Annotated in this window: 40 protein-coding genes and 1 other RNA gene (1 of these 41 cut by a window edge); 15 read left to right on the top strand and 26 right to left on the bottom strand. The window is 65.9% G+C overall.

Features of this window, described 5'->3' with window-relative positions; genetic code table 11:
• The 10 genes from rsmH to dapF all read right to left on the bottom strand — a co-directional run.
• On the bottom strand, window positions 1–211 hold the 5' end (the start) of the coding sequence (rsmH, locus tag DA1_RS18570) for a 16S rRNA (cytosine(1402)-N(4))-methyltransferase RsmH (protein WP_012203392.1). 719 nt of this gene lie to the left of the window's left edge; only the first 211 of its 930 coding nucleotides appear in the window; the start codon lies at window positions 209–211; its stop codon lies beyond the left edge, outside the window.
• Between the two features lie 15 nt (window positions 212–226).
• Entirely contained in the window at window positions 227–655 is a 429-nt protein-coding gene (gene mraZ, locus DA1_RS18565) for a division/cell wall cluster transcriptional repressor MraZ (protein WP_012203391.1), read from the bottom strand.
• A gap of 368 nt (window positions 656–1,023) precedes the next feature.
• Window positions 1,024–2,343, bottom strand: coding sequence for an ATP-dependent protease ATPase subunit HslU (gene hslU / locus DA1_RS18560; RefSeq protein WP_174549404.1), 1,320 nt, complete (start codon window positions 2,341–2,343; stop codon window positions 1,024–1,026).
• A gap of 117 nt (window positions 2,344–2,460) precedes the next feature.
• A complete protein-coding gene (gene hslV, locus DA1_RS18555; RefSeq protein WP_012203389.1) occupies window positions 2,461–3,006 on the bottom strand; it encodes an ATP-dependent protease subunit HslV in 546 nt (181 codons plus the stop codon).
• A gap of 124 nt (window positions 3,007–3,130) precedes the next feature.
• Window positions 3,131–4,912: an STAS domain-containing protein gene (locus DA1_RS18550; RefSeq protein WP_051940535.1), complete on the bottom strand. Its 1,782-nt coding sequence runs from the start codon at window positions 4,910–4,912 to the stop codon at window positions 3,131–3,133.
• 45 nt (window positions 4,913–4,957) lie between these two features.
• Window positions 4,958–5,452: an RNA polymerase-binding protein DksA gene (gene dksA, locus DA1_RS18545; RefSeq protein WP_012203387.1), complete on the bottom strand. Its 495-nt coding sequence runs from the start codon at window positions 5,450–5,452 to the stop codon at window positions 4,958–4,960.
• Window positions 5,453–5,983: 531 nt separating this feature from the next.
• A complete protein-coding gene (locus DA1_RS18540) occupies window positions 5,984–7,099 on the bottom strand; it encodes a CobW family GTP-binding protein (protein ID WP_013804115.1) in 1,116 nt (371 codons plus the stop codon).
• Window positions 7,100–7,233: 134 nt separating this feature from the next.
• Window positions 7,234–8,340, bottom strand: a complete 1,107-nt coding sequence (locus DA1_RS18535) for a tyrosine recombinase XerC (protein WP_051940530.1) — start codon at window positions 8,338–8,340, stop codon at window positions 7,234–7,236.
• A 14-nt stretch (window positions 8,341–8,354) separates the two neighbouring features.
• The gene (locus DA1_RS18530) at window positions 8,355–9,068 is read right to left on the bottom strand and encodes a DUF484 family protein (RefSeq protein WP_012203384.1); all 714 of its coding nucleotides are present in this window, start codon (window positions 9,066–9,068) and stop codon (window positions 8,355–8,357) included.
• On the bottom strand, window positions 9,065–9,925 hold the full coding sequence (dapF, locus tag DA1_RS18525) for a diaminopimelate epimerase (protein WP_013804117.1): 861 nt from the start codon (window positions 9,923–9,925) through the stop codon (window positions 9,065–9,067). Before dapF ends, DA1_RS18530 begins: the two co-directional genes overlap by 4 nt.
• 115 nt (window positions 9,926–10,040) lie before the next feature.
• Between dapF and DA1_RS18520 the strand changes: the two genes are divergently transcribed.
• The 4 genes from DA1_RS18520 to DA1_RS18505 all read left to right on the top strand — a co-directional run bounded on the left by DA1_RS18520 (window position 10,041) and on the right by DA1_RS18505 (window position 16,543).
• Window positions 10,041–11,711 (top strand): MBL fold metallo-hydrolase, encoded by a 1,671-nt coding sequence (locus DA1_RS18520; protein ID WP_034390474.1) that lies wholly within the window; start codon window positions 10,041–10,043, stop codon window positions 11,709–11,711.
• A gap of 53 nt (window positions 11,712–11,764) precedes the next feature.
• On the top strand, window positions 11,765–12,508 hold the full coding sequence (locus DA1_RS18515; RefSeq protein ID WP_034390472.1) for a pseudouridine synthase: 744 nt from the start codon (window positions 11,765–11,767) through the stop codon (window positions 12,506–12,508).
• 95 nt (window positions 12,509–12,603) lie between these two features.
• Window positions 12,604–13,914 carry a sigma-70 family RNA polymerase sigma factor gene (locus DA1_RS18510; RefSeq protein ID WP_034390469.1) on the top strand — a complete coding sequence of 437 codons (1,311 nt, stop codon included), beginning with the start codon at window positions 12,604–12,606 and terminating at the stop codon, window positions 13,912–13,914.
• A 154-nt stretch (window positions 13,915–14,068) separates the two neighbouring features.
• The gene (locus DA1_RS18505; protein ID WP_034390467.1) at window positions 14,069–16,543 is read left to right on the top strand and encodes a TonB-dependent siderophore receptor; all 2,475 of its coding nucleotides are present in this window, start codon (window positions 14,069–14,071) and stop codon (window positions 16,541–16,543) included.
• A 44-nt stretch (window positions 16,544–16,587) separates the two neighbouring features.
• Here DA1_RS18505 and rnpB read toward each other — a convergent pair.
• Both rnpB and DA1_RS18495 read right to left on the bottom strand, forming a co-directional pair.
• Window positions 16,588–17,013, bottom strand: an RNA gene (rnpB, locus tag DA1_RS18500) — RNase P RNA component class A.
• A 56-nt stretch (window positions 17,014–17,069) separates the two neighbouring features.
• The gene (locus DA1_RS18495; RefSeq protein ID WP_013804121.1) at window positions 17,070–17,864 is read right to left on the bottom strand and encodes an AraC family transcriptional regulator; all 795 of its coding nucleotides are present in this window, start codon (window positions 17,862–17,864) and stop codon (window positions 17,070–17,072) included.
• 96 nt (window positions 17,865–17,960) lie between these two features.
• Between DA1_RS18495 and DA1_RS18490 the strand changes: the two genes are divergently transcribed.
• From DA1_RS18490 to DA1_RS18475, 4 genes are all read left to right on the top strand, one after another.
• The gene (locus DA1_RS18490; protein WP_012203377.1) at window positions 17,961–18,860 is read left to right on the top strand and encodes a DMT family transporter; all 900 of its coding nucleotides are present in this window, start codon (window positions 17,961–17,963) and stop codon (window positions 18,858–18,860) included.
• 274 nt (window positions 18,861–19,134) lie between these two features.
• On the top strand, window positions 19,135–20,454 hold the full coding sequence (locus DA1_RS18485; protein ID WP_034390465.1) for an MFS transporter: 1,320 nt from the start codon (window positions 19,135–19,137) through the stop codon (window positions 20,452–20,454).
• Window positions 20,455–20,541: 87 nt separating this feature from the next.
• On the top strand, window positions 20,542–21,219 hold the full coding sequence (locus DA1_RS18480) for a DUF2848 domain-containing protein (RefSeq protein WP_013804123.1): 678 nt from the start codon (window positions 20,542–20,544) through the stop codon (window positions 21,217–21,219).
• 50 nt (window positions 21,220–21,269) lie between these two features.
• Complete coding sequence (locus tag DA1_RS18475) at window positions 21,270–22,640, top strand: amidase (RefSeq protein ID WP_034390464.1); 1,371 nt, start codon at window positions 21,270–21,272, stop codon at window positions 22,638–22,640.
• A gap of 20 nt (window positions 22,641–22,660) precedes the next feature.
• Here DA1_RS18475 and DA1_RS18470 read toward each other — a convergent pair whose 3' ends face one another.
• The gene (locus DA1_RS18470; protein WP_034390463.1) at window positions 22,661–23,596 is read right to left on the bottom strand and encodes a LysR family transcriptional regulator; all 936 of its coding nucleotides are present in this window, start codon (window positions 23,594–23,596) and stop codon (window positions 22,661–22,663) included.
• 140 nt (window positions 23,597–23,736) lie between these two features.
• Between DA1_RS18470 and cysK the strand changes: the two genes are divergently transcribed.
• Both cysK and DA1_RS18460 read left to right on the top strand, forming a co-directional pair.
• The gene (gene cysK / locus DA1_RS18465; protein WP_013804126.1) at window positions 23,737–24,654 is read left to right on the top strand and encodes a cysteine synthase A; all 918 of its coding nucleotides are present in this window, start codon (window positions 23,737–23,739) and stop codon (window positions 24,652–24,654) included.
• A 313-nt stretch (window positions 24,655–24,967) separates the two neighbouring features.
• Window positions 24,968–26,824 (top strand): ABC transporter ATP-binding protein, encoded by a 1,857-nt coding sequence (locus tag DA1_RS18460; RefSeq protein ID WP_013804128.1) that lies wholly within the window; start codon window positions 24,968–24,970, stop codon window positions 26,822–26,824.
• On the opposite strand, the gene DA1_RS18455 is transcribed toward DA1_RS18460, so the two are convergent.
• Window positions 26,821–27,567 (bottom strand): GntR family transcriptional regulator, encoded by a 747-nt coding sequence (locus DA1_RS18455; RefSeq protein WP_034390462.1) that lies wholly within the window; start codon window positions 27,565–27,567, stop codon window positions 26,821–26,823. The two genes, DA1_RS18460 and DA1_RS18455, sit on opposite strands and share 4 nt — an antisense overlap.
• A 97-nt stretch (window positions 27,568–27,664) precedes the next feature.
• Between DA1_RS18455 and pcaB the strand changes: the two genes are divergently transcribed.
• From pcaB to DA1_RS18440, 3 genes are read left to right on the top strand one after another with little or no spacing between them, the layout of a single operon-like run.
• The gene (pcaB, locus tag DA1_RS18450) at window positions 27,665–29,047 is read left to right on the top strand and encodes a 3-carboxy-cis,cis-muconate cycloisomerase (protein ID WP_034390459.1); all 1,383 of its coding nucleotides are present in this window, start codon (window positions 27,665–27,667) and stop codon (window positions 29,045–29,047) included.
• 44 nt (window positions 29,048–29,091) lie between these two features.
• Window positions 29,092–30,084 (top strand): tripartite tricarboxylate transporter substrate-binding protein, encoded by a 993-nt coding sequence (locus tag DA1_RS18445; protein ID WP_012203368.1) that lies wholly within the window; start codon window positions 29,092–29,094, stop codon window positions 30,082–30,084.
• A gap of 4 nt (window positions 30,085–30,088) precedes the next feature.
• Window positions 30,089–31,522, top strand: coding sequence for a class II fumarate hydratase (locus DA1_RS18440; protein WP_034390457.1), 1,434 nt, complete (start codon window positions 30,089–30,091; stop codon window positions 31,520–31,522).
• A gap of 5 nt (window positions 31,523–31,527) precedes the next feature.
• Here DA1_RS18440 and DA1_RS18435 read toward each other — a convergent pair whose 3' ends face one another.
• From DA1_RS18435 to DA1_RS18415, 11 genes are all read right to left on the bottom strand, one after another.
• Window positions 31,528–32,484, bottom strand: coding sequence for a tripartite tricarboxylate transporter substrate binding protein (locus DA1_RS18435; RefSeq protein ID WP_034398167.1), 957 nt, complete (start codon window positions 32,482–32,484; stop codon window positions 31,528–31,530).
• Between the two features lie 894 nt (window positions 32,485–33,378).
• On the bottom strand, window positions 33,379–35,370 hold the full coding sequence (gene ggt, locus DA1_RS18430) for a gamma-glutamyltransferase (protein WP_034390454.1): 1,992 nt from the start codon (window positions 35,368–35,370) through the stop codon (window positions 33,379–33,381).
• Window positions 35,371–35,888: 518 nt separating this feature from the next.
• Complete coding sequence (locus DA1_RS30535) at window positions 35,889–36,194, bottom strand: hypothetical protein (RefSeq protein ID WP_155294176.1); 306 nt, start codon at window positions 36,192–36,194, stop codon at window positions 35,889–35,891.
• Between the two features lie 28 nt (window positions 36,195–36,222).
• Entirely contained in the window at window positions 36,223–36,705 is a 483-nt protein-coding gene (locus DA1_RS30530; protein WP_155294175.1) for a hypothetical protein, read from the bottom strand.
• 257 nt (window positions 36,706–36,962) lie between these two features.
• Window positions 36,963–37,328 carry a hypothetical protein gene (locus tag DA1_RS30525; RefSeq protein WP_155294174.1) on the bottom strand — a complete coding sequence of 122 codons (366 nt, stop codon included), beginning with the start codon at window positions 37,326–37,328 and terminating at the stop codon, window positions 36,963–36,965.
• 224 nt (window positions 37,329–37,552) lie between these two features.
• Window positions 37,553–38,083 (bottom strand): hypothetical protein, encoded by a 531-nt coding sequence (locus DA1_RS30520; RefSeq protein ID WP_155294173.1) that lies wholly within the window; start codon window positions 38,081–38,083, stop codon window positions 37,553–37,555.
• Between the two features lie 34 nt (window positions 38,084–38,117).
• Window positions 38,118–38,507 carry a hypothetical protein gene (locus tag DA1_RS30515; RefSeq protein WP_155737657.1) on the bottom strand — a complete coding sequence of 130 codons (390 nt, stop codon included), beginning with the start codon at window positions 38,505–38,507 and terminating at the stop codon, window positions 38,118–38,120.
• Window positions 38,508–38,689: 182 nt separating this feature from the next.
• Entirely contained in the window at window positions 38,690–38,980 is a 291-nt protein-coding gene (locus DA1_RS30510) for a hypothetical protein (protein WP_155294171.1), read from the bottom strand.
• Window positions 38,980–49,290, bottom strand: coding sequence for a hemagglutinin repeat-containing protein (locus tag DA1_RS18425; RefSeq protein WP_162269884.1), 10,311 nt, complete (start codon window positions 49,288–49,290; stop codon window positions 38,980–38,982). Before DA1_RS18425 ends, DA1_RS30510 begins: the two co-directional genes overlap by 1 nt.
• Window positions 49,291–49,524: 234 nt before the next feature.
• On the bottom strand, window positions 49,525–51,222 hold the full coding sequence (locus tag DA1_RS18420) for a ShlB/FhaC/HecB family hemolysin secretion/activation protein (protein ID WP_034390448.1): 1,698 nt from the start codon (window positions 51,220–51,222) through the stop codon (window positions 49,525–49,527).
• Window positions 51,223–51,227: 5 nt separating this feature from the next.
• A complete protein-coding gene (locus DA1_RS18415) occupies window positions 51,228–53,054 on the bottom strand; it encodes a filamentous hemagglutinin N-terminal domain-containing protein (RefSeq protein ID WP_034398164.1) in 1,827 nt (608 codons plus the stop codon).
• 696 nt (window positions 53,055–53,750) lie between these two features.
• Here DA1_RS18415 and DA1_RS18410 point away from each other — a divergent pair.
• Both DA1_RS18410 and DA1_RS18405 read left to right on the top strand, forming a co-directional pair.
• A complete protein-coding gene (locus DA1_RS18410; protein ID WP_013804133.1) occupies window positions 53,751–55,535 on the top strand; it encodes an NAD(P)/FAD-dependent oxidoreductase in 1,785 nt (594 codons plus the stop codon).
• On the top strand, window positions 55,532–56,101 hold the full coding sequence (locus tag DA1_RS18405) for a VUT family protein (protein ID WP_034390445.1): 570 nt from the start codon (window positions 55,532–55,534) through the stop codon (window positions 56,099–56,101). The genes DA1_RS18410 and DA1_RS18405 overlap by 4 nt, the downstream gene beginning before the upstream one ends.
• Window positions 56,102–56,267: 166 nt before the next feature.
• Here the strand turns inward: DA1_RS18405 and DA1_RS18400 are convergent, their stop codons facing one another.
• Window positions 56,268–57,644 (bottom strand): amidohydrolase, encoded by a 1,377-nt coding sequence (locus DA1_RS18400; RefSeq protein ID WP_034390442.1) that lies wholly within the window; start codon window positions 57,642–57,644, stop codon window positions 56,268–56,270.
• Window positions 57,645–57,671: the final 27 nt, after the last annotated feature.

Here is a 57,671-nt window from a genome sequence, read left to right as displayed (position 1 = left end):
TGCGCGCTGCCTCTTCGATCGCGTCCGGGTCCTTGTCGAACGCCAGCAAGGCCCCATCCGGCCCCAGCCGCTGCAGGATGCGCCGGGAATGCCCGCCTCGCCCGAAGGTCGCGTCCACCCATTGCCCGGCAACGGGCTGTGCGGCGCCGTCCAGCAGCGCATCGACGGCCTCGTCGAGCAAAACGGTGATGTGTTGCAACGGCTGATTCAAGAAAACGCCTCTTTCCTAGAAAGCAAAATCCTGGAAGGCCGCAGGCATTTCTTCCTGCATGGCCTTCGCTTCATGTGCCTCATAAGTGGCCTTGTCCCACAGCTCGAAATGGTTACCCATGCCCAGCAGCACGACCTCCTTGGTCAGACCCACGGCTTCACGCAGCTCGGGCGACACCAGCACGCGGCCGGTGGCATCCATGTCCACGTCCATGGCGTTACCCAGGAAGATGCGCTTCCACCACTGCGCCGACATGGGCAGCTGCGCGATCCGCTCGCGAAACTGCAGCCACTCCGTGCGCGGGAACAGCATCAGGCAACCGTGGGGATGTTTGGTGAGGGTGACCTGGCCCTGGGCCATGGCCACAAGGGCGTCACGATGCCGGGTCGGCACAGACAGCCGCCCCTTTCCATCGAGATTCAGCGAGGACGCCCCTTGAAACACGGTCAGTCACCCCGGTCGGTTGGAGCCATCGCGTCCCGGAAATCGGGGCACAAAGGCAACTTTCACCACTTAATTGCACTTTTTTGCACTGTAGCAGCAATTTGGTGTTTCACAACCCGGGAATGGACAATTATTTGCAATGAAATCAACAACTTAGAAGCCGAATGCAATGTGAGTGGTGACAAAAATCCCTGGCTTTACAAGTACTTAGAGGACTGACTGCAAGTGATCTCTCAAAGCCTGCACGCAATTGCAACGATTCAATTCGCCGGCGACCGGTTGCAACTCGGGCAACCCTCCTACAAAAAGTGACTGCCCGGCAATGCGGGCAGTCACTTCGGTGGCGGCTGCGCGGCAGCCGGCCCGTTTCAGAGGATGAAGCGCGAGAGGTCTTCGTCCTGGCTCAGGGACTGCAGACGCTGGTCCACGTAGACCGCGTCGATGGAGATGGTCTGGCCCGACAGATTGGCCGCGTCGAAGCTGACCTCGTCCAGCAGGCGCTCGAGCACGGTGGACAGGCGGCGCGCGCCGATGTTCTCGGTGCGCTCGTTGACATCGAAGGCGATGCCGGCGAGCCGGGTGATGCCTTCGGGCGTGAATTCCAGCGTGACGCCTTCGGTGGCCAGCAGCGCCTGGTACTGCTTGACCAGGGAGGCATGGGTCTGGGTGAGAATGGCCTCGAAGTCCTGGACCGACAGCGAGTCCAGCTCCACGCGGATCGGGAAGCGCCCTTGCAGCTCGGGGATGAGGTCGCTGGGCTTGGACAGGTGGAAGGCGCCCGAGGCGATGAACAGGATGTGGTCGGTCTTGACCACGCCGTACTTGGTGGAGACGCTGGTGCCTTCGACCAGGGGCAGCAGGTCGCGCTGCACGCCCTGGCGCGAGATGTCGGAGCCGCTGGTTTCCTGGCGCGTGGCCACCTTGTCGATCTCGTCGATGAAGACGATGCCGTTCTGCTCGGCATTGGCGATGGCGCGGGTGCGCACGTCTTCCTCGTTGACCAGTTTTGCCGCTTCCTCGTCGGTCAGCAGCTTCATGGCCTCGGCAATGCGCAGCTTGCGCGTCTTGCGCTTTTCCTGGCCCATGTGGCTGAACATGCCGCGCAGCTGCTCGGCCATCTCTTCCATGCCCTGGGGACCCATGATCTGCACCTGGGGCGGCGCGTCGGCGACATCGATCTCGATTTCCTTGTCGTCGAGCTGGCCCTCGCGCAGCTTCTTGCGGAAAACCTGGCGTGCCGTGTTGTCGGCGGCCACCTCGCCGCTGCGGGCCTGGGGCACGAGCACGTCGAGGATGCGGTCCTCGGCCGCGTCTTCGGCGCGCAGGCGCAGCTTCTTCATGTCGGCCTCGCGCGTCTGCTTGACGGCCACCTCTGCCAGGTCGCGGATGATGGCATCCACGTCCTTGCCCACGTAGCCCACTTCGGTGAACTTGGTGGCCTCGACCTTGATGAAGGGCGCATCGGCCAGCCGCGCCAGGCGGCGCGCGATCTCGGTCTTGCCCACGCCTGTGGGACCGATCATGAGGATGTTCTTGGGCGTGATCTCCTGGCGCAGGCCGTCGGCCACGTTCTGGCGGCGCCAGCGGTTGCGCAGCGCGATGGCCACGGCGCGCTTGGCGCCAGCCTGGCCGACGATGTGGCGGTCCAGTTCGGAGACGATCTCCTGGGGGGTCATGGCAGAGGACATGGTGTGTATTCGATGCATTGCGCCGCCAGCCCCGTTGCCTGGCCGCTGGCGACTGTGAGTTTCAATGCCGTGCGTTTCGATCGCCGGCCTGCTGGGCAAGCCGGCGCCGCGCGGGTGTCAGAGCGTCTCGACCGTGTGGTGCATGTTGGTGTAGATGCACAGCTCGCCGGCGATGGCCAGCGACTTGCGCACGATCTCCTCGGCCGACAGCTCGGTATTGGTCAGCAGCGCCTTGGCCGCCGAGTGCGCATAGGCGCCGCCCGAGCCGATGGACACGATGCCCTGCTCGGGCTCCAGCACGTCGCCGTTGCCGGTGATGATCAGCGAGGCCGATGCGTCGGCCACGGCCAGCATGGCCTCCAGACGGCGCAGCACGCGGTCGGTGCGCCAGTCCTTGGTCAGCTCGATGGCTGCCCGCGTCAGGTGTCCCTGGTGCTTTTCCAGCTTGGCCTCGAAGCGCTCGAACAGCGTGAAGGCGTCTGCCGTGGCGCCGGCAAAGCCGGCAAGCACCTTGCCGTGGTAGAGCTTGCGCACCTTGCGTGCCGTGCCCTTGACGACGATGTTGCCCAATGTGACCTGGCCATCGCCACCGATGGCGACCTGCACGCCTTCGGGGGTCTGCCGGCGCACGCTGATGATGGTGGTGCCGTGATACTGTTCCATAGCGGTGCCAGATGAGGGCGAAGGCGGCCTTCTCAAGGGTCCGCTCAAAGAATGCCCACGCGCTCTTCGCGGCGAGCGCGCCATCCTGCCGGAAGGGGTGTGGCGCAGCCGCTGCGCGGCAGGATCAGTCGCGCCGTGGAGTGACCTGCGCGTGCTCGTGGATGCCGATCACGTTGAAGAACACCGCCACCAGTTGGTGCAGCTGGCCGAACTGCAGCACATGGCCCAGCGACTGCATGTGGGCAGCCCAGTTGAGCACGGAGCCGGCCGCCGCAAAGTCCATGCGCACCAGTTGGGTACAGTCGATGAACACGGGCTCGCCCAGGCTGGCCCCCTCCTGCACCGGGTCCAGCCAGGTGGAGGCATCGCCTTCAATGGTGCCGGCCAGCGCAAATCGCACGGCGTCCGCCGTGGCAGCAATGCCTGCCTGCAGGGGCGCATCCGCGCCCTCGGTTTCGATGGCTTGCGTCAGGCACTGGCAGACCGGGTCCACCCACGAGGGAGGCGATACCTCATAGGTGACGCAGTAGTCCAGCGCCACCAGCTCGAAATCATCCTGCCGGTTCATCAAACGCAGCACCGCCATGCGCAACCGCCACCACAGCGTCTCCACGCTGGAATCGCCCGAGGGAGCCAGCGTGCCCAGCAGCGCCAGCAGCCGGTCCGCATTGAGCAGCACGAACACACCCTGTGAGCCCGCCCATTGCTGCAGCAGCGCCTCCAGGGGCGTGGCCGCCGCATCGTCGATGCCGGCCACGGCAGCCCAGTCCAGGCTCCAGGGGCTGGAAGCCTTGGCCTGGGAGGCCTTCAGCGCCGTCACGGCACTCGGCGTGATCTGCGCAGGTGCGCTCCAGCGCCAGCCACGCCCGGCCGCTGCGCCCGGCATGGACACCACGGGGGCGGTGCGCTGTTGCGGCATCGCAAACCATTGGGGAGCGGAGCGGCCGAAGCGCGCCGCGAATTCGATGCCCGCCTTGTCGAACTGCAGCGGGCGGTCGGCCGCACGGTACAGGTCCAGCAAGGCCAGCCAGACCGGCAGCTGTGCGGGAACATCGCGCCGGTCGATCAGCTCCAGCATGCCCTGCTCGGCACCATCCACATCGCCATTGGCAAAGAGGATGGCCGGCTCTTCCAGGTCGGGATCGTGCTCGAACACCACGAAGCAGGGCGGCACCATGTCCATGGGCTGCGGCGGAGAGACCTCGGTGGCCGCGAAGGCGGGCAGGAAATCGGTCGCCCCCTCCAATGGCCGCAGGGGGCGGGCCATGGGCATGGGGTCAATGATGGGAGCCGTCGAGACGGAGGGCACCTGCGGCGCAGGTGCCAGGCTCATGGGCAAGGTGGTGGCAAAGGCTGCCACGTCGCCGGCCGAGGCAATGGCCGGCGGCACCACGTCGCTGAGCATGGGAATCTGCCCAGACGGCGGCGGCTGCTTGCGAAACGAGGCCGGGGCCGGATTGCCGCCCGCAGGCAGCGCCATGGGAATGGTGGTTGCATCGGCCGCCTGCTTGCCCCGCCACCATTGCTGGGACATCTGGGCCTCGATCTCGTCGATCTTCTTGAGCGTGACGGCGCGTTCACCGGAGGATTTGGAGCTCAGCAGGCTGCTGAGAAATTGCGAGCCCTGCGCGGCGGGGCCAGGCACACCGACCGGTGCGCTCCCCGGCCTGGAGGCCTGTTGCAGCTCGGCCTGGCGCAGGCGGCGCAGCTGGTCGAACTCGCGCTTGCGCACGAAATCGTTGCGTCGCTTGCGCTCGATCATTTCCTTGAGCGCCTGCTTGCTGTACTGGCTTTCCTGCTCCCCGTCCAGGCCGTCGAGGTCGGACCAATTGACCGTAGGGTGGCGCACAAAGCGCACCACCTTGGACAACAACCCCCCCGATTTGCTGCTCTCTTCTTTTGCCATGGCGAGTCAGATTAGCACCGACGGCCTGCAGGCCGTTGCTGCAACTCAATCCCCATACATCTTCTGCTTGAGCTCACGGCGCTGCTGGGCTTCCAGCGACAGCGTGGCCGTGGGGCGGGCCAGCAGGCGGCCCACGCCGATGGGCTCGCCGGTCTCGTCGCAGTAGCCGTAGTCGCCTGCGTCGATGCGTGCAATGGATTGCTCGATCTTCTTGAGCAGCTTGCGTTCGCGGTCGCGCGTGCGCAGTTCCAGCGCATGCTCTTCCTCGATGGTGGCGCGGTCGGCCGGATCGGGAACCACCACGGTGTCCTCGCGCAGGTTTTCTGCCGTCTCACCCGCGTTGGTGTGCATGTCGTGCTTGAGAGTGAGCAGCTTGAGGCGGAAGAACGCCATCTGCTTCTCATTCATGTATTCGTCATCCGACATGGCCAGCACTTCGGCATCCGTCAGTTCTTCCACCGACTTGGTCTTCCAGGCATTGGCCAGCTTGGGGTCTCGTTTCGTCGATCCCGACGAAGGCGTTTGCGTAGTGGTAGGCATAGTGTTGGTTTCGCTAACTTAGTCCGCGCCGAGGGCTTCGGACGGGGCCATGGATGGTACTGTCAATCGGGGCGCCCGGGTCGAATGCCGTGTAGGACAGCCGATCGCCGCAGTTGCGGAACCTGCCGGCTTTCCCGTACGGCGGGGTGCGGCAATCCAGGCCGTGCGGCGGCCGTGCGTGCAAAGAGCCCTTTTGCGGTCAGCAAGGGACACCAGGTCGGCAACGCCGACCGCAGTGCGGACCGCGGCCTTCTGGCTTGCAGCCGGGGCCGGTGCGGCCACTGACGGCTTCTTGCTGGATTCGGCGCTCACTTGCTGTCTCCTCACGGTATGGGCGACCCCTGCGGGGCAGTCCATTGGGCTTGGGGGCTCTCTTCAGGGGCGCGATTGTATCGATGCTCTACAGGAGCGCAAGCCGTTGCACATACCCCACAGGAATGCAAAGGGGCCACCCACGCATGCGGGCGGCCCCTGTGTCATTCAGATGTCAGCAAGAAGCCATCCGATTGCCCACAAAGGTTCACAAAAAACTCAGACCAGGCACTGCTCCAGGCCCTGCAGGAAGATGTCCTGGGGCAGGTCGATGCCAATGAAGACCATCTTGCTCTGGCGCTTTTCGCCCTCGGCCCACTGCGGTCCCAGGTCGCTGCCCATGAGCTGGTGCACGCCCTGGAAAATGACCTTGCGCTCCGTGCCCTGCATGTTCAGCACGCCCTTGTAGCGCAGCATGCGCGGGCCGTAGATGTTGACGATGGCGCCCAGGAAGTCCTCCAGGCGGGCAGGGTCAAAGGCACGGTCGGCACGGTAGACGAAGCTCTTGACGTCGTCATCGTGGTGATGGTGGTGCGGATGCTTGCAGTGCTCGCCATGCTCGTGGTCATGGGCGTGGTCGTGCCCGCAGTTCTCGTCGTGCTCATGGCCATGGTCGTGGCCGCAGTGCTCGTCATGCTCATGCTTGTGGCCATGGTCATGTCCGTGGTCGTGGTCGTCTTCCTTGAGGAAGTCGGGATCGATGTCCAGCTTGGCATTGAGGTTGAAGCCGCGCAGGTCGAAGACTTCGTTCAGGGGCACTTCGCCGAAATGCACGGCGCGGATGGGCGCGCGCGGGTTCATGTGCTTGAGGCGGTGGATGAGCGCGTTCTTCTCGTCCTCGCTGACCAGGTCGGTCTTGGACAGGAACAGCTGGTCGGCAAAGCCGACCTGGCGGCGCGCCTCCTGGCGGTCGTCCAGCTGCTGGTTGGCGTGCTTGGCATCGACCAGGGTGAGGATGGAGTCGATCAGATAGGTCTCGGCGATCTCGTCGTCCATGAAGAAGGTCTGGGCGACGGGGCCGGGATCGGCAAGGCCCGTGGTCTCGATCACGATGCGGTCGAACTCCACCAGGCCCTTGCGGCGCTTGGCGGCCAGCAGCTGCAGGGTTTCGCGCAGGTCTTCGCGGATGGTGCAGCAGATGCAGCCGTTGCTCATCTGCAGGATCTGCTCCTTGGACTCCGTCCTGAGGATGTCGGTGTCGATGTTCTCTTCTCCGAACTCGTTCTCGATCACGGCGATCTTCATGCCGTGGGACTCGCTGAGCACGCGCTTGAGCAGCGTGGTCTTGCCCGAGCCCAGGAAGCCGGTGAGGATGGTGACGGGAATCAGTGCCATGGGATTGCTTTCAGAAAATTCAGCAAAGGGAAGCGGCAAGGCCCGTCCACCATGGACGGGCCTTGTCGAAAAGACGTTCCGAATAAGTTTAGCGAGCCTGTCAAGTGCTGTTTTGCCAGAGGGCTTGGCCTTTTTTATCGGAGGCTGCCCTTTTCATCGCTATCTCCATTGCCATCGCCACTGTCGCTGCCGCCCCCACTCTGGCGCCGCGCGCGCGGATGGGCGCTCTCGTAGGCCTGGGCCAGATGCTGGAAATCCAGGCGCGTGTAGATCTGCGTGGTCGAGATGCTGGCGTGGCCCAGCAATTCCTGCACGGCGCGCAGGTCCCCGCTGGACTGCAGCATGTGGCTGGCAAACGAATGCCGCAGCACATGGGGATGGACACCGGCCGTCAGCCCGGCCTGCTGGCCGCGCTGGCGCAGCCGGGCCCAGACCGACTGCGCGCCCAGGCGTTCGCCGCGCCGGCCGATGAAAAGTGCGGGTTCGTGATGCGCAGCCTGCGCGGCCGCGCCAGCCAGGCCCGTCTCCCGCAAGGCCAGCCAGCGCTGCAGCGCCTGCAGCGCGGCGGCGCCCACGGGCACGGTGCGCCGCTTGCCGCCCTTGCCCTGCACATGGGCATCGGCGGCCTGCAAATCTATCCAGCCACGGCCCTGGCGCTGCGTGTCCTGGCCGGGCGCCACGTCCAGGCCCACCAGCTCGCCCACGCGCAGGCCGCAGCTGTAGAGCAGTTCGGTGATGGCGGCGTCACGTGCCTCGATCCAGGGGTCGGCGTCGGCGTTGCTGAAGGCGGCCAGCTGCACGGCGTCATCCACGCCCAATGCCTTGGGCAGGGGTTTGGGGGCCTTGGGACCGCGCACGCCCTCGACGGGATTGAAGGGCACCAGCGATTGCTGGGCTGCCCAGCGGAAGAAGCTGCGCCAGCCAGACAGGATGAGCGCAATGCCGCGCGGGCTGCGGCCCCGGGAATGCATCTGGGCCACGAAGCGGCGGATGTGGGCGGGCTGCAGCGCCAGCAGCTCCTGGCCGGCGTCGCGGGCCATGGTGCAAAGCCGGGCCATGTCCAGCGCATAGAGTGCGCAGGTGCGGTCGGCCAGGCGCTTTTGCACGCGCACATGCTCCAGATAGGCATGGACGGCGGCGGGGAGCATCGCCAGGTTTTCTGCCGCCAGGTTCTCTGCCACCAGATCCTCTGCCGGAAGGTCGCCTTCCGGGAGCCCGTCCCTGTCCGATGCTCCCGGCATGGGCTTTCAGCCGGTCAGCCGCGCGCCAGGGTCAGCGGCACGGGCCGCATGCGCGACAGGGCAGCGCTGGCCAGCGCCGAGATGCGCGAGAGGAATTCCGTGCCCATGGTGGCCTCGAAGCGCAGCGGATCGGGAGACCCCAGCACCAGCATGCCGAAGGCATTGGCGGGGTTGATGCTGTCGCCGTCATGCAGCGTGAGCAGGGCCAGGGACTGGGCCGCATCGGGATCGACCAGCCAGCCGCCGGGCTCGAAGCCCATGTTGGGGCCGCAAAACGGCATGGTCAGCGACGCCGCGAAGGACTTGGCGTCCTCGCTGACGCCCATGGTGTAGATGCTGCTGGTCTGGGCGCCGGAGACGTTCCACAGGCGCAGGGCCACCTGGGGCACCTCGAAGACATGCTGCAGGCTGGCCGTGAGCGCGTGGGGCAGCTCGCGCAGGTCCTGGACCTTGGCCAGGGCGCAGCTCCAGGCATGCAGCTTGTCGCCGATGGAGGCGTTCTCGCTGCTGTGGCGCATCATGTCCATGATGCGGTGCTCCAGGCCCTTGATCTTCTCGCGCAGCATCTCGGCCTGGCGTTCCTGCAGGCTGACGGTACGCGGGCTGTGGCTGCTGACCAGCTGCACACGCGCGAGCATCTCGGCGTGGCGCTCGAAGAATTCCGGATGGTTCAGCAGGTAGTCGGCAATCGTCTCTTCGGTGACGGCGATATCGGTAGTGCTGTTCATGGCTGGTCGGGAACCTCGATCTGTCCTTCAAAAACAAACTCTGCGGGGCCGGTCATGCGCACTGCGCCGCCGTCCCACTCGATGGTCAGCCGGCCGCCGCGGGTGTGCACATCGACGCGCGCGTCGAGCAGCCCCCAGCGAATGCCGGCCACCACGGCCGCGCAGGCGCCCGTGCCGCAGGCCAGCGTCTCGCCGGCACCGCGCTCGTAAACACGCAGCCGGATCTGGCCGCGATCGACGATCTGCATGAATCCCGCATTGACGCGCTGGGGAAAGCGCGCATGGCGCTCGATCAGCGGGCCCCAGGTGGCCACGGGGGCATGGTCCACATCGTCCACCAGTTGCACCGCATGCGGGTTGCCCATGGAAACGGGGGCGATCCAGACCGTGGCCTCGTCGCCTAGCTGCAGGGGCCATTGCTGCGCCGCACCCAGCGGGCGGGGCACAAGGTCTGCACTATTGAAGGGCACCAGGGAGGGCTCCAGCACGGGCTGGCCCATGTCCACGGTGACGCGGCCATCGGCATGCAGCTCGGGAGCAATGAGGCCGGCCAGCGTCTGCACGCGGATGACGGACTTGCCGGTCAGGCCCTTGTCGTGCACATAGCGCGCAAAGCAGCGCGCGCCGTTGCCGCACTGCTCGACCTCTCCGCCGTCGGCGTTGTGGATCACATATTCGAAATCGATGCCTTCGGCGGGCGAGGGCCGCACCGTGAGGATCTGGTCGGCGCCCACGCCGAATTGGCGATGGGCCAGGAAGCGGTACTGGGCTGCGCTCAGGCCCAGCGGGCCGGCGGTTTCGTCGAGAACCACGAAATCGTTGCCAGCGCCCTGCATCTTGGTAAAGCGGATCTGCATCCGGCGATTATCCCCTGCACGGCAGCCTCATGGCGCAATCCGGGGCCATGCCCCGCAGCAGTACTTGCGTCTCTTGCGCAACAGCGGCGGGCGGGCCAATCCGCATAATGCCCCCATGACCCGCCCCAGCCAGCTCCTGCACCCCCAGCGCCAGCCCGTAGACACGCTCAAGGCCTCCACCGTCCTGCTGCTGCGCGACCGCGCCGATGGCCAGGGGCTGGAGGTGCTGATGACTCGGCGCTCGCCCAAGGCCAGCTTCGTGCCCAGCGCCTATGTCTTCCCGGGCGGCGGCATCGAGGCCCAGGACGCGGCCGAGGCCGCCCATGCCCGCGCCAGCACCCGCCCGGCCCAGGCCGGCGACGGACTGCGCATCACCCAGGCCATCGCCGGCCTGCGCGAGACCTTCGAGGAACTGGGCATTTTGCTGGCCCACGACGCCCAGGGCCGACCGGTATCTGCCGCCGAACTGGCCACGCTGGACCGCAAGGCGCCGCTGGTGCCCCAGTGCGAGGCACGCGGCCTGCGCCTGGCCGTGGATGCGCTGTGGTACCTGGCCCACTGGACGGCCGACCGCGACCAGCCCCGGCGCTTCGATGTGCCCTTCTTCGTGGCGCGCATGCCCGAAGACCAGGAACCCGACGCCGACGGGTCGGAACAGTTCGAGCCCATCTGGGTGCGCCCACAGGAAGCGCTGGAGCGCCACCGCGCGGGCAGCTTTCCCATGATCTTCCCCACCATCCGCACGCTGGACCGGCTCAGCCGCTTCACGGGCACCGAAGCCGTGTTCGCCGCCCTGCAAGGCGAGCAGCCGCTGTGGCAGTGCTGCCCGCGCACCGGCTTTCTCAATGGCAAGGAAGCCCGCCACATGGAGGACGAGGCCCCCTTCGGCGAGCTGGAAATGGTCTGCCCGGACGGCCAGATCCTGCACACGCTGGACTGGCAGAGCGAGCGCGCCGTGCCACTGCGCAAGAACCTGCTGCGCCTGACGGCACCCAACCCCGGCGTGATGACCGGCCCCGGCACCAACAGCTATCTGGTGGGCGATGCCGCCACGGGCTACGCCGCCATCGACCCCGGCCCGGCCGACGCCGCCCATGTGCAGCGCCTGTTCGATGCGGCGGGCGGCGACATACGCCACATCCTGTGCACGCATTCCCATGCCGACCACTCGCCGGGCGCCGCGCTGCTGCAGGCGCTGGCGGTGCAGGCCGGCAGGCCCAGGCCCGCCATTGGCGGCCTGCCCTCGGCGCCCACGGCCCGGCCGGCCAGCCGCTTCACGCCCGACTACGCACTGACCGACGGCCAGCGCATCGTGCTGCAGGATGCGCAAAGTGGCACCACCCACACCCTGCAGGCCGTGTTCACGCCCGGCCATGCGGCCAACCATGTGTGCTTTGTGCTGGAGGAAGACGCCCTGCTGTTCAGCGGCGACCACATCCTCAATGGCAGCACCACCATCATCGATCCGCCTGACGGCAACATGCGCGACTACATCGATTCGCTGGACAGGCTCGACGCGCTGTGCGCCGCGCACGATGCGCGCTTCATCCTGCCGGCCCATGGCTATGTGCTGGGCTTTGCGCGCCAGGCGATCGCCAAGCTCAAGGCCCACCGGCTGGCGCGCGAGGCCAAGGTGCTGGCCGCCATGCAAAAACAGCCCGACGGCAGCGTGCAGGACTGGGTGCGGCTGGCCTATGACGACGCCCCGCCGCAGCTGTGGCCGATTGCCGAGCGCTCGCTGCTGGCGCATGTGGAGCGCATCCGTGCGCTGTGCGGGCGGCAATGACCGGCAATGACCGACGACGCGCGCGGGGCCTGGTATCTGGTTAAGCTGCGCGCATGTCTGAATCTGAAAGCGTTCGCCTGGCCAAGCGCCTGGCCGAACAGGAACAATGCTCGCGCCGCGAGGCCGAACTGCATATCACCGCCGGCAACGTCCAGGTGGACGGCAAGGTCGTGCAACTGCCCGAGACGCGCGTGCGCCCCGAGCAGCAGGTCACGCTGCGCAGCGGCGCCCAGCCCGAGGCCGTGCCGCCCGTCACCCTGCTGATGAACAAGCCTGCGGGCTACACCCAGGGCCGGCCCTATGGCCGGGTGCGCAGCGCGCACTCCCTGCTGGGCGAAGCCAGCATGGCCAAGGTGGACACGCCCATGCCGCTGCTGGTGCTGGCCCAGCACTTCAAGAACCTCGAGTCCTTTTTGCCCCTGCCGCTGCCTGCCAGCGGCCTCATCGTCTACACCCAGGACAAGCGCGTGGCGCGCAAGCTGGGGGAGGAAGGCATGTGGCTGGAGCAGGAATGCATCGTCGGCGTCGAGGGCCAGATCCACGAGGACGGCCTGGAGCTGATGAAGGCCGGCCTGCCGATCGGCAAGCGCCAGCTGCCGCCCTGCCGCGTGAGCTGGCAGAACGAGAACCACCTGCGCTTTGCGCTCAAGGGCATCGCGCCCGACGAGATCGACGCCATGTGCACCGAAGTGGGCCTGCGCGTGGTCAGCCTGCGCCGCCTGCGCATTGGCCGCCTCTCTCTGGCCAAGGTGCCCGAAGGCCAGTGGCGCTACCTGATGCCCTGGGAGCGGTTCTAGGCCGGCATTGCCCGGTGCGCGGCGGGCAGCACATTCGGCAAATGAGAATCATTTCATAGAATGCGGGATTCCCGTGCTGCCTTCGGGCCTCCCGCATGCCTGCGCCCGCCTCTTCCTCTTCTTCCCTGCTGAGCACCTTCCAGGACAGCTACCACGAGCTGGTGCGCTTCGTGGCGCGCCGCGCCGGCCCGCAGGCCGCGCGTGACCTGGTGCATGACGCCTGGATACGCCTGGCCGAACGCCAGCGCGGCGAAAGCGATGCGCCCGCCGCGCCGGACAGTCCGCCAGGCGCCAGCCGCGCCTATCTCTACGCGGTGATGGAGAACATCGCCATCGACCACCTGCGCCATGGCCAGCGCACGGCCGAGCGCTTTGACACCAGCGCGAGGGAAGGCGAGCCGCCCTCCCCCCTCAGCCCCGATGTGGCCGACACCCATTCCTACCGCCAGGCCCTGGCCGGGGTCGAAGGCGCCCTGGCGCAGTTGCCCGCGCGCTGCCGCGACATCTTCCTGGCCGACCGGATCGAGGGCGCCTCGCATGCCGAGCTGGCCAAGCGCCACGGCGTCTCGGTCAAAACCGTGGAACGCGAGGTCATGCGCGCCATGGACAGCTTGGAAGCCTCGCTGCGCCGCTGGCGCGGAGACACCGCCGCACCCGCACCACGCACGGGCCGCCGCCGCGCCCTGTCCACCCTGCTGGGGATGGCGGGCCTGGGTGTCGGCAGCCCGGCGATGTGGCTGGCCTGGCGCCAGTGGATGCCGCAGTACCAGGTGCGACTGGCCACGGCCACCGGCCGCCTGCTGAACCAGCCCCTGCCCGACGGCAGCAGCTTGACGCTGGACGCCGCCAGCCGTGCCGAGGTGGACTTCTACGCCACGCGCCGCCAGGTGCGGCTGCTGGCCGGCAGCGCCTTCTTCGCCGTGGCGCGCGACACGGAACGGCCCTTCGTGGTCCAGGCGGCGGACGTACAGGTCACCGTGCTGGGCACGCGCTTCGAGGTGGCGCTGGAGGACGATGCGGTGCTGGTCGCCGTCGATGCGGGCCGCGTGCAGGTGCGCGACGGCAGCGGCGCCCGGCATGAACTGGGTGCAGGCCAGATGCTGCGCCTGGCGCCAGGCCAGACGGCCGCCGTGCAAACGGTTGCGGCTGTGGCCGCCTGGCGCGAAGGCTGGCTGGACTTCCAGAACACGCCGCTGGCCGAGGTAGCCCGGCGCCTGGAGCGCTACAGCCTGCAGCCACTGCGCGTGGAGCCCGACGCCGCCGCCCTGCCCGTGCTGGGGCGCGTGCGCATTGCGGCGGCCCAGGGCTGGCTGCGCATGCTCCCGCGCACCCTGCCGGTCAGCGTGCAGGAAGAGGAACAGGGCCCGGGAACCGGGCGCACCCTGGTCATCCGCCGCCGCAGCTGATGCGCTGATGCGCCCATGGCCCCGGAATGCACGGCGCATGCGCACCAGGCGTGAGGGAATGTCTGCGCCCGTTCGTATAGGCATGAGGACCCGGGAACGCGACGCATTCGCAGCCCGGGAATCGCCATTGCCCAGATCCGCCACGGGACCTTCCATGCCTTCATTCCCCTCCAAGCCTTCCCGCCTTGCCCGCCACCATGCCGTTGCCGCGGGCATCGCGCTGCTGGCCCTGCAGCTGTCTCCAGCCGCTCTGGCCCAGGCGGCACCGGCCACAGCCACGGCCGCCAGCACCGACTTCCACATTCCCGCCCAGCCGCTGGACCAGGCGCTGGCCCAACTGGCCCGCCAGGCTGGCCTGCAGCTGCTGGCCGCGCCTGAACTGGTACAGGGCCGCCGTGCGCCCGCCGTGGAAGGGCGCCTGAGCACCGCCGCCGCCGTGGCCCGGCTGCTGCGCGGCAGCGGGCTGGAAGGCCATGTGAGCCAGGGCACGCTGGTGGTGGAAAAGCCCGCCGGCACCGTGGCCCTGCCCGAAGTCACGGTCTCCGCCGTGGGCGAGACCACGACCACCGAGGGCTCGGGCTCCTACACCACGGGGCTGATGAGCACCTCGACCAAGCTGCCGCTGTCCATCCGCGAGACGCCCCAGTCCCTCACCGTGGTCACGCGCCAGAAGATGGACGACCAGGGCATGCTGTCCATCGACGACGTGGCCAACAGCGCCACCGGCATCACCATCAACCGCTGGAGCGACGACCGGGCGCGCTATTTCTCGCGCGGGTTCGTGATCGGCTCCTTCCTGCAGGACGGCGTGCCCGTCTCGTATGAAACCGACACCTCCACCTACGACACCATGGCCATGTACGACCACGTGGAAGTGGTGCGCGGCCCCACGGGGCTGATGACGGGCGTGGGCGACCCTTCGGGCACCATCAACTTCGTGCGCAAGCGCGCGCCGCGCACCACCCAGCGCTCGGTCACCCTGCGCGGCGGCAGCTGGAACCAGGCCGTGGGCGAGGTCGATGTGGGCGGCGCCCTCAACGAGGACGGCTCGGCGCGCGGGCGTATGGTGGCCTCGGCCCAGTCGCGCGACCACTTCATTGATGGCTATAGCAGCCGCCGCCAGCTGCTGTACGGCACCGCCGAGTTCGACCTGGGGCGCGACACCACGCTGAGCGTGGGCGGCTCCTATGTGAACGAAGACAACCCCGGCTCGCAATGGATGGGCGTGCCCATGGGCTTCGATGGCTCCTTCCTCGACATTGCGCGATCCAGGCGTTTCTCGCCCTCCTGGAGCAAATGGGACAAGAAGGAGGTCAGCCTGTTCGCCGACCTGGAGCACCGCTTCGACAACGGCTGGAAGGCCAGGCTGGCCGCGCGCGCCCTGCAGGCCAAGTCCGCGCTGGACGGCGCCTACCTGGTCTCGGGCGGCCTGGACGACCAGGGCCGCACGCGCTACGACGTGGCCGGCGGCCTGTACGACTACGACAAGCGCCAGCTCAGCCTCGATGCCTCGGCCCAGGGCCCCGTGCGCCTGTTCGGCCGCGAGCATGACCTGGCCTTCGGCGTCAGCCGCCGCACCATCCGCTGGAGCGACCAGGGCTACAGCTACCTGTCGCCCACGGGGGAATGGCTGATCGCCAATGGCGTCGATCCCTATACCTGGAACCCCGACTCGCTGGACCGCTCCGGCCTGCTGGCCGAAGACCTGTGGACGCGCCGCCAGAAGACCACGCTGACCTCGGCCTACGCCACGGGCCGCTTCCTGCTGGCCGAGCCACTGAACCTGATCGCCGGCGCGCGCCTGGACTGGTACGACTTCACCAACGTCCAGCGCCAGGGCAGCTGGAGCCGGGAGCGCGAATTCAGCGAGAAAGCCCATGCCACGCCCTATGCCGCGCTGACCTATGACATCAGCAAGACCTACTCAGCCTATGCCAGCTACACCAGCATCTTCCGGCCGCAGGATTTTCTGGATGTCTCGGGCAGCATGCTGGCGCCGGTGGAGGGCCGCAACTTCGAACTGGGCCTCAAGGGCAGCTACCTGGACGAGCGCGTGAACCTGGCCGTTGCCGTGTTCAACACCACGCAGGACAACCTGCCCCAGGCCATCGCGGACATCAACTCCTGCACGGTGAAGACCAATTGCTACCGCTCGGTGGGCAAGGTCAAGAGCAAGGGGCTGGACGTGGACATCAGCGGCGAGATCCTGCCGCGCCTGAACGCCGGCCTTGGCTATACCTTCACCCAGGCCAAGATCGCCAGCGACAGCACCGAAGGCGCCAAGGGCGCGCCCTATGCCAGCTACACGCCGCGCCACCAGCTCAAGCTGTCGGCCATGTACCACCTGGGCGGCGAGCTGGGCGCATGGCGCGTGGGCGGCGGCCTGCGCTACCAGAGCCGCACCACCTCCGAGTCGCTGACCAGCGCCGAAGGCTATGCAATCCGCCAGTCCGCCTATGCCGTGGCCGACCTGGTCATCGGCTATCGGGTGAACCGGCAGCTGGACCTGCAGATGAACATCAGCAACCTGTTCGACCGCCGCTACTTCGAGACCCTGGGCACGAACAACGGCGGCAACTATTTCGGCGTGCCGCGCAGGCTGCTGCTGACGGCCAAATACCAGTTCTGAACCGCCCATGAAAATGCCCCGCCAGTGGCGGGGCATGAAAGAAAGTGTGAAGCGCGCCGATAAGCCGGATTCTGTGCACGCGGTTGCCCGCATGTGACCGCCATTAATCTGGGCCGGGCGTCGCCGCCCGGCTCGGTGCTACCTACCCGCACACTCCGGGGGCCCCGTCAACGTGTGCCTACTTGGTATTGCTGCGCGTAGAGATTGCCCGTTTCACCTTGGACGGTTCCCGTCCAAGGTGGCTGTGGGTTCCATGCTTGCGCATGGACCGTATGGCTTGCGCCATCCGGTTCGGCTTTCGCCGACCCACAGAACACCCGGGGGGAATTGTTCCGTCCAAACTCGTCTCTGTTGCTCTGATCCTCACCTCACGGTGGACAGCCGTTAGCTGCTACGCTGCCCTGTGCAGTCCGGACGTTCCTCCAGTGCCGTGTTTCCACGATTGCACCAGCGGCGGTCTGGCGTGCTTCACGGGCGGCATTATCTCGCGGCTTGGGCCGGGCTGCAGGCAGATGGCGCAACAGCCTCACGGCGGCATGCAGAACTCGCGGCGGAATTGTTCGGGTGAGGTGCCGGCCTCGCGCTGGAACATGGCGATGAAGGCCGAGGGCGTGCTGTAGCCCAGGTCATAGGCGATCTGCTGCACGCTCAGGCCGGCCTCCAGCGCATCGATGGCCAGCAGGTAGCGCATGCGCTGGCGCCATTCGCCCAGGCCCATGCCCAGCTCGCGCTGGCAGTGGCGCGCCAGGGTGCGCTCGGTCATGTGCACGCTGGCGGCCCATTGGGCCAGGCTGCGGTGGTCCTCGGGCGCAGCGCGCATGCGGGTCAGCACTTCGACCAGGGCCGGGTGTTCGGCGGCCGGCAGATATCCAGGCTCCACGGGAACGGCCCGCAACTGGTCGTAGAGCACACGGGCCAGGCGCAGGTCAGCATCCGTGGCGGGAATGTGCACGTCGCGCACGGCAAAGTCGGCCAGGATGGCCTTGACGATGGCGCCGATGCGCATGGAGCACGGCTGCGCCGGCAGCTCCCTGCACAGCGCAGGCGCCAGGTAGACCGAGCGGTAGACCACGGCGTGCGCCACGTGGCAGCTGTGCACCACGCCGGGCGGCACCCAGACGCCGTACTGCGGCGGCGAGACCCAGCGCTGGCCTGCCGTGTCCATGCACATGCTGCCGTGGGGGGTGTAGTTCAGGTGTCCCCAGCTGTGGCTGTGCGGCGGCACCTCGGTGTCGGCGCCGAATTCGTCGTAGCGGAAGTAGTACTCGCCCGGCACATCCTCGACGTTCTGGATGTGCATGGGCTTGCTGGGACGGGGCATGGCGGATGGTCCGGGTTGCGCTATCGATTGTCCGAAACCAGGGATGCACTCCAAGTCGGACAGAAAGATCATAGGACCAGTCTTAGGAGTCTTCCAATGGGGTCTTACCTTTTCCCTTTGATCGCCGTGCTCATCTGGTCGGTCAATACCGTGGTCAGCAAGATGGCGGCCGACAGCATCGGCGCGGCCGAGATCGGTTTCTACCGCTGGCTGGTGGCGGCCGTGCTGTTCACGCCTTTCCTTTTGCCGTCCATCTGGCGCCAGCGCGCCGACATCCGGCCGCTGCTGCCGCGCCTCATCGTGCTGGGGATGCTGGGCATGGTGATCTACCAGAGCCTGGCCTATTACGCGGCCCATATGACATCGGCCACGCACATGGGCCTGATCGGCTCGCTCACGCCCATGATGGTGCTGGGCCTGTCCACCGCCATGCTGGGCCAGGCGCTGAGCCGGGGCGCCGTGCTGGGCTGCGTGCTGGCGATTGCGGGCGTGGCCCTGGTGGTGTCTTCGGGGCAGCCTGCCACCTTGCTCACCCAGGGCCTCAATGGCGGCGATGCGCTGATGTTCGTGGCCATGCTGGCTTATGCGGTCTACAACATCCTGCTCAAGCGCTGGCCCATGCCGCGCCTGGCCACGGTGCAACTGCTGTACCTGCAGATCCTGGTGGCCGTGATCGCGCAGTTGCCGCTGTTCCTGATGGCGCCGCGCACGGGGCTGAACGCGACCAACCTGCCGCTGGTGGGCTTTGCGGGCATCATGGCCTCCATCGCCGCGCCGCTGCTGTGGATGATGTCGGTGGCGCGCATCGGCCCGGGCCGCTCCAGCATGTTCTTCAACCTGGTACCCATCTTCACGGCCGTGATCGCCTTCATGGCATTGGGTGAGCCCCTGGCGGCCTACCACGCCGTGGGCGGCGTGCTGACCATTGGCGGCCTGCTGCTGGCCGAGCTGTGGAAGCAGCCTTTGCGCGCACCGCGTGCCGCCGCCACCGCCTGAAAAAATCAGGGTTTTCCCGAGCGCAAATGGTGCACGCATGCTGCATGCCGGTGCGGCGCCCGCACCAGCTCTGCCCATAAGAATTTGCATTCAGGCCTGCTCATAATTTCTTGTTGGACAGCCCTGTCCCGCCTTTCGATACTGCCGCCACAGGAACAGCTCCAGACGCCCGGCCGGTCTCACTGCAGACCCGCCAGCGCCTGAAGCCCCTAAGACACACGGGCCCCGCCCCGGTCCGTGTGCCCGCTGCACCGTCGAAGACAGGAGACACCCCATGAGCAGTCCGGCATCCGCCGCACATTCCCCCGCCCACGGCGCCGGCCAGGCATCGCCGCCCGACATGGACGCCACCTACCGCAAGATCGCCTGGCGCCTGATTCCCTTTCTGGTGCTGCTCTTCATCCTGGCGTGGATAGACCGCGTCAACGTCGGCTTCGCCAAGCTGCAGATGCTGGACGACCTGCAGTTCAGCGAGGCCATCTACGGCCTGGGTGCCGGCATCTTCTTCATCGGCTACTTTCTGTTCGAAGTGCCCAGCAACCTGCTGCTGGAGAAGATCGGCGCACGCAAGACGCTGGCGCGCATCACCATCCTGTGGGGCGCGGCCTCCATGGCCATGGCCTATGTGACCACGCCCACCATGTTCTACGTGCTGCGCTTCATCTTGGGCGTGGTGGAGGCCGGCTTCTTCCCCGGCGTGGTGCTGTACCTGACCTACTGGTTCCCGGCCCGCCACCGGGCGCGCGTCAACGGCCTGTTCATGACCTCGTTCGCCATTGCGGGCGCCGTGGGCGGCCCCATTGCGGGCGCCATCATGAATGGCATGCAGGGCGTGGGCCATCTGTCCAACTGGCAGTGGCTGTTCATCCTGGAAGGCATTCCTTCGGTGATCGCCGGCTTCTTCGTGCTGCTGTACCTGCCCGAGAAGCCCGCCAACGCCAAGTGGCTGAGCGCGTCCGAGCAGCGCGCCGTGACCGCCGCCGTGGAGGCAGAGAACCAGGGCGGCCACAAGCATGTGTCCTTCCTGGACGCCTGCCGCAACTACCGCGTGTGGCTGTGCGCTGCCGTGTACTTCTGCATCGTCAGCGGCAACGCCACCATTGCCTTCTGGTCGCCGTCCATCATCAAGGAGATCGGCATCCAGAACACGCTGCAGATCGGCCTGATCTCGGCCATTCCCTTCCTGGCCGGCACGCTGGCCATGGTCTGGAACGGCATGCATTCGGACAAGACCGGCGAGCGCCGCATGCACTGCGCCCTGTCCGCGCTGATCGCGGCGGCGGGCCTGATCCTGACGGGCCTGTTCCTGCACAACGCCGTGCTCGCCCTGTGCGCGCTGACGCTGGCCTCCATCGGCATCCTCGCGGCCTTTCCCGTGTTCTGGTCGATTCCTGCCGCCTTCCTGGCCGGCACGGCGGCGGCCGGCGGCATTGCGCTGATCAACTCCATCGGCAACCTGGCCGGCTTCGTGGCGCCCTACATGATCGGCGCGCTCAAGACCAGCACGGGGTCGCTGTCCTCAGGCCTGTACTTCGTGGCCGCGCTGGAATTCATGGCCGCCTTCCTGGTCGTGCTCTTCGTCAAGAAGCAGTGATGCCTGCGCGCCGCACCGCGCGCGCCACTGCCCCCTCCTCTTTCCCACCGGGGCCTGCGGCCCCGCCTTTTCCCTGGATCGCCTGCCATGCAACTGCAGTTCACCACCCCCGAGGGCCAGACCTTCGCCCCTGAATTCGACACCCTGATCGTCGCCGGCTGGGCCGGCCGCGACCGCGAGGCCATCGAGCACCACATCGAGGAGCTCGCCGCCATCGGCATCCCGCGCCCCAGCGCCGTGCCGCTGTACTACCGCATCTCCAGCAACCAGCTGAGCCAGCGCAGCGCGCTGCAGGTGCTGGGCCCGGACTCCTCGGGCGAGGTGGAGGTCTTCGTGTTCACGCACGAAGGCGAGATGTTCGTGAGCCTGGCCTCCGACCACACGGACCGCAAGCTCGAGGCCTACAGCGTGGCCTTTTCCAAGCAGGCCTGCGTCAAGCCCGTGGCCACCCAGGCCTGGCGCTTTGCCGACGTGGCCGGCCACTGGGATGAGCTGGTCGTGCGCTCGTGGATCGTGGAAGACGGCCGCGAGGTGCTCTATCAGGAAGGCACGCTGGCCAGCCTGCGCACGCCCCAGGACCTGATCGCAGGCTTCACGGGCGGCAAGGATCTGCTGCCCGCAGGCTGCGGCATGACCTGCGGCACGGTGGGCGCCATCGGCGGCATCCGCCCCTCGACGCAGTTCTCCATGGAGCTGTACGATCCCCGCAGCCAGCGTTCCATCCGCCACAGCTACCGCAGCGAACTGCTGGACGTCGTGGCCTGAGCCGCGACTCCGATCCGCCCACGCCCGCCTTCACCCACAGGACTTCCCACATGACCCAAGCCCTCCCCCTGCCCAGCCTGGAACTGGCATCACAGCGCCTGCATGGCGGCGAAACCACCTCGGTGCAGCTGACCGAGCAGGCCCTGGCCCGCACCATGTCGGGGGAAGGCCCCAAGGTGTTCACGCGCGTGTTCCAGGGCGCGGCCCTGGCCGAGGCCCGTGCCAGCGACGTGCTGCGTGCGGCCGGCCTGGCGCGCTCGCCCATCGAGGGCCTGCCGGTCTCGGTCAAGGACCTGTTCGACATCGCCGGCTTTCCCACGCTGGGCGGCTCGCGCCTGCTGGCCGATGCGCCGCCCGCGCAGCGCACGGCCGAGGTGGTGCAGCGCCTGCGCCAGGCCGGCGCCGTCATCGTGGGCACGACCAACATGACCGAGTTCGCCTACTCGGGCCTGGGCATCAACCCGCACTACGGCACGCCGCGCAATCCCTGGCAGCGTGACGAGGACGGCGGCCGCATCCCGGGCGGCTCGTCCTCGGGCGCGGCCATATCGGTCACCGACGGCATGGCCATGGCGGCCATCGGCTCGGACACGGGCGGCTCGGTGCGCATTCCTTCGGCGCTGTGCGGGCTCACGGGCTTCAAGCCCACGGCGCGCCGCGTGAGCATGGAGGGCGTGCTGCCGCTGTCGGCCAACCTGGACTCCATCGGCCCGCTGGCCCCCAGCGTGCGCTGCTGCGCCACGCTGGACGCCATCCTCAGCGGCGAGCCGCTGGGCGAGCTGCATGCCGCGCCGCTGCAGGGCCTGCGCCTGCTGGCTCCCACCAACGTGGTGCTGGACGGCATGGACGCCACCGTGGCCGCCGCCTGGGAGCGCGCCCTGTCCCTGCTGTCGCAGGCGGGCGCCCACATCACCCATGCCGTGGTCGCGCCCTTCGGCGAGCTGGCCGACATCAATTCCAAGGGCGGCTTCACGGCCGCCGAGGCCTGGGCCTGGCACCGCCACCACATCGCCACGCGCCTGTCCGAGTACGACCCGCGCGTGGGCACGCGCATCCTGCGCGGCAAGGACATCAGCGCGGCCGACTACATCGACCTGCTGGCACGCCGCAGGCAGTGGATTGCCGCCGTGAGCGCCCAGATGGCCGACCATGACCTGATCGTCATGCCCACCGTGCCCGTGGTCGCCCCGAAGATCGCCGACCTCACGCAGAGCGACGAAGCCTACTTCGGCGCCAACGGCCTGATCCTGCGCAACCCCACGCTGATCAACTTCCTCGACGGCTGCGCCATCTCCCTGCCCTGCCACCGCGCAGGCGAGGCGCCCGTGGGCCTGAGCCTGGCCGGCCTCGGCGGGCAGGACCGGCGACTGCTGTCCGTGGCCCTGGCCGTGGAGCAGCTGCTGGCTTCGGCGCAGGGCTGATCGACCAGGCGGCCTCGGGCCTAGCCGCCCAGGCCGCTGCCCGGCAGCCGCGCCACGGCCTGGCCGTGGTTCAGCGCAAAGGCGGCGGCGGTCTCCTCGGCCGCGCGCGCCACCACTTCGGTCAGCGGGTTCTGGTGGTCATTGCGAAAGCAGGCCACCAGCGGCAGCGAGGGGAACTCACGGTCCACGCGCAGCAGGCGCAGGCGCTGCTCGGCCAGCTCGCGCTGGATGATGGCCGGCGGCACGGCGGCCACGCCCAGGCCGTCGCAGACCACGCGGATCATGGTCGCCACCGAGGCGATGCAGTTCAGGTGCACCGAGGCGCTGCTTTCGGTGGAGAACAACTGCTCGATCACCGCATACGGCTCGGAGCCGCGCGCAAAGCACATGATGGGAAAGGCCGCCAGCTCGGCCAGGCTCAGGGTCTCGTCGCCAATGCCCAGCTTGGGGCTGCCTACCCAGGCCATGGGAAATTCACCCAGCGACAGATGGCCCACGCCGGCCGCCGTCACGGGCTTGGCCTGCAGCGACAGGTCCAGCTGGCCCTTCACCAATTGATCGGACATGTGCAGCGTGGTGTCGCAGGCGATCTCCACCTGCAGGCGCGGATAGCGCTGCTGCAGCAGCGCCAGAAAGTCGGGAAACCAGCTGTGCACGATGGACTCGATGGCGCCGATGCGGATCACGCCCGCATAGGCCTGCTTGTCCAGCATGTCTTCGCGCATCTCGCGCATGAGGCGCAGCATGCGCTCGGCATGGACCAGGGCCTTGGCGCCGTCGGCCGTCAGCGTGACCTCGCGCACGCCACGGTCGAACAGGCGCACGCCGAACTCCTGCTCCAGCGTGGCGATGCGGCTGGAGACGGCGGCCTGCGTGGTGTACAGCCGCTCGGCCGTCATGCGGAAATTGCGCAGCTCGGCCAGCAAGACAAAGGTTTCCAGGAACCGTAGATTCATGCGGCGATGTTAGCCGTCCAGGCCATATCGATATAGCCCATGCATAGAACAGCTGCGTGCACAATGAATGCCTGGTTTTCGCGCAGCGTCTGCGCGCCACCCCCGACTGTCCAACCACCACCCCAACTCGCGGAGGTCCGATGAGAGCTGACAACATCCTGCAAACGATTGGCAACACGCCCCATGTGCGCATCAACCGCCTGTTCGGCGCCGGTGCCAATGTGTGGATCAAGTCCGAGCGTGGCAACCCCGGCGGCTCCATCAAGGACCGCATCGCCCTGGCCATGGTCGAGGACGCCGAGAAGTCCGGCGCCCTGCAGCCCGGCGGCACCATCATCGAGCCCACCAGCGGCAACACTGGCGTGGGCCTGGCCCTGGTGGCCGCCGTCAAGGGCTACAAGCTGGTGCTGGTCATGCCCGAGAGCATGAGCATCGAGCGCCGCCGCCTGATGCTGGCCTACGGCGCCAGCTTCGACCTCACGCCCAAGGAAAAGGGCATGAAGGGCGCCATCGCCCGCGCCCAGGAACTGGCCAGCCAGACGCCCGGCGCCTGGATTCCCCAGCAGTTCGAGAACCCCGCCAACATCGACGTGCATGTGCGCACCACGGCCCAGGAAATCCTGGCCGACTTCCCCGAAGGCCTGGATGTGCTGATCACCGGCGTGGGCACGGGCGGCCACCTGACCGGCGTGGCCAAGGTGCTCAAGGCCAGGTTCCCCCAGCTCAAGGTCTTTGCCGTGGAGCCTGCCGCATCGCCCGTGATCTCGGGCGGCCAGCCCTCGCCCCACCCCATCCAGGGCATTGGCGCAGGCTTCGTGCCCAAGAACCTGGACACCAGCCTGCTGGACGGCGTGATCCAGGTCGAGGCCGAACCCGCGCGCGAGTACGCACGCCGCTCGGCCCGCGAGGAAGGCATCCTGGTCGGCATCTCCTCGGGCGCCACGCTGGCCGCCATTGCGCAAAAGCTGCCCGAGCTGCCCGCAGGCGCCAAGGTGCTGGGCTTCAACTACGACACGGGCGAGCGCTACCTGTCGGTGGAAGGCTTCCTGCCGGCCTGACCGGCGGCAAGCCCCGTCCGCTGCAGTGCACTGCACTGCGGCATGAAACACAAGGCCTCGCAAGAGGCCTTTTTTGTTGCCGCCAGCGGCATGCTGCATTCCCCATTCGCGCACAACGAAGCGGCACCGGACGCGGACAATCTTCCCCACGGCGCCGTGTTCCCCCTGCACTGAAATCCGGGCGCGAACCCACGCGTAGGACAGTTGTGTGGAGATTTCTTACAAAACATGTTGCGGCCCAAGGTCATGCTGAACGCGCATCGGGCAAACCCGACTCTGGCCTACGATGGCCTGACCAAGGAGTAAAAAAATCTTGTTCGGTTTCTTTGAAAAACGCGTTCCGCCCTATCCCAGCGTCGAGCCCACGGTCCCTCCCAAGGGCTTTTTTGCCTTCATCTGGGCCTGCACGCAAGGCATGCGCGGCTGGATCGCGCTGCTGACCTGCACCTCGGCGCTGCTGGCCGTCTACGAGGCGGCGCTGTTCGCCCTCATGGGCCATGTGGTGGACTGGTTGTCCACGGTGTCGCCGGCCGGTTTCTGGGCAGAGCAGCGCGGCACGGTGTGGGGCATTGCCGCCGTCCTGCTGTCCAGCGTGCTGTTGCTGGCCTTTCACACGGCGGTGATGCACCAGGTGCTGGCCATCAACTTCCCGATGCGGCTGCGCTGGGTGTTCCACCGGCTGATGCTGGGCCAGAGCATGTCGTTCTATGCGGACGAGTTCGCGGGCCGCATCACCACCAAGATCATGCAGACCGCGCTGTCGGTGCGCGAAGTGGTGTTCATGGTGGTCGATGTGCTGGTGGGCGTGAGCGTCTACATGATCGGCATCCTGATCCTGGCGGCCAGCTTCGAGTGGCGGCTGATGATTCCGTTTGCGCTGTGGCTGGCCGCCTACATCGGCGCCTGCTGCTACTTCGTTCCACGCCTGGGCAAGATCGGCAAGGAGCAGGCCGATGCACGCTCCATGATGACGGGCCGCGTGACCGATGCCTACACCAACATCGCCACCGTCAAGCTGTTCGCCCACACGCGCCGCGAGGCCGAATACGCGCGCAATGCCATGGAGGCCTTCAAGTCCACGGGCTATGCGCAGATGCGGCTGGTCAGCCAGTTCGAGATCGTCAACCACCTGATGATCACGATGCTGCTGGTGGGCTCGGCGGGCACGGCGCTGTACCTGTGGTCGGCCGGACAGGCCAGCGCAGGCGTGGTGGCGGCCATCATCGCCATGGCGCTGCGCCTGATGGGCTATTCGCACTGGGTGATGTGGCAGATGACGGGCCTGTTCGAGAACGTGGGCACCATCCAGGACGGCATCCTCACGCTGACCAAGCCGCGCACCATCGTGGATGCGCCCGACGCCAGGCCGCTGCAGGTCACGCACGGCGCCATCGCCTTCGAGGACCTGAGCTTTGCCTACAAGGACGGCGGCAAGCAGGTGATCGACCACCTGAACCTGCACATCCGCGCCGGCGAGCGCATCGGCCTGATCGGCCGCTCGGGCGCGGGCAAGTCCACGCTGGTGAACCTGCTGCTGCGCTTCCATGAAGCCCAGGGCGGGCGCATCACCATCGACGGCCAGGACATCCGCACCGTCACGCAAGACAGCCTGCGTGGCGCGGTGGGCATGGTCACGCAGGACACCTCGCTGCTGCACCGCTCCATGCGCGACAACATCCTCTACGGCCGCCCCGACGCGACCGAGCAGGAAATGCTGGCCGCCGCGCAGAAGGCCGAGGCCTCGGACTTCATCGCCACGCTGACCGACCTCAAGGGCCGTGGCGGCTATGACGCCCAGGTGGGCGAGCGCGGCGTCAAGCTGTCGGGCGGCCAGCGCCAGCGCGTGGCGATTGCGCGCGTCATGCTCAAGGACGCGCCCATCCTGCTGCTGGACGAAGCCACCAGCGCGCTGGACAGCGAGGTCGAGGCGGCCATCCAGCAAAGCCTGGACAGCCTCATGCACGGCAAGACCGTGATCGCCATCGCCCACCGCCTGTCGACCATCGCGGCCATGGACCGGCTCATCGTCATGGACCAGGGCCACATCGTCGAGCAGGGCACGCACCAGCAACTGCTGGAGCTGGGCGGCATCTACGCCAAGCTGTGGTCGCACCAGAGCGGCGGCTTCCTCGCAGAGCAGGGCTCGGAAGCTGCCAACGCCAACGGCTAGACGCTCGCCAGATCCCGGTCCAGCTGCGTGTGCAAGGTGTAGCGGCTGGCCGGGTGCAAGGTCACGCTGAGGTCCATCAACTCCCCATCGGTATCCAGATAGCGGCGCACGATCTTCAGCGCCGCTGACCCGGCCGGGGCCTGCAATTCCTCCGACAGCGCATCCGGAATGAGCGCTCCCACCACGGCCTGCCGCACCCGCGCGATGCGCAGGCCGTATTGCTGCTCCAGCAGGCTGCTGACCAGCAACTCGGGCGCGGCGCGCACGCGCTGGGCCAGTTCCTGCGTGTCAAAGCGCTGCGCATCCACATAGACCACGGTCCAGGCAATGGGCAGGTGCGGCGCGGCGCCGTCGCGGCGCAGGCTGCAGATGGCCAGCCAGCGGCTGCCGGCCGGGCAGTCCAGCTCGGCGGCCAGGTCCTGGTCCAGCACCACCTCCTCGATGCGCCGCACCTCGCGCACATGGGTGGCGCCGAACTGCACCAGGTCCTCCAGCGAGGTCAGCGCCTGGCGGTAGTGCGCATGGGGCTGCGCCGCCTCCACGCGCGTGCCCACCTTCTTGCGCCGCGATACCAGCCCTGACTGCTGCAGCTCGGCAATCGCCGCGCGCACGGTGTGGCGGCTCACGCCATAGCGGTCGCACAGCTCCAGCTCGGTGGGCAGCAGGGCGCCCACGGCGTATTCACCCGAGGCAATGCGCTCGGACAGGTCGCGCGCCACCTGGGCATAGCGTGTCTCAGCCATGGGCGCAGGCCCTCACCCCAGGCAAACCCGGATGTTCGTAATGTACGTACATAAATAAAAATATCGATATGTCCGAACTTAATTGCAATTGCGCACCATGACCCTTCCGTCCTTCACCTCCAGCACCGCCATCGACTCGCTGCTGTTCCGCGACGCCTTCGGCACCCCCGCCATGCGCGCCATCTTCGCCGACAGCGCGCTGGTGTCGCGCTACATCGAGGTCGAGGTCGCGCTGGCGCGCGCCCAGGGCCGCTGCGGCGTGATTCCGGCCGAGGCCGCACACGAGATCGCGCAGCGCTGCAGCCTCGAAGCGCTGGACTTCGAGCTGCTGCGCAAGGAAACCGACATTGTCGGCTACCCCATCCTGCCGCTGGTGCACCAGCTGGTGAAACAGTGCGGCGACGCAGGCCGCTACATCCACTGGGGCGCCACCACCCAGGACATCATGGACACGGCCACCGTGCTGCAGGTGCGCGATGCGCTGGACCTGGTCGATGCCGACATCGCCGCGCTGCGCACCATCCTGGCCGACCTGGCAGAACGCCACCGCGACACGCCCATGGCCGGCCGCACGCACCTGCAGCACGCCCTGCCCATCACCTTCGGCTACAAGGCCGCCATCTGGCTGGCCATGTTCGACCGCCATGCCCAGCGCCTGAAGGAACTGCGCCCGCGCGTGCTGGTGGGCCAGTTCGCGGGGGCGGCAGGCACGCTGGCCTCGCTGAGCGGCCGGGGCCTGGAAGTGCAGCAATTGCTCATGGAAGAACTGGGCCTGGGCGTGCCCGCCACCACCTGGCATGTGGCGCGCGACGGCTTGGCCGAAGCGGTGAATTTCCTGGCCCTGGTCACCGGCTCGCTGGGCAAGATCGCCTACGACGTGATGCTTCTGTCCTCCACCGAGTTCGGCGAGGTGTTCGAGCCCTTCGTCACCGGGCGCGGCGCCAGCAGCACCATGCCGCAAAAGCGCAACGCCATCTCCAGCGAGCTGATGCTGGCCGCCTCCAAGGCCGTGCGCCAGCATGCGGGCCTGATGCTGGACGCCATGGTCCAGGACCTGGAGCGCGCCACCGGCCCCTGGCACGCCGAATGGGTGGCCCTGCCCGAGAGCTTCGTGCTCTCGGCTGGCGCCCTGCACCAGGCGCGCTTCATGCTGGGCGGCCTCATCGTCGATCCCGAACGCATGGCCCGCAACCTGGACATGACCGACGGCCTGATCGTGGCCGAGGCCGTGATGATGGGCCTGGCCCCGCACACGGGCCGCCAGCAGGCGCACGACATCGTCTATGCCGCCTGCCGCAGCGTCAACGCCGAGGGCGGCACGCTGGCCGATGCGCTGGCCCGCCTGCCCGAAGTCACGGCCCATTTCGACCGCGCGGCGCTGCAGCGCCTCACCGACCCGCGCAACTACCTGGGCGAGGCCCCGCAGATGGTGGACCGCGCCCTTGCGCTGTCGCGCGCCCATACAGCCAGCGGCCGCTGACACCCCGGCCCAGGACAGAACACAGCACTACAGGAGACAACACCATGCCTTTCCATCTTCCCCGCCTGCCACGCCTGGCCCTTGCCCTGGCCGCCACCACCTTCGCCCTGGCCGCGCACGCCCAGGGCGGCTACCCCGCCAAGCCGCTGACCTGGATCGTGCCCTTCGCGGCCGGCGGCCCCACGGACGCCATGGCGCGCGACATCGCCCAGCGCACCAGCACCCAGCTGGGCCAGCAGATCATCATCGAGAACGTTCCGGGCGCGGGCGGCACCATCGGCGCGGCCAAGGCGGCGCGCTCGGCGCCCGACGGCTACAGCTTCCTGGTCGGCCACATGGGCTACATGGGCGCGGCGCCGTCGCTGTACAAGAAGCTGGCCTATGACCCGGTCAAGGACTTCGAGGCAGTGTTCCGCTTCCCCGACACGCCGCTGGTGCTGCTGGTGGGCAAGAACTCCCCCTACAAAACGGCCGAGGAGCTGGTGGCCTTCGGCAAGCAGAACCCGGGCCGGCTGAACTTCGGCAACGCGGGCGTGGGATCGACCTCGCACCTGGTGGCGGCGCTGTTCGCCAGCCGCGCGCAGATGGAGATCACCCAGGTGGCCTACAAGGGCGCGGCACCGGCCATGACCGATGTGATCTCGGGCCAGGTCGATGCCATGTTCGACCAGACCAACACCGCCCTGCCCCAGCTGGCCGGCGAGCGCATCCGCGCCATCGCCCTCACCTCGGACAAGCCCATGCCCCAGTTCCCGGGCGCGGCAGCGCTGGGCCAGAAGCTGCTGCCCGGCTTCGAGACCGCCACCTGGTACGGCATCTACGCGCCCAAGGGCACGCCGCGCGACGTGGTGCAAAAGGTCTACCAGGCCTATACCAAGGCCCTGGCCGACAAGGCCTGGACCGACAGGATGGCCGCCCAGGGCATACGCCTGCTGCCCGCAGATCAATACGCCCCCGAAGCCCTGGCCCGCCACACAGCCGCCGAGGTGGAGCGCTGGCGCAAGGTGGCGGCCGACGCGAAGATCTCGCTGGACTGAGCCCATGGACCAGACACGCACCCAGGCCCAGGCACAGACCCAAGCTCATACCCGCATCGAGCACGATGCCTTCGGCCCCGTCCACATCCCTGCCGACCGACTCTGGGGCGCGCAGACCCAGCGCGCGCTGGAGCTGTTCACCATTGGCGAGGAGCGTTTTCCGCAGGGCCTGTACCGCGCCTTCGGGCTGCAGAAGCTGGCGGCAGCGCGCGCCAACCGGCGCCTGGGCGTGCTGGACGACGAGCGCGGCGCAGCCATCGAGGCCGCGGCCACCGAACTGCGCGACGGCCTGCTGGACGCGCATTTCCCGCTGACCATCTGGCAGACGGGCTCGGGCACGCAGACCAACATGAATGCCAACGAGGTCATCGCCAACCGCGCCAACCAGATGCTGGGCCAGCCCCCGGGCACGCGCAGCCCGGTCCACCCCAACGACCATGCCAATGCATCGCAGTCGTCCAACGACAGCTTTCCCACGGTGATGCACCTGGCCACGGCGCTGGAGCTGCGCGACCACCTGCTGCCCGCCCTGGAGCGGCTGCAGCAGCGCCTGCAGGAACGCGCCCTGGCCTTTGCCGGCGTGCTCAAGGTGGCGCGCACGCACCTGATGGACGCCGTGCCCATGACGCTGGGCCAGAGCTTCGAGACATTCGCCCACCAGGTGGGCCACGGCATGGACCGGCTGCGGGACACCCAGCCCCGGCTGTGGAGCCTGGCCCAGGGCGGCACGGCGGCCGGCACGGGGCTCAACGCGCCGGCCGGATTCGACCGGGTCTTCTGCGAGGAGATACAGGCGCTCACGGGCCTGGCGGTCACGCCCAATCCCTGCAAGTTCGAAGGCATGGCCGCGCACGATGCGCTCATCGAGGTCTCGGGCGCACTCAACGTGGTGGCCGGTTCGCTGGCCAAGATGGCCAACGACATCCGCCTGCTGGGCTCAGGCCCGCGCTGCGGCCTGGGGGAGCTGGTGTTTCCCGACGATGGGCTGAGCTCCTCCATCATGCCGGGCAAGCGCAACCCGACCGTGGCCGAGGTCGTGGTCCAGGCCGCCTACCAGGCCATGGGCCACCACCTCACCGTCACGCTGGCGGGCTCGGCCGGGCACTTCGAGCTCAACGTGGCCAAGCCCGTGCTGATCCACCACCTGCTGCGCGCCATGCGCGCGCTGGGCGACGCCAGCCGCGTGTTTTCCGAGAAGCTGGTGGCCGGCCTGCAGGCACACACCGAGCGGCTGGAGCAGCAGGTCAGCCACTCGCTGCTGCAGGCCACCGCGCTCAACCCGGTGCTGGGCTATGACGCCGTGGCACGCATCACGCGCGAGGCCATGGCACGCGGCATTGCGCCGCGCGAGGCGGCCGTGGCGCTGGGGCTGGTCACGGCGGCCGAGTACGACCGGCTGGTGGACCTGCGGGCCATGGCCGGGCTGCCGCCCGCGTAGCGGCCTCAATCCTCCAGGCCTATGTTCTGCACGATCTTCTTCTCGTCCTCGAACGCCTTCTTGGCGAACGCCGTGTACTCCTGGCTGCCGCGGAACTGCGTGCGCACGCCGTAGTTGCCGACCACCTGGCGGAAGGCCGGGTCGTCCATGGCGGCCTTGATGGCGGCTTCGAGCTTGCGCACGATCTCTGGCGGCAGGCCGCGCGGCCCGGCAATGCCCAGGGGTGAGGGCACATCGAAGGCATAACCGGCCTCGCGGAACGTGGGCACGTTGGCAAAGGCCTCGGGCCGCACCTCGGAGGCCGAGGCCAGGGCGCGCAGCTTGCCCGAGCTCAGGTACGGCAGCACCGTGTTGGCGTACACGCCGGACTTGATGTGGCCGGCCATCAGCGAGTTCAGCGCCTCGGCATCGCCCTTGAAGGGCGCATGCGTGAAGCGTGCGCCCGTGGCCTGCTCCAGCAGCGCCATCACCACGTGGTTGGCCGTGAACTTGCCCGGCGTGCCGTAATCCACGGCGCCCGGATTCTTCTTGGCGAACTCGACCAGATCCTGCACCGTCTTGAACGGCGAGTCCTGGGGCACGGCCAGCACGAAGTCATAGGTCATGTACGTGGCGATGTAGCTGAGATCGCGCACCGGGTCGTACTGCACCTTCTGGATGTGGGGCTGGCGGAAGATGCTCACGGGCGCCAGCGTCAGGCGGTAGCCATCGGGCTTGGCCGTGCGCATCTCCATCACGCCCATGGACGCGCCTGCGCCGGGCTTGTTCTCGATCACCACGGTCTGCCCCAGCTGCTTGCCCATGCCCTGGGCCAGCGCACGCGCCACCACGTCGGTCACGCCGCCCGCGCCGTAGGGCACGACCAGGCTGATGGGGCGGCTGGGATAGCTGTCCTGCGCCCATGCTGCGCCCGTCATCAGGACCGATGCGCACATCCATGCGCCAAACACTCGTCTTTGCATTTCCATCTTCCTCAGAGGCTCACGACCATCGAACTTGCTGCTGTTCAATTTAGATGGATGCATGCCAACCATGGATTCGGGCAAGCCCGTAGCGTTGGGGCGTCTGGGGAAAACGCGCAGCGTGGGTGCGGGACTGATGGCTCTATAGCAGGGGGTGGCGTGGTTGCTTGGTTTGCGGGGGGTGGTGGGGTGTTTTTTCGCGCATTGGGGTGGGTGGGGCATGTCTTTGAGGCGACAGTCATGGGGCGTGTGCCCTCAGAGTGGCTGCCATTCAGGGATGCTTTTTTGTCCCTGCCGGGTGGTTGTTTTTCGAGGCCGGGTTTCGGCCCGGCGGCCGACCTACTTTCTTATCGCGCGATAAGAAAGTAGGCAAAGAAACGCGCCCAAATGCCCGCGACCCCTGCGCTTCGCTCCGGGGCAACCTGCGTCGTGGCGGTTGCGGGGTTCGCTGCGGAACTCGCTTTGCGCTTCGCGCGCCGCTCAGACAACCGCAGCGAGTCAGATCACGAAGCAGTCCTGTCCTTCGGCAGGACTGCAACCCCGCAACCACCACGCCGCAGGCGCTGACATACGGGGGAGTTTTTCGGGCCGTCGCTGCGCTCGGCCCCGTTTGAAGCCGAGTGGAGCGATGGCGCCGGCTGTTGGCTATCCCCGGCCTCCCCCCTTCTGCCAACGCAGGTCGCCCGCAGCGAAGCGAAGGGTCGTGGGCAGTTTGGGGCGCGCTTCTTTGCCCCGCTTTCTTGTCGCGCGACAAGAAAGCGGGTCGGCCGCCGGGCCGAAACCCGGCCTCGAAAAACAACCACCCGGCAGGGGCAGGCTATGGACCCCATAAAAGAAAAGCGCCACCAGCATCCCTGCCAGCAGCGCCTTCCTCAGTCAATCATCAGACCAAAATCAGCGAACGGTATCGCCCAAAACAAGCCCTTCACGGCGCGGATCAGCCCCACCTTCCAGCTGCGCCTGCCCATTGCGCTGCACCCGCAAGATGGTGCCAATACCGCTGGACTGCGCACTGATGGACACCACATGGCCCAGGGCACGCAGGCCGCTGACCAGCGGATCGTCGTTGCCGCCATTGGCCGTGTTGATGTTGGGGTGCTCGCCGCCCACGTTGGTGGTCGGGCTGTTGGCCGCGCCGAAGTCCACCATCGACGTGGCCTGCTGCGCATCCAGACCCCAGTCCAGCGCGCCGACCAGGGTCTTGGTCACGTACTGGATGATGGTGCTGCCGCCCGGCGAGCCCGTGGCCATCTTGAAGTCGCCGGCGGTGCCGTCGGTCTTCAGGTCGAACACCAGCGTGGGCGCCATGGAGCTGCGCGGGCGCTTGCCGGGCTGAACGCGGTTGGCGACCGGGCCGTCGGTGGTGCTGGGGATGGCAGCGAAGTCGGTCAGCTGGTTGTTGAGCACGAAGCCGCGCGTGACGTGGAAGGAGCCCATGCTGGACTCCACCGTGGTCGTCATGCTCAGTGCGTTGCCCTTGGCATCGACGATGCTCATGTGCGTGGTGCCGGCCTCCTTGACATCGACCACGCCCTGCGAAGGCGTGCCGAAGTTGCCTGCCTGGGCCGTGCCCATGCTCTTGGTGGTGGAGATGAGGGCGGCGCGCTGGCGCAGGTAGCTCTTGTCCAGCATCAGGGCCGGCGAGCCGCCGGGCAGGGGCACGAAGTCGGTGTCGGCCACGTACTTGTCACGGTCGGCATAGGCCAGGCGCAGGGCTTCGCTGACCAGGTGCACGCCCATCACCGAAGGCTTGCCGCCCTCGCCATCGATGGCCGTGGGCGCATAGGCCTTGAGGTCGAAGTTCTCCAGAATGCCCATGGCCTGTGCCACGGCGATGCCGCCCGACGACGGCGGCGGCATGCTGCAGACCATGTAGCGCGCGCGGTAGGTGGTGCAGACGGCCTCGCGGCGCTTGGCCTCGTAGCTGGCCAGATCCTGCAGCGTGGTCTTGCCGGGGGTGATGGGCGCACCGTCCGAGACGGTCTGCGTCACGCCCACCTTGCTGACGATGGCCTGGGCCAGGTCGCCACGGTAGAAGGCATCGGCACCGCCCGTGGCGATGCTGCGCAGCGTGTCGGCATAGGGCTGGTTGACGAACTTGGCGCCCAGCGCCAGCGGCTTGCCCTGGGCATCGAAGTACAGCTTGGCGGCATCGGCATCGCGCGCCAGCTCCGTCTTGGAGCCCTCCAGCGCGGCGGCCATGCGGCCGCTGATGGGAAAGCCCTTGCTGGCCAGGTCGATGCCCGAATTGAACAGCTGGGGCCACGCGGTCTTGCCGTAGTCCTTGTGCGCGAGTTCCAGCATGCGCACCACGCCCGGCGTGCCGATGGAGCGGCCGCTGGAGCGCGCCGAAGGCTTGGGCGCGGTCTGGTCGGTGGCATCGTCCACGTAGCGCAGGTAGTTTTCCGTGGCGGCAGCCGGCGCGGTCTCGCGGCCGTCATAGGCCACGACCTTGCCCGTGGCCGCATCGCGGTAGAGCATGAAGGCGCCACCGCCAATGCCGCTGGACTGCGGCTCCACCAGGCCCAGCACCATCTGCACGGCCACGGCCGCATCCACGGCCGAGCCACCGGACTTGAGCACCTCGCAACCGGCCTTGGACGCCAGCGGGTTGGCCGTGACCACCATGTACTTGGAGGTGTGCAGGGCCTTCTTGCCGAGGCGGTAGCCCGACGAGGGTTCGGGTGCGGCCGGATCACCGGGCAGGCCCGAGCCCACGACCACGCTGCCATCGCCCGAGGTGATGGCGCAGGCCGCCAGGTCGTCCTGGCCCGATCCGCCATTGCCACCACCACCGCCGCACGATGCGAGGAACAGCGGCGTGGCGGCCGCAAGGCCGATCCACTGCCATGCGGGCAGGCGTTGCCTGGAAGGGGGTTGCTTCATGAAATGTCTCCTTGTGGTGCGTGGAATGCGTTGATCTTGTTCACCTGGGGCAGCACCCGCCCGCAGGCTTGCCGCGAGCTTACATCCGTTCCACCACCACTTCGCGCAGATGCAGCCACGCGGTGCAGGACGTCCGTCCGGCGCCTGAGCGACCGGGTATCCATGCAAACTTCATACCAAGTGTGTGCACTGTTTTCGACCCACCTAGGCCAGGGCATGACAACGCCCTTGAGACCAACGCGCAAACTAGCGGTAGCGGATGACCTCGTTCATTCCGATGCTCATGAAGCCATCGGTACACAGCCACCGGCTGTAAGAGACACCAGCGCACGGCCGCCTCGGAGGTACTACCGGCAGCGGTCACGGCCAGCAAGCGGGCATCGCAGACCCGATCCTCCTGCTCGAACTGCACGCGGTAGCGCCTGCCTGCTTCAGGCTGAAACCTCAGATACACAGGCCCGCAGCAAACGAAGCTCGTTATGCAGTCTCCCCGAACTCCCACACCAACATTACGCAAGTCACTCGTTTGGTGAAGCACTACTTTTCTTGGTGGCCGTGAGCATTGCCGCTCTCAAATAAAACCAGATACATGAGAGCACTACAAATGCCAGGAAGCCAGAATCTCCTTTTGAACTAATCAAGAGAAAAATACAAAGCACAATGGCTCCCGGCAATAATCCAGCCATCACACCGACCAACACGCATTTCCAGCCCGAAGAATTGTGGACGATATCCATATATTCCGAAGCTACATGAAACCCATGGAACCACGAATAATACAAAACACCCAAAGCGATAGGCACAAGAATATCTAAATCAAACATCGATCAATACTCCCATTTTCAGATCACTTCAAGCTCTAGACACGTCGCTGATATTTTTGACAATGGACCGGTATATATTAATACACCAGATTCCAAGCAAAACAACCTCAACCCCTCCTGTCATCACCACCTGCCCTGGATTTATCCCCATTCCTTTAATGTATGAATAAGTAGTATACGCATAGAAAATCAATGCAATGGGAATCAGAAAAAACATGTGCCTAAGAGTTACCACAAGGCTGATACTAAAGAATCTTGCAGAAAAATCCACGCCAGACGACCCTCCATTGGCACGGTAAGAAAAAACAGTTCCACAAAGGACAATAGAAATACTCAAAAAAGAGTCTACATAGTCCCAAAATCCCACTCGATCAGGATGAAGATAGCGAGTAATCTCCATCGCAACAATGCTCAGCAGCACGAAAATCAGAATATAAATAAATACCTGTTTTTCTGTTAGCTCGCGATGAATTAAAGCATTCTTGAGATCTTTTATTTTCCAGAAAAACATAAACCCTCCATTAATTTATCATTTAATCCAAATTATTACACAGCAATTACCAGATTAACGACCACTTCCGCCAAGAATGACTTCTGTTAGCAAACGATGGCCCTGGTACTGGAAAATATCGCTCCGCACCGCCAAGTGGTCTGGACGTCTTTGACACACCAAATCCAATATTTATCTAGATCTGCATTAAATACTGGAGAATTTTCATCAAAAAAATTCTTTAGTATTTACTGCGATCCAAAATATTTACACAATAATCATTTCCTATCTTTGTCCAGCTCTCTAGCCCAATCAGGATAATATCTATCCTCTTCTTTAAATTTCTCAGCCAACACCGAATTCTCAATAATATCTATCCAGCCATAGATTTCATCGAAGAATTTCAGATCAATTACCTCAAATGAACTATCAGATAAATAATTCAAACTAATCTCACCAAAACAATAGTGAGTATACTCTCCACCTGCAGCCGCAGAATATCTATCGCATATATCTTGCAGATTAAAATTCGGGATATATCCTGTAGCCATCATTTTCAACGGCCGGGAGAATTCCACGGTAAAATTAAGCCCTTTCACCCTACAAACACATGGAATAAATTTATTCTTAATAATACTTTCCATGAAGAAATTTTCCTCAAATTCAATATTTAAAATCATTTAACTCCACTCTTTTCTAGCAGCAATAAAATCACCAGACAATATTTTATTAGAGCTACAAATCTGGCTAAAATATTGCCATCCAGAAGACAACTGATCCAGTATTTCCACCACCTTTTGCCTGGCACCTTTAGTAGTCACACCATTTACAACAATGGAATGAAGAAGGCTTATGAACACCGTATGAACTACAGCCCCGGCGGACGAGGACAGATCAGCGGCGTGCCAGGTACTTCCCTTGGCTCATCAGGCCTGCTGATATCCACAATACGCAACCCGCACTTGCGCACGCCAGCCCAGACAAAATCCACACGGTAGACGCCATCAGCAGTGGGAGTGAACCGCTTGGTTACCGGCCCACAGGAACCTCTGCTGTACTGGTCTTGCCAGGAGGAAAAGCCTTTGACCTGCACTGGCGCATCTGCGGGCACCGCAGCCTCTCGCACAGTTGGAACGCCGCTGAGCTTGTTGCTCAACGCTGCAATCCAGGGCAGCAGCACGCTCTCGCCTCCATCGCGAACAGATCCTGCGAATTCAAAGCCTTCGCACGCCGTGCTGGCGGAGCTGATGGAAAAACCTGCCGACATGGGCATGCCTGTGGAGCGGAGATGCAATGTGGCGTCTTTGGGCTGTGGCATGTAGTTGCGGCGAGGTTCGATGGCGCAACCGGCCAGCGCAACGGAAAGACATAGGATCAAAAAAGAACGTTCGTCTTTCATGAGATTAATTCGAATTTACTCAAAGCAAATTAAATCAAATCTTGCCTTTATCCAAATCTTTGACCCAATCTGGCAAATCCTCATCAACAACCTCCACCAAAGAAAAATTCTCCAATATTTGGTGCCATCCAGATGTTTGATAAAAAAATCTAAGATCAGATATTTCATAAATATCTTGCGATACCTCTATCAAACTAATCTCCGCAAAAGAATTATGTGTATGTACCCCACCTCCATATGATGGAGCTCTAAGATTTATTTCCTCTTTAGAGAAATCTTTCACAGTACCTACTGCCTCAGGCAATGGAGAAAAAAATTCCACAGAAAAATCATTGCCTTTTATTTTACAAATGCAAGGAATATTTTTATTTTTAATAAAATACTCAAACCAACCATTTTTCTCAAATTTAATACATAGCTTCATAATTCACCAAATAGAAATTCTATAACCATTTAATGCGAGCGAAGATGCAATGTGGCGTCCCCAGGCTGTGCTGTGCTGTGCTGTGCTGTGCTGTGCTGTGCTGTGCTGTGCTGTGCTGTGCTGTGCTGTGCTGTGCTGTGCTGTGCTGTGCTGTGCTGTGCTGTGGCATCGGACCTTGTTAATCAGAAATTCTCAGATTTCTTCACAAAGACATCACACCAATCGGGGAAATACCCTTCCAAAACAAAGAAATCATCAATATATGAAAGACCTAATTCTTTCAAAAACACTATGCATTCTTCGGAATTCTCCGAACCGAAGAAAGGGCCAAGAGATATTAAAAACTCATCTTCATCAAATAATTTTTCAAAATTAAATTCCTTCAGTATTAAATCAATATCTATAGAATTAAGTGCAATGGCATCTTTTCTTAAGATGATACCAAAATCTTTAGAGACCTTCATTTCTTGCATCACTTTCTAAGTGTCGGAATTTCCATTCCATTAGGAACATGGATCTTTACATTATAAATAGGCGTACTTGACGAAGGCTGAAGAATTTGAAAATTGTTCGATGAATTCCCTTTACGCAGCATCGCATTTGGCACGGCAAAATCAATACGGATTTCCCCTTTAGCACCAGGAGGATATGGTGCGCCTCCCTCTGTAACATACACCTGAGGCGTCCCGTTTCTAGGGACATTTGCAGGAATGGCTGTGCCTTGGTTTTGCATCCAAAGAGCTGCCTCTTCTTTTGAAACCCATCGAGATACCGTTACATAGTCTTTAGGAACTGGCCCCTCAGAAGCTCCAGGGCCTCGAGGATATACAGCATAGGAATTTTCAGGAGGCGCTATTTTCGTCTCCCCAGAGCCTTTCACTTCTACTTTAGGCCCGTCTGTCGAAGATGATAAATCCTCATATTTCTCCGCACCATTTTTTGCAACGGGCCTTCTATTCTTTCCAATAAAAGCAGCCCCGGTCATTATCACATCCGCCACATCATTGCCACTAGATGCCGCCTGCAATTGCTTATAGGCACTCCAATACTGCTCATCATTGGTCTTACCATACAAGTACAGCAAATTATCCTGACCCAGCACAGTCAACTGTTTGATATTGTTGTCTGCTGCGTTGATCTGCCCCATCAGGTCAGCTCTGCGCTGAGGATCTGCAGTGGCCCCCAATTGCTGGTATAGCTGATCCTTGTACTTGGCAAGCTCTGTCACCACTGTGCCAAGGTCTTCTTGAATCTCCAGGTTCTGATCCACCGTCGCTGGAGCCAAACCTTTACGGATATCTTCATTGCGTTTAGCAGAACGCGCGTCCAGCTTGCTTACCTCGCCGCACGCCGCCTTGTCGCCCTTCTGGCAGGCGCTCTCACTCTTAGCCCGTTCCGTGAGCTCCTTGTGGTTGAGGAAGTTGTTCAGCGTGGCATTGGTCGAAGCCGCTGCCCCTGCTGCTCCACCGGCCACGGCCCCCACGGCCGTTCCAGCCACGGCGACCAGGGTGTTTCGCGCACCTTCGTCAACGCCCAACTCCTTCAAGGTTTCGTCCAGATGCGCGACAGCCACCTGGCTCAGGCCCGCGCCGGCAGCTCCTGCCAATCCCCCGCCCGCCGCACCAACCAATGCGTGCAGCGCGACTCGGCCAGCCCCACCTTCTTTCCATTTCTCGATTTCCGCCTCATCACCGTTGGCCATCGCCTCCTTGAGCTTGCTGTCGGCAAAGTCCCCCACCGCCTTGCTCGCACGTGAACCAAACTCCCGCGTGATCTCGATCTGCGCATTGACGTTCTCGCGCACCTTGTCCTTGTCGAAGATGGGCTTGAGGCCTGTCTCCTTGTCCCCCGTGCGCGCGCCGCTGTCACCCGCCACGCCGCTGATGCCGGCCTTGGTGGTGCTGCTGGCATTGCCGCTGTCGCTACCCACGCCGGCACTGCCGCCCGTCAGGCCCTTGCCTGTGTTGAGTGCGGCCTTTTTTTGTTCTTCCGTCTTGGCTGTGCTCTGGTCACCTGCCTGGAAGCCCACGCTGCCGCCTGCGCTCCAGCCGCTGGCGTCATATTCCGCATGGTTTTCAATGTCGCTGGTGGTCAGCTTGCCGCCGGTTTCAAAGCGGTTCTTGCCGTCGTCCATCGCCACCTGGGTGCTGGTGATGGCGCCGCCCTTGAGCGTGGTGTCGCCCTTGACCTTGACGTCAAAGCCACCGTCGCCAGCGCGGATGCCGCTTTGCTCGACCACGCTCTGGTAGTCGCTGTCGATGCGCGTGCGCCCGGCGCTGCCGCCCACGCTGGAGGGGCCGTAGCACAGGGGAGGCACGCACAGGCTGACGTTGAGGCCTGCGCTGCTGCTTTTCTCGTTGTAGGTGCTCTTGTCCTGCAGGCTTTCGATGGCGAGGTTGCCGCCTATGTCGGCCTTTACCGTGTCGGCCACGATGGTGGCGCCCTTGAGCGTGGTGTCGCCGCCGCTTTGCACGCTGGCCGTGCCGCCTGCCTTGATGTGGGTGTTGGTGTGGCTGAGGCTTTCACCGCTGCCACTGCCCTTGCCCTGGCTGAGCCCCACATTGACGCTGAAGCCGTTCTTGCTGCCCAGGGTGAAGGCCACGCCCACGCTGGCCGAGCTGCTGCTTTGGCTGTTTTGCTCGGCAAAGCGGTTTTCTGCCGCTTCCAGGACGATGTTGCCCTTGTCCGCAGCCAGGCGTACGTCCTTGCCGGCTTCCACGCTGCTGCCGCGCACGTGGACGTCACCCTGGGTGGCCGTGATGCTGACGTTGCCGTCGGCCTTGACCAGGGAGCCTACGGCGCTGTTGACCTGGTATTCGCTGGTGCTGCGGCTGGAGCTTTTGCCCAGGCTGAGGCTGATGCCTACGCTGGTGGCACTGCTGGGGTCTGCGATGAGCTGGCTGGCCTTGCCATAGGTTTCATAGGCCGCCATGCCGGCAGCGGCCGCACCCAGGGCCTGCATGCGAGCATCGCTGGTCTTGCCGGTCGCCCCGGCAATGCGGGCGACCGTCTCGCCGCCTTGCACGACATTGACCACGGGGTTGCTGATGCTGACGCTCAGCCCGCTCTGTTTGGCCCGCATCTCGAACTTGTCGCGCTCGAGCTCGCGCGCCTCGTTGATCTCAACGCTCTTGCCGACGATGTTCACATCGCCCTGAGCCAGCACGGCCGAGCCCGTCTGGCGGTACTGGTTGCCGGCCACGATGGAGGCGTTGCCGCCCTGCGCCTGCACGCTGGAGCCTGCCGCGCGCACGCTTTCGTTGCTGCGGTCGATGGTGACGGACTTGGAACCCAGCGTGATGCCGAAGCCGCCGCCGCTGAACAGGCCCGATTTCTTGGTCTGGCTGTGGCTGGTGGCGGCGGCGCTGTCCTGGCCCGCCAGCAGTTGCACGTCGCGCCCGGCCACCAGGCCCACGTCGCCCTGGCCCACCACGTGCGAGCCGGTCACACTGATGTCGCGCCCGGCCTGCAGGTAGATGTTGTTGGCGCTGAGCACGCTGCCTTCGCTGAGGCTGCTGGCGCCTTCCTCCACGGTGTGCGTGCTCTTCTTGCTCAGGAAGCCGCTTTTCTTGCTGTAGGTTTCCTCGAAGCGGCCGTGCTCGGTCTGCATGTCCTGCAGGTTGACGTCGCGGCTGGCGATGAGGCTGGCGTCGCCCTTGGCGGTGACGGTGGCGCCCTTGAGGGTGATGTCGCCCTTGCCTGCGTCGGCCTTGCCGTTCGCCACGATGCTCAGGTTGCGGCCTGCCTCGATTTCTCCGCCCGACAGGGATTCGCTGCGCTGGAACAGCGCATGGTCGTAGTTCTTGCGGTGCTCTTCCTCCAGGCTGCTGGACTTGTCCACCAGGGCTTCGACGCGCACGCTGGCGCCTTGCACCAGAACGTCCTCACCGGCCTTGATGTGCGAGCCCAGGGCCACCACGTCGCCCTTGGCCCGCAGCGTGACGCCGCCTTCGCCACCGTCGATGGTGGTGCCGGTGTGGGTCAGGGTGTCGGTGCGCCGCTGGGTTTCGCCGATCTTGATGCGGATCTCTGGGTTGGTGAGGTTGTTGTCCGCGTCGTAGTGCTGGGTGACGAGGATCTGGTCCTCTTTCTTGTGCGTGCTTTCGGCCTTGGCGGTGGCGCCCAGGCGGATGTCGCCGTCGGCATACAGGCCCGCGCCCTTCTTGCCCTCGACCTTGCTGGCGACCAGGTCGATGTTGCCGCCCGCGTCCAGCACGATCTTGCCCGCGTCGCTGACGAAGCGGCCATCGGTGGCGGCGATATTGCCGCTGGCCTGCAGATAGCCGCCGTCATGCGCGACGATGCTGCCGCGGCTGTTGTCGATGTCGCCCTTGAGGGAGGTCAGCAGGGTGCCGGTCTCTATCTTGCCGTCCCGGTTGTCGAGGCTGCCGCCGCTGAGGCTGGTGTAGCCGCCCGCGCGAATGCTGGCGCCGAAGTTGTCTATGCCTTCGGCGGCGCGTATGGCCAGGTTGTTGGTGACTTCGAGCTGGCCCCGGTTGATGAACTGGCCGTTGAGGTTGAGTTCCAGGTCGTTGGCGCTGATGCCGCCGGGCACGATCTGCATCTGCTTCCAGTCGGGCCAGGCCACGCTCTTGCCGCCGCCCAGCAGGGCGGCCACGCCGCCTTCGGGCGTGGCCAGTTCAGGGCGCGAGAGGTCCAGCGGCCTGGAGGTCCGGGGCGGCAGGCCTTCGTCGCCCGGGCCCTTGATGTCGCTGCCCTGGCCCTTGGTGTCGCCGGCGCCGATGCTGCCGGGGTCGCCGCCCAGGACCTTGAATTCCCTGGGCGCGTCGGCCTTGCCGGCATCGCCGGTCTTGACGTCGCCCTTGACGGCCTGTCCGTCGGGGCCCTTGGCCACCTCGCCGGGCTTGACCTCGCGGTTGCGGGCTTCCACGACCAGGGGCAGGCCCGTGGCGGGATCAATGCCGGGCCGTACGGTGATGGTGCCGCCATTGATGGTGATGGCATCGCCGACGATGGTGCCGGTATCGGGCCCGACCAGAGTGATGGTGGAGCTGCCGCTGCCGGTGTTCAGGCGCGGCACGCTGCGGGCCAGGCCTTCGACGGTGACGATGTCCCCGTCGGCGTTCTTGCCCTCCCAGGTGATGGTCTGGTTCTTCTTGCGCTGCTCGATGCTGCCGCCACCCACGCTGGCGTCCGAGGCCTCATTGACCAGGGAGCCGTCGAAGCCGCCGCCGATGTACAGCTGCGCGCGCTGCGCCACGTCGGTGTAGCCGATGACGCGCACTTCCTTGAGGTCGGCCAGCGCGGCCGGGTAGTCGGGCACCTCGTAGGTGCCGTCGCGCACGTCGGGTTCGCCGCTGCCCCTGCGCGTGCCCGTGGCTTCGTTGTGGATGGAACCGCTGGCACTGCCGGCGATGGCGACGCTGCCCTGGTTGCGCAGGGTGCCGGTCCAGGCGACGGAGCTGCCGCCATAGGACCAGCTTTCCGAGGCGCCCACGTTGATGCCGCCCACGTTGAGCTGAAGGTGGCCCAGGGCCAGCAGTTCGTTGCCGGTGGCTCCATAGGCGCCTGCCATGGTGAGGGTGGCGTCGCCCAGGCTGCCCACGGTGCCGCCGCTGTTGCTGTAGCCGCCGGACTGGATGTTGAGCTTGCCGCCCGCCACAAGTGTGCCACCGCTGTTGCTGAAGCCACCCGTGGTGTTGATGTCGATCTCGCCGGGCGCGCCGCCCTGGCCATAGACCGTACCCTGGTTGCTGAAACCCGAGCCCTTGATGCGGATGTCCTGGCCCAGCAGGTTGGCACCGTCGCCGTTGCTGACCGCGCCGCTGGCCTGCAGTTGCAGGCCGCCGCTGGCGGCCACCGTGCCGGTGTTGGCAATGCCGCCGGAGCTGGCGGTGAGCTTCGCATCGCCGCTCTTGGCCAGCAGCGTGCCCTGGTTGTCGATGCTGGCGGCGTTGATGGTGACGCTGCTGCCCTGGATCTGGCCGGTCACCCCTTCGGCCGGGGCGCCATTGCTGAAGGCACCGGCCGATGTGATGTTGACGGCGCCGCCTGCCTGCATCTGCCCGCCCGCGTTCTGCACGGAGGGGCCCGAGATGGTGAGGTCGCCACCGGCCGAGATGATGCCGGTGCTGGCGCCACCACTGGCGCCTGCGGAAGTGTAGGGGTCGTTGACGCTGCGCGTGTTATTGAGGCTGCCCTGGATATTGACGCTGCTGCCTGCGCTGACCACGCCCTTGTTGGTCATGCTGCCGACGTTGACGGTGAGCGCACCGCCCGCATGCACGGTGCCCGGGGTCTGGCTGTAGCGCCAGTCTTCAGGGGCGGAGCCCGCGCCGCAGCCGCTGGCCGAGACACAGCTGCGCGATTCGGTCAGCCCGTTGTCGAAGCTGCCGCCCGAGATGCTCAGGGAGCCCGAGGACTGGATCTGTCCATCGTTGCCTATGCTGCTGCCGCTGAGGGTGACGTCGCCGCCCGCCAGGGAGCCGCTGTTGGAGATGGAGCCGCCATAGACGCCGAGCGAGCCGCTGGCGCCTATGCTGCCGCTGTTGCTCAGGCTGCCATCTATGCCCACGCTGGAGCCGGAGATGCTGCCCGAGTTGCCGGTGGCGCCCAGGGAGATGCCCTGCGCACCGATCTGGCCGCTGTTGTCCAAGGCGGCCATGGTGATGGTGCTGGCGGCAATGTTGCCGCTGTTGCTGGTGCTGCCCGAGACGCCCAGGCTGCCCTGGGCATAGACGCTGCCGCCCTGGTTGCCCAGCGCGCCGTCGATGGTGATGTCGTCGGCCACGACGCTGCCGCTGCTCGACAGGGAGCCGGTGTGGGTGAGCTTGCCACCCGCCTGGAGGGTGCCCTGGCTGCTGGTGCCGCCGGCCGCCTGCAGCGCCATGTCCTGCCCGGCGCTGAATTTGCCCTGGCTGCCCAGGCGCGTGGCGCCCCCGGCCTGGACGGTGAGTTGGCCCGGTGTGACGATGCCGCCAGCGCGGGCCAGGTTGCTGTCGATATTGCGGGCGCGGATGGAGATGTCCTGCCGCGACTGGATCAGGCCTTCGTTGGAGAGATCGCCGCCGGTGTCGATGTCCACCGCCTTAGCGAAGGTCATGTCGCCCCGGTTGCGGATGGCACCGTTGTCCGCCTTGAGCCGGGCCTCGCCCAGGAAGAGGCTGTTGCCTTCAAAGCTCAGGTTCTGCGCCGCATGGGCGTCGAAGTCGCCGGCCACGTCGAGGTTGCCGCCAAAGCCGATGCTGCCAGCCTCGCTGCGGGCGGTGAGCCGGCCTTGCGCGACGGTGGCACCGCCAATGGCAATGTCACCCCGGGACTTCAGTCCCAGGTCCTGCTCGGCAGAGACCTTGCCTGCAATGGCGATGGCGCCGCCGGAGCTGGCAAGCTCACCCTTGCGCAGTTGCAGGTCGCCGCCCACGCGCACGCCGTCCGAGCCCTGCAGGCGCGCATCGCCCAGCGTGGCGAGGCCGCCGCCCACGTCGATGGCACCGGCCTTGGCCTCGATGTCCATGCCGTCGTTGACGCGCAGCTCCTTGCCCACGGCGAAGCCCTGGCCGGCGCTGGCATCGAGCCTGCCGGTGACGCGCATCTGCCCGCCCGCCTTGCCGCCCGAAGTCTCGCCGTAGCTTTGGCCCGCTCCGCTTTGCAGGCGTGCATCGCCCAGCACCAGGGTGTCGCCGGCCACGGCAATGCGTCCGCCGGCATTCGCGGCCAGGCCCTGGCCGAAGGCTGCATCTGCACCCACGGTGATGTCCGCGCCAGCGGCGATGTCGGCCGGTCCCTGGACGGTGGCCGCGCCTGCCACCTCGTGGCTGCCTCCCGCGCGGGCCTGGTAGGCGCCGCCGGTCTCCAGGCTTTGCAGGCGGATGTTGCCGCCCGCGTCGATCACGGCAGCCTGGCCGTCGGCCGTGCCGGCCACCACCTTGCCGGCCTCGGCATCGGTGCCGGCCTTGAGGCTCAGCGACCCTGGCGTAGCCACCGTGCCGGTGACGGAGATGGCACCCGTGCGCGCCGTGGCGTCGATGCCGGCGCCCATCAGGTCGCCCTGGATGCGCAGGGCATCGTCGGCGCGCAGCGTGGCCTGGCCCTGCGCCAGCACGCTGCGGGTGTGGACGGATGCAGCCGCAACGTCAAGATCGGCGCCGGCCTGCAGGCGTTCGGCCTTGAGGGCCTGTGCCGACCGGATGTCCATGGTGCCCATGGCCGCGATGTCGCCCGCCACCGTGATGTCACGGCCTGCGCGCAGTTGCAGGTTCTCTCCGGAGAGCACCGGCCCCTGGACGTCGATCTGGCCTGCGGACAGGGCGGTGATGCCCCGGTTGGCAACCAGCTGGCCCCGGCTGGCGATGCCGCCATCCCCGGCCTCCAGTTGCATGCCTCCACCGGCCTGCAGGCCCTTGTCGAGGCTGATGGAGCTGCCAGCCAGCGCCACGTCGCGCCCGGCGAAGGCATCGCCGCGCACGGTGGTATCACCCTTGGCGGCAATGCGCGCATCGCGCCCGGCATGCAGTGTTCCATCGACGAGTACATTGCCCGCCGCAGTCACGCCGGCATCGCGCCCGGCCAGCAGGTTGCCCGTTGCAATGCTGCCCGTCGAGGATTCCAGGCGCACGTCGCGCGCGGCCTGCGCCTGCTCCAGGGCGATGTTGCCCTGGCTGCGGATGTCGAGGTCTTCGTTGGTGAGGATGGACTTGGCGGTGATGCCTTCGGCGCCGGCGCTCAGGGTGGTGCTGCCTGCCGAGCGCAAGTCGCCTCCCAGCTGGAGCTTCTGGCCTGCCTTCATGTTGACGGCGCCCTGGGACAGCACATCGCCGGCGATGCGGATGTTGCGGCCCTCGACGGACAGGCCCGCAGCCTCCATGCCCTTGTCGGCAGAGAAGTCGCCGCCCGCACTCCATTGCTGGGAACCGGCCGAGCCCACCTGCCCGCCCAGGCGGATGTCCCCGCCCGCCTTACCCGTGATGCCGCCGCCCGCAAGGATGTCGCCGTGCGCCGTGAGGTTGCCTGCGGCATTGAAGCTGGCCTTGCCGCCCGATGTGACCGGGCCGGCCATGGTCAGGTCGCCACCCGCGCTCAGGCCCAGGTCGCGCCCGGCAGTGATGGCACCGTCGAACCGGGCGTCGCCCCCGCTGGAAAGATTCGCGCTGCCCGTGACACTGACATCGCCACGCGCATGCAGGGAGTCGCCGACGCGCAGGTTCAGGTCGCCGCCGATGGACAGGCCTTTTTCCATGCTGCCGAGATCGACCCGGCTGGCGTCCACATTGGTTTCGCCGGCCGAGATGTCACCGTTGATGCCCACGGTGCCCGCCTTCATGCTCAGCGACTGGCCCACCTGGGCACTGCCGATGAGGCCAACCGATCGAACACCGTCGAGCTGGAAGTTCTCGCCAACGACGCTGCGTCCCGTGACGTCGATGGTGTCGGCCGAAACCTTGGCGCTGCGGTTGACCTGCAACTGCCCCGACAGCAACGCACCTTGGCCGGCCCGCATGTCCAGGCTGCCCGCGACTGCGGTGACGCCGCCCAGGGACGCACCTTCGCCCGCGTCGATGGCCAGGTCGCCACCCACCAGCAGCTTGCCGGTCTGGTGGACGTTTTTGCCACCCAGTGTGGTGGCGCCCGCAACCTGCACGGTGCTTGCGCCAGAACCCATCTGCAGGTCGCCACCCGCACGCGCCTGCAGGCTGCCGGCGGTCACGAGATCGCCGCTCACGGCGATGCCGCCCTGCGCGCTTTGCAGCCGGATGTCGCCCTGCGCCTGAACGGGTCCGTTGAACTGCATGCCATCGCGGCCGCTGACCTGCAGTTGCTTGCCCGCAGAGACTTCTCCAGCAACGCTGACATAGCCATCGCTGTCGATGCGGATGTCCCGTGCCGAAGCCAGGGAACCCGTGCTCACGCGGCCAGCGCTCTGGATCTCCACGTCGCGCTGGTAGGCCAGAAGCGGGCCCTGCAGGTTGACGCCCATGCCGGCATCGGTGGAGATGACACGGATCTGGCCTGCGGTCATGGCCCCGAGGGCCGTGGCATCGATGGCCAGGGCCCGGCCCGACTGCGCTGGAGCCGGGGTCTGCGGGGACTGCGGGGATTCAGAAGCGGCACGCGCGGAGCCCGGCATGGCGGGCGTCTTGCCTGCCGTCAGGTTGATGCTGGAGATGTCCTGGTTCAGGTAGTGGGCGCGCAGGGGAGCGTCGATGCTCAGCATCTCGCCGATCAGGTCGAGCTGGCCCACGGTGCCCTCGATGCCGGTGCCGCGCACGTCGATGCGGCCGCCGTTCACGTCGAAGCCCTGCTTTTTCGCGTCCTGGAACGTGCTGCCCTGTCCGTTGGCATCCAGCCAGGTGGGCCGGCCCGTGCTCAGGGTGAGCCGGGGCGTGTTGACCACGCCGCAACCATCGCAGGTGATGCCGTTGGGGTTGGCGATGATGACGGTGGCGGGCGCGCCGAAAACCTCCACCGTGCCCCGCATCTGGCCGGGTGTTCCGGTGACGGTGACCTCGTTGACGATGGTGTTGGCCGTGCGTCCGCCGGACAGGTTCGGATTGGCCGTTGCCGTGCCGCCCAGCAGCGGGGTGCCACCGATGAGGCTGTTGTTGAGGACGACTCCGGACGTGGGCACATCGAAGCGTTCGTACTGGTTGAGCGAGGTCCCGGCCGCATTGGGCGCCGTGATGTTGACCAGGGCACCGCCACCCGGCAGCGACTGGATGCCGGGCTGGAAGGCCATCGGCGCGCGCGGGTCGGCAATGGGTCCGCCGAATGGGCCCGCGATTGGCCCGGCCGGCGGCTGCGGCTGGGCCTGAGCGGTACCAACCATGACCAGTTGCAGTTGAGTCAACCAGAAAACAGCGGCCATGAACGCCGCCGTGCGCCGGGCCCAACGAGGGGCGCGGTGCGCGGTTCTCGATTCCTCGGGCACAGGGGAGGACTGTTGGTTTTGCTGGCTCATGGTCGGTGCATGCATGCTGGGCTCCCTCTTCATTGCTCTGTCTTGTCTGTCTCTGTGTTGCTGCTGTCTTGCGGTCGGTGCGCCTGTGCGGGCGTTACAGCGCTAGAACTGGTAGGCCAGGCTGGCATTGACACGCCAGCCTGGCTTGGGCATTTCACTGGGTGTGCGCAACGGCTTGCCCGCGATCAGCTCGGCGAAGCCGCCCGCGAAGGCGATGCGCAGCCCGCCTCCCGCGCTGGCCAGGGCATGCGAGCGGCTGTCTGCAACGGTGGACAGCCGCGCCGCATCCACAAACAGGTAAGGCTCGTAGCGGATCTGCCCGCCCAGGATCTGGGGCGGCCGCTGCAACGCCCATTCATTGCGCCAGACCATGCCCTTGTCGCCGCCAACGGCCGATTCGGGAAATCCGCGCACGCTGCCCACGCCTCCGGCGAAGATCTGCTCGGACGAGTACAACGGATGCCGGCTCCATTGGCCCAACGCACGCGAGCGCCAGGTCAGGAGGCTGCCCAACGGCCGCTCGACCGATGCCGACAGCTCCAGCTTGGTGAACCGGTAGCGGGCGGCCTCCCGGGGCAGGTCGGCCGGGTCGCGGTTGGTGTCCAGCCAGGGCATGCCGCGCGAGATGCCCGCATCCACCGTCCACTGGCCCAGCCCCTGTCCGGCTTGAAAGCGCGTGAGGCGGTTGATGCCCAGGCGCAGCACGGCCTGGGTCTGCGGGCTGAGCGAGATGTTGTTGACGGAACGCTCGGACTTGCGGTGCGAGAAGCTCAGGTCCATGGCCGTCTTGCTGTTCTGGTCGCGCTGCAGCAGGCGGCTCAGCGACAGCGTGTAGGTCTTCGATGTGCCGTGGACCAGGGCGGTGTCGCCAATGAGGTTCTGGTATTCCGACACGGAAGCCATGGCCGACAGCGTGGCGTAGCCCAGCGGCACGGAGAAGGTGCCATACAGGGCGTTGGTTTCCGTGCTGGTGGTCAGGCCGGCGCCCAGCGACTCCATCAGGCCCAGCACATTGCCGGCATCCAGGCCCAGCTGCACGCGAAGGCGGCCGGTGGCGGCCGCGCCCTGGTTGTCCAGCGAGACGTTGTAGCGCGCGGCCTGGCCCGCCTGGTTGACGAACTCGACGATGGAGCCGCCCGGCTGCGTGCCCGGGCGGATCTGCACCTGCACGTTGTTGCGCCTGAGGCGGTTGAACTGGTCCACCGACTGCTCGATGTCGCGCAGGCGCAGCACGTCGCCCTGCTTCATGGCAAGGGCCAGATGCACGCCCAGCGCCTGATCGTCGCCGAGACCGACGGGGGTGCCGTTGAACAGCAATTGCTCGATGCGGCCCGGCACGATGGTGAGGGACAGCACGCCCTCCTGCAGGCTCTGGTTGCCCACGTAGGCACGCGAGGTGGTGTAGCCCGCAGCGATCAGGGCCCGGTTGACCCGCTCCAGCAGCACGTTGATGTGTTCGACCCCGATCGAGCGGCCGACAAAGGGCGCGGTGACCCTGGCAAAGACAGCCTCCGGCAGCAACGCCATGCCGTCTTGCCTGATGGTATGAATGGGAAAGGCCGGTCCCTGGGGCTGCAGGCCTTCGGGGAATCGGTCTTCCATGCCTGCGGCTGCGGCAGCGGGTTGCTCGAATTCAATGCTGGCGGGTGCGGAGCGGCGCAGCATTTCCTCGCGCAGTTTTTCCTGCTGCTCGCGGATGATCTGGTCGTTGGGGTCGCGCGCAGACACGGACTGTGCATGGACGAGCATCGGGCTGAGGGCCAGCGCGCAGATGCCCGCGGCGGAGATCCAGTGGCTCATGCGGTTCACCACCAGAAGATGCCGAGGTGGTCCTCGATGCGCACCGCATCTCGGGAAGGCTTGCGAATCACCTCGATGGCGCCGTCCACGCCTTCGGAGGCTTGCAACACCCCGCCATCCTGGTATGCCAGCCCCTTGAGAACCAGCCGTCCTTGCTGGACGGTGTAGCTGCCGCCCTGGTCCGTGGCATAGATCCTGGCCCAGGTGTCGCCGAACAGGGCCTTGAGGCCCTTGTCGCGCAGGATGACGGTATGCACGGGGCGCCCTCGCGCGATGATCTCGGGAGCCTCCAGGGTCATGCCCTTGCCTGCGTAGACCTGGCCGGCATCGTTGAGGATCTTCCCGCCAGCACGTATATCGACCGATTCGGCGCCCATGATCTGCCCGCCCACCAGCGCCTCGTTGGAGGAGGCTGTGCGCCTGCAGACGAACAGGAAGCAGCTTTGCCGGTATTCGAATCCGCCAATGCTGTGCGCCTTGGTCACGACGCTCTCTTGCGCCTCTATCTTGATGCCGCCCTGGTTGGAGAACACATGGCCGCCCAGGTTGGAGAAGTTGCGCGCCGTGACCTGCACATTGCCTTGCGCCACCCAGTAGGCCTGGTTGGCAGGATCGGCCAGCTCGCCCATGTCCACGCTGTAGCCTTTCCTGCGCTTGAAGACGCTGTGCGATGCCCAATCTTCCAGGCCGGCACCGGCGATGTGCACGCTTTCGTTGCGCACATCCGCAGCTCCCCGAATGACCAGATCGCTGTTGGATACGATGCGTGCGTTGATGGAATCCACGCCCTGCCCGCTGTCCAGCAGCACGGAGCCTTCCTTGCCGAAGATCAGCGCGGTTTTCGCGGCCCCCACGGGCGTCCTGTGCTCTATGCCGCCACCGGCCTTGAGCACGACGGCATGGGCATCCTCTGCCTCGCCCACGCCTTGCTGGCCGGAGATCTCGCCGCCCAGGTTGCGGATGGCCCCTTCGGCCTCGAGGCGGACACGGCTGCCGGCCGCCAGCAGGCTGGTCTCGTCGCCGCGCGAACCCAGCGCGATATCCCGGGAGCGTATGTCCACCTGCCCCTGGGCCTGCACCTTGCCGCCGATCTGCTCCAGCTGTCCCGTGCTGGTCAGCCGGAAATCCCCGGCCGAGGCCACCATCTGCCCCTGGTTGCGCACACCGGCGCCCTGGTCGGTCACCAGAATCTCGATACGCCCGGAGGTGACCTTGGAATCCGCATTCAGGTCCACCGCCAATGCGGTGCTGCGCGCCTTCCCTCCCTCGTAGTAGACCCATGGCGTCAAGTTGTCCGTTGGCGACGCCGCCGTATCGAACTGGGCCGTGGATTCCCCGGCCACCATGCGGACCAGGGCGCTTGATGATGAGAACTCGTTGGTGACGGCACCCTGCAGGGCAATGCTTTTGGCGATCATCTCCAGACGGATCAGATTGCCTGACACCCCTTGCTCGCCAATCACGATCTCGCCCTGCTTGGTATGGACATCCACCAGCCGCTGGACATAACCCGAGGGCTGCAATTGATCGCGCAGCGTCACGGCGCCCGTGGTCAGCGCAACGCTGCCGAAATTGACAAAGCTGCCGCCATTGACGCGGATGCCGTTCTGATTCGCAAAAATCAGATTGGCGCGGGGGCCATTGACATCGATGGTTCCTGTGATATGGGAGGGCGCAGCGGAGAACACCTCGGCCACGATGGTCCGTGCCTTGACGCCCTCATTCAGGAACGTGAGCCCGGCCTTGCCCACATCGAACTGGCTGAAGCCGTTGTATGAAACACCGTCCTTGACCTGGGCCGGCGTGACCTGAACGCGGCCGCCATCACCCATGTTCACCCGCGTGGCGGACTCTGGCAGGGCCGTGACCCGGGATACCACTTCCGACCGGACGGCACCCACCCCTGCCAGCCCGCAGGCGATGACTCCCAATGCGCCGCGGAGCGCGGCGCCTCCCATTGTTTTTTTCATATGGCGTAACCAGCCTCAATACCCGCGCACCCGGAATTGAGGCCAGCATGTCAATCTGGTTGAACTCCATTGCCCGCATATGGCTTCCCTTGCCGGCAACCCTCTCTTGAAAAAGCCCCAAAAGCTTCCGGCTATGCCCGCAGGAAACTGATGGAGGGATCAAATGATCCTGGAAATCGCCTCTCCAGCAAATACACCTTTTTTGACAATGGGATTTTCCTTCTAGGAATTTTCTGATTCTCATGGGGAGAATCAAAAGTTCGCCTATTGATTGGCATGCTATTGATATCACCAGCAAAGCGCCCATTGCAGTCATCGGGCACATGCATTCGCATGCCTTGCATTTCCCGCAAGCCTGGGCCAATGCATCGAAGGTTTGCGGCCCGGTCCCAGTCCCTTGGTGTTTCAGTGTTTCAGGCCCGCCGGCCGCCTGCCCCGCACGCACGCCCGCCTGGCCTTTGCGAACCCGAGCACGCTCCATGGATGTAGCCGCTGCCGCCTGTGCCGGGCGCTGCTTTGCCTTACCATCGCCGGCCCTCTGCTTGATAGGTACAAGCCATGATCCGCGTCTCTGAACTGAAACTGCCCCTGTCGGCGGTGCAATACCACCCCGACAGCCACACCGAATATCTGCCCCTGGAGCCGCTGCGCGCCCTGGCCGCGCGCCAGTTGGGCATTGCCGAGGAGGCCATTGCCTCCGTGCACGTGCACAAGCGCAGCTTCGATGCGCGCAAGTCCGAGCTGCTGGCCGTCTACATCGTGGACCTGACGCTGGCCGACGAGAGCCAGGAAGCCGCACTGCTGGAGCAGTTCTCCAGCCATGCCCATGTGAACCCCACGCCCGACATGCGCTGGCATGCCGTGGGCCAGGCGCCTGCCGACCTGCAGCGCCGGCCCGTGGTGGTGGGCTTCGGGCCCTGCGGCATCTTTGCGGCCCTGGTGCTGGCGCAGATGGGCTTCAGGCCCATCGTGATCGAGCGCGGCCGCTCGGTGCGCGAGCGCACCCAGGACACCTGGGGCCTGTGGCGCAAGCGCGAGCTGGTGCCCGAGTCCAATGTGCAGTTCGGCGAAGGCGGCGCAGGCACCTTCTCCGACGGCAAGCTCTACAGCCAGATCAAGGACCCGCGCCACCTGGGCCGCAAGGTGATGCAGGAGTTCGTCACCCACGGCGCACCGCCCGAGATCCTCTATGCCGCGCACCCGCACATCGGCACCTTCAAGCTGGTGAAGGTCGTCGAGGGCATCCGCGAGGAAATCATCCGCCTGGGCGGCGAGATCCGCTTCGGCCAGCGCGTGTGTGACATGCGCATCGAGGGCGAGGGCGAGGACCGCCATCTCACCGCCCTGGAGGTGCTGGACCAGGACAGCGGCGAGCGCCAGTGGCTGGAGACCGACCATGCCGTGATGGCCCTGGGCCACAGCTCGCGCGACACCTTCGCCATGTTCTACGAACGCGGCGTGCACATGGAGGCCAAGCCGTTCTCGGTGGGCTTTCGCATCGAGCATCCGCAGGGCCTGATCGACCGGGCGCGCTGGGGCAGGCATGCCGGCCACCCGCTGCTGGGCGCGGCCGACTACAAGCTGGTGCACCACGCCAGCAACGGGCGCGCGGTCTACAGCTTTTGCATGTGCCCGGGCGGCACCGTGGTGGCGGCCACCAGCGAGCCCGAGCGCGTGGTCACCAACGGCATGAGCCAGTACTCGCGTGCTGAGCGCAATGCCAACGCCGGCATGGTCTGCGCCATCGACCCCTCCGACTATCCGCGCGATGCCAAGAGCTTTGCCTGGGCCTTCGACGGCAAGACCCATGGCGTGGAAGACCTCAAGGACGGCGAGCTGCACCCGCTGTCGGGCATCGTGCTGCAGCGCCAGCTGGAGACCAAGGCCTACCTGCTGGGCGGACGCAACTACAACGCGCCGGGCCAGCTGGTGGGCGACTTCATCGCGGGCAAGGAATCGGCCGCGCTGGGCGAGGTCGAGCCCTCCTACCAGCCCGGCATCACGCTGACCAACCTGCACCACGTGCTGCCGGCCTACGCCATCGAGGCCATGCGCGAGGCCCTGCCCGCCTTCGGCAAGAAGATCCGCGGCTACGACATGCACGATGCCGTGCTCACCGGCGTGGAAACGCGCACCTCCTCGCCCGTGAAGATCGAGCGCGGCGCGGACTTCCACAGCCTGAACACGCGCGGCCTGTACCCGGCCGGCGAAGGCGCCAGCTACGCGGGCGGCATCCTGTCGGCCGGCGTGGATGGCGTCAAGGTGGGCGAGGCCGTGGCCTGCGCCATCCTGGGGCTGCCCCTGCCCTCGTCGGGCGCACGCGGCTCCGGTGGCGCAGCATGACACCGCGTCCGCACCGTTTCGCCGCCCCCTCGCGCACCCAGCTGCTGGCCGCCATTGCGGCCATGGGCGTGGTGGTGCTGTCGTCCAACATCCTGGTGCAGTACGCCATCAACGACTGGCTGACCTGGGGCGCCATCACCTATCCGTTCGCCTTCCTGGTGAGCGAGCTGGTCAACCGCAGCTTCGGCCCGCAGCAGGCCAGGCGCGTGGCCTGGGTGGGCTTTGCCGTGGCCGTTGCCGCCTCGCTGGTGCTGGCGCCGCCGCGCATCGCGCTGGCCTCGGGCGCGGCCTTCATTGCCTCGCAGTGGCTGGACATCGGCGTGTTCCACCGCCTGCGTGCAGGCCGCTGGTGGCGTGCCCCCCTGGTGGCCACGCTGCTGGCCGCCTGCCTGGACACCTTCCTGTTCTGGAGCATCGCCTTCGCAGGCGCCGCCGAGCCCTGGGTGACCTGGGCCCTGGGCGACCTGGGCGTCAAGCTGGTGCTGGGCGTGGCGCTGCTGCTGCCGTTCCGGCTCGCCATCGCCCGGTGGTGGAAAGGCCCATCGGCAATCGCTAGCGCCAAATAAAGCCGACGCGGTTCGCACGGACTCGATCTCAAGCCAGGGGCACCGAGCAAGGGCCTACGCCGGCCGCGCCGCCCCGCAGCGAGGGTGCCGTCCCCCTCCCGCGTAGCGAGAGAGGGGGCGCCGTGCAACGTGAAGCGGCGTCCGCCGCTCAGGGGGATTCCAATAACTATGGGTTGCGCTGCAAATAGTCCACGGCCAGCGCGGCCAGTGAGCGCGCGCCCGTGGGCAGTTGCTTCTCGTCGATGTCGAACAGCGGCGAGTGGTTGGACGGCGCCTTCGCGAAATCCTGGCCGGCCGGCGGCGCCCCCAGGAAGTAGAAGAAGCCCGGCACCACCTTCTGGAATTCCGAGAAATCCTCGGAGCCGCTGACCTTGGGAATCACCATGGCCTTGCCGCCCATGGCCAGCTTGAGCGCGGGCAGCGAGGCCTCGGTCAATGCCGCGGGGTTGGTGGTCACCGGATAGGCCACCGGGCCGAAACGCACCTTGGCCTTGGCGCCGCTGGAGGCCGCGATCTGCTCGGCCGTGGCGGTGATGCGCTTGTGTGCCTCCTGGCGCATGTCCTCGTCGAAGGTGCGCAGCGTGCCCTGCATCTCCACGTTGTCCGGGATGATGTTGTAGCGCGTGCCGCCCTGGATGGAGCCGATCGTCAGCACGGCCGGCTCCAGGCTGATGTTGAGCTGGCGGCTGACCACGGTCTGCAGGCCCAGCACCACCTGGCTGGCCGCGACGATGGGATCGACCGCATTCCACGGCGACGAGCCATGGCCGCCCCGGCCCTCGACCTGGATGCTCAGGCTGTCCGAACCCGCCATCAGCGGTCCGCTGCGATAGCCCACCATGCCCGAGGGCAGATTGGCCGTGATGTGCAGGCCGTAGATGGCCTGCACGTCCTTGAGCACGCCGGCCTCCACCATGGCCTTGGCGCCGAAGCTGGGCACATGGCCGTGGGCATCGGCCTCCACCGGGGCGCCTTCCTCGGCGGGCTGGAAGATGAACTTCACCGTGCCGGGCAGCTTCGCGCGCATGCCGGCCAGCGCCTCGGCCGCGCCCATGAGCATGGCCACGTGGGCATCGTGCCCGCAGGCATGCATGACCGAAACCTCCTTGCCCATGTACTGGGCCTTGGCCTTGGAGGCAAAGGGCAGGCCGGTCTTCTCGGCCACGGGCAGCGCGTCCATGTCGGCACGCAGCGCCACGGTCTTGCCCGGCTGGCCGCCGCGCAGCACGCCCACCACGCCCGTGCCGCCCACGCCGGTCTGCACCTCCATGCCCAGGCGGCGCAGGTGATCGGCCACCAGCTTGGCCGTGCGTTCTTCCTGCCCCGACAGTTCGGGGTGCTGGTGGATGTCGCGGCGCCATTGCACCATCTTGGGCGCCAGCGGCTGGATGGCGGTATCCAGGGCCGCCAGGCCCTGTGCATCGAGCCCCTGGGCGCTGGCCGCCAGTGGCAGGCCGCAGGCCAGCAGCCCGGCCAAAGCGATGGAGCGCAGGCCTGTGCGCGGGAGGGAGGAAGGCTTTGTCTCGGCGTTGGTGTGGAGCATCTTCGTGGTCCTGGAAAGTGGCACAAG

The organism is Delftia acidovorans NBRC 14950 (assembly GCF_001598795.1).
In the GTDB taxonomy this organism is placed as follows: Bacteria; Pseudomonadota; Gammaproteobacteria; order Burkholderiales; family Burkholderiaceae_C; genus Comamonas; species Comamonas acidovorans.
Note: the sequence above shows the minus strand (reverse complement) of the source record. Positions and strands in the feature narration are given on the sequence as shown.

Coding starts and splice junctions, on each gene's coding strand:
- dksA (WP_012203387.1), bottom strand. CDS start 5,452: ATGCCTACCACTACGCAAACGCCTTCGTCGGGATCGACGAAACGAGAC.
- DA1_RS18475 (WP_034390464.1), top strand. CDS start 21,270: ATGACCCAAGCCCTCCCCCTGCCCAGCCTGGAACTGGCATCACAGCGC.
- hslV (WP_012203389.1), bottom strand. CDS start 3,006: ATGGAACAGTATCACGGCACCACCATCATCAGCGTGCGCCGGCAGACC.
- ggt (WP_034390454.1), bottom strand. CDS start 35,370: ATGAAGCAACCCCCTTCCAGGCAACGCCTGCCCGCATGGCAGTGGATC.
- DA1_RS18505 (WP_034390467.1), top strand. CDS start 14,069: ATGCCTTCATTCCCCTCCAAGCCTTCCCGCCTTGCCCGCCACCATGCC.
- hslU (WP_174549404.1), bottom strand. CDS start 2,343: ATGTCCTCTGCCATGACCCCCCAGGAGATCGTCTCCGAACTGGACCGC.
- DA1_RS18515 (WP_034390472.1), top strand. CDS start 11,765: ATGTCTGAATCTGAAAGCGTTCGCCTGGCCAAGCGCCTGGCCGAACAG.
- cysK (WP_013804126.1), top strand. CDS start 23,737: ATGAGAGCTGACAACATCCTGCAAACGATTGGCAACACGCCCCATGTG.
- DA1_RS30530 (WP_155294175.1), bottom strand. CDS start 36,705: ATGTTTTTCTGGAAAATAAAAGATCTCAAGAATGCTTTAATTCATCGC.
- DA1_RS18480 (WP_013804123.1), top strand. CDS start 20,542: ATGCAACTGCAGTTCACCACCCCCGAGGGCCAGACCTTCGCCCCTGAA.
- DA1_RS18550 (WP_051940535.1), bottom strand. CDS start 4,912: ATGGCAAAAGAAGAGAGCAGCAAATCGGGGGGGTTGTTGTCCAAGGTG.
- DA1_RS18455 (WP_034390462.1), bottom strand. CDS start 27,567: ATGGCTGAGACACGCTATGCCCAGGTGGCGCGCGACCTGTCCGAGCGC.
- DA1_RS18420 (WP_034390448.1), bottom strand. CDS start 51,222: ATGAGCCACTGGATCTCCGCCGCGGGCATCTGCGCGCTGGCCCTCAGC.
- DA1_RS30520 (WP_155294173.1), bottom strand. CDS start 38,083: ATGAAAGACGAACGTTCTTTTTTGATCCTATGTCTTTCCGTTGCGCTG.
- DA1_RS18400 (WP_034390442.1), bottom strand. CDS start 57,644: ATGCTCCACACCAACGCCGAGACAAAGCCTTCCTCCCTCCCGCGCACA.
- DA1_RS18510 (WP_034390469.1), top strand. CDS start 12,604: ATGCCTGCGCCCGCCTCTTCCTCTTCTTCCCTGCTGAGCACCTTCCAG.
- DA1_RS18440 (WP_034390457.1), top strand. CDS start 30,089: ATGGACCAGACACGCACCCAGGCCCAGGCACAGACCCAAGCTCATACC.
- DA1_RS18540 (WP_013804115.1), bottom strand. CDS start 7,099: ATGGCACTGATTCCCGTCACCATCCTCACCGGCTTCCTGGGCTCGGGC.
- DA1_RS30515 (WP_155737657.1), bottom strand. CDS start 38,507: ATGAAGCTATGTATTAAATTTGAGAAAAATGGTTGGTTTGAGTATTTT.
- DA1_RS18425 (WP_162269884.1), bottom strand. CDS start 49,290: ATGGTTGGTACCGCTCAGGCCCAGCCGCAGCCGCCGGCCGGGCCAATC.
- DA1_RS18530 (WP_012203384.1), bottom strand. CDS start 9,068: ATGAACAGCACTACCGATATCGCCGTCACCGAAGAGACGATTGCCGAC.
- DA1_RS18535 (WP_051940530.1), bottom strand. CDS start 8,340: ATGCCGGGAGCATCGGACAGGGACGGGCTCCCGGAAGGCGACCTTCCG.
- DA1_RS30525 (WP_155294174.1), bottom strand. CDS start 37,328: ATGGAAAGTATTATTAAGAATAAATTTATTCCATGTGTTTGTAGGGTG.
- DA1_RS30535 (WP_155294176.1), bottom strand. CDS start 36,194: ATGTTTGATTTAGATATTCTTGTGCCTATCGCTTTGGGTGTTTTGTAT.
- DA1_RS18445 (WP_012203368.1), top strand. CDS start 29,092: ATGCCTTTCCATCTTCCCCGCCTGCCACGCCTGGCCCTTGCCCTGGCC.
- DA1_RS18415 (WP_034398164.1), bottom strand. CDS start 53,054: ATGGGTGATGGCGGCCGCGTTCAGGTCACGCCGGCCCAGGTCAAGGAC.
- DA1_RS18485 (WP_034390465.1), top strand. CDS start 19,135: ATGAGCAGTCCGGCATCCGCCGCACATTCCCCCGCCCACGGCGCCGGC.
- DA1_RS18405 (WP_034390445.1), top strand. CDS start 55,532: ATGACACCGCGTCCGCACCGTTTCGCCGCCCCCTCGCGCACCCAGCTG.
- DA1_RS18410 (WP_013804133.1), top strand. CDS start 53,751: ATGATCCGCGTCTCTGAACTGAAACTGCCCCTGTCGGCGGTGCAATAC.
- DA1_RS30510 (WP_155294171.1), bottom strand. CDS start 38,980: ATGCAAGAAATGAAGGTCTCTAAAGATTTTGGTATCATCTTAAGAAAA.
- dapF (WP_013804117.1), bottom strand. CDS start 9,925: ATGCAGATCCGCTTTACCAAGATGCAGGGCGCTGGCAACGATTTCGTG.
- DA1_RS18435 (WP_034398167.1), bottom strand. CDS start 32,484: ATGCAAAGACGAGTGTTTGGCGCATGGATGTGCGCATCGGTCCTGATG.
- DA1_RS18490 (WP_012203377.1), top strand. CDS start 17,961: ATGGGGTCTTACCTTTTCCCTTTGATCGCCGTGCTCATCTGGTCGGTC.
- DA1_RS18495 (WP_013804121.1), bottom strand. CDS start 17,864: ATGCCCCGTCCCAGCAAGCCCATGCACATCCAGAACGTCGAGGATGTG.
- DA1_RS18470 (WP_034390463.1), bottom strand. CDS start 23,596: ATGAATCTACGGTTCCTGGAAACCTTTGTCTTGCTGGCCGAGCTGCGC.
- pcaB (WP_034390459.1), top strand. CDS start 27,665: ATGACCCTTCCGTCCTTCACCTCCAGCACCGCCATCGACTCGCTGCTG.
- DA1_RS18520 (WP_034390474.1), top strand. CDS start 10,041: ATGACCCGCCCCAGCCAGCTCCTGCACCCCCAGCGCCAGCCCGTAGAC.